Origin of the sequence: Variovorax sp. dw_954, assembly GCF_018449755.1 — a bacterium.
Classification (GTDB): domain Bacteria; phylum Pseudomonadota; class Gammaproteobacteria; order Burkholderiales; family Burkholderiaceae_C; genus Variovorax.
Window position 1 is genome coordinate 1 of record NZ_JAAVVD010000028.1, and the last position, 56379, is coordinate 56379.

Genomic DNA, 56379 nt, shown 5'->3' on the forward strand with positions numbered 1-56379 from the left:
ATCAAGCGATCATTGTCGTCAGCGCATTGCTGACTGCCTGTCGCGACTGGATGTAGCCGCAACTGCGCACAGCAACGTCCCACAAGGCCGGATCGGGTTGACCTTCATGTTCCGCAAGCCCGGCACGCAGGACATCGTGTTTCTCGAGAATCCCGGCCCGCGCCTGCATCACTTCGCCTACACGGTGTCGGATTCGCACAGCATCCTGCGTGCTTGTGACGTCGCCGGCAACATGGGCATGGGCGACGTGGTGGAACGCGGCCCCGGACGACATGGTCCGGCGGGCGTGTTGTTCGTCTACTTGCGCGACCCCGATGGCCACCGGGTGGAACTGTTCTGCGATCACTACCTGCTGATCGACAGCGAGGTCGAGCCGGTGCGCTGGGATGTGAAAGTGCCCGGCCTGACCTTGCGCTGGGGCCTGCCGCCGCAGGAGTGCTGGTTCACCGAAGCGACTCACTTCTCGGGCGTGCCGGTCGCGGAACTGGACGGGAGCCGGCCGCCTCTGGCAACGCTCGAGCGTTACCTGGCGGACAAGGCAAAAACACGCGCCGCCAAGGCTGGCGCTTGATCCTGAGCGGGGCTGCATCCGTAGCCCCGCCCTTGCTCAGGCATCGCCCCCAAGATTGGAGACTCAGGATGAACAGCCCGGTATTGACCCCACCAGATCCGCGCACCTTGCGCAACGCCTTCGGCTCCTTCGCAACGGGTGTGACGATCGTCACCACGTCGGGCCCGGCCGGCTCGGACATCGGCTTGACGGCCAACAGCTTCTCCTCCGTGTCGCTCGACCCACCGATGGTGCTGTGGAGCCTCGCGCGAACGTCCGCCAATCTCGACGCTTTCCGCAACGGCACGCATTTCGCCGTGCACATCCTGTCTGCCGATCAGGAGGCGCTTTCCTCGCGCTTCGCGAGCAAGATCGCAGACCGCTTCGAGGGCGTTGCCATCGAACGCGGGCCGGCCGGCATCCCGCTTTTGCCGGACTGCATGGCCCGCTTCGCCTGCAAGGTGGCCTACCAGTACGAGGGCGGCGATCACGTCATCTTCGTCGGCGAGATTCTTGATTTCAGCCATTCCGCGCGCAAGCCGCTGGTCTTCCATGGTGGGCGCTATGGCATGTTGCTGCCCAAGCAAGGCAATGCATCGGCGCAACCGGTGGACGAGCTCAGCAACCTGTCGGCGGACGATCTGCTGTACCAGGTCTCGAACGCCTACTTCCGGACACGGCAGGCCGTGATCAACGAACTCGAGCACCATGGATGGACATCGGAGGAGTACGCCGTCCTCAGCATCATTGGCCGGGAAGACGGGCTGTGCGTGCCGGAGATCGTGGCGCGCAGCGAGAAGGTTCGCGGGCAGGCGATCTCAACCGCGATCGTCCAGAAGCTCATCGGGCTTGGCTTGCTTCACAAGGTCGACTCGGCAGACGGTGAGGCGAGGGTCAGGTTGACCACCGAAGGCCGCCTTGCGGTCATGAAGCTCATCGCGATACGAAAGTCGAGCGAGGCCGATGTGCAGGGCAACCTGGACCCGAGCGAAGTTCAATTGCTCAAGCACCTTCTGGCTCGGCTCGAACACCCCGCCCATGCAGTGACATCGAATTGAGCGGTCCCACCGCGACGCGGGCTCATCGCGCCGCATATCAAAATAAGTCTGGAGACAAGAAATGAAACGACGGTCCTTCGCTTTTCTGGCCGCAGGCATTGGCCTCGGCCTGGTCGCCCCGCTTGCCTCGGCACAGTCCGATGCGCAGTCCTTCCCGACGAAGCCGGTGCGTATCATTTCCCCTTTTTCCTCGGGCAGCGGACCCGATGCGGCGATCAGGGTCGTTGCGGAAAAACTCGGCGCCAACTGGAAGCAGGGCGTCGTCATCGATCCCCGGCCAGGCGGCAGTGGCTTCCTTGCTGCCAACGTGGCGAAGCAGGCGCCGCCGACGGGCTACGACCTTTTCCTGGCCGACGTGGGCCATCTGGCCATCAACCCCTCCTTGTTCAAGAAGCTGCCCTACGACCCGAAGAACGACTTCGTGCCGGTGGGTGGCTTGCTTCACACATCGTTCTTTATCGTGGTGGGGGCCAACAGCCCCTATCGCACCGTCAAGGATCTGCTGGCCGCAGCCGCCGCCGCGCCGGGCAAGATCACCTACGGCTCCACCTCGGTCGGTGGCCCGCCGCACCTGGGCGCGGCGGAAGTCGAAGCGGCCAGTGGAACCCGGATGACGCATGTGCCTTACAAGGAGATCTCGCAGCTCAACATTGCGGTGTCGAACGGCGAGGTCGACTGGACCATGGGCAGCCTGGCCAGTTCCGGCGCGCTGCTCAAGGGCGGCAAGGTTCGCTTCCTCGCCATTGCGGATGACACCCGGTCGGCCAGTTTGCCAAGTGTCCCGACGCTGGAGGAGGCGGGTGGTCCCAAGGGCGTGCAGGCGCGCAGTTGGGTTGCGTTGATGGCGCCCAAGGGCACGCCGGCTGCCGTGATCGCCACGCTGAACCAGAGCTTGAACGAGGCGCTCAAACAGGCTGAAGTCGCCGAGAAATTCGCGACCTTCGGTTACGTGCCGGATCCGATGACGCCTGCCGCGCTCGCGAAGTTGATCGATCGCGACACAGTGACCTATGAGGCCATCGTCAAGCGCACCGGTGCCAGCGCCGACTGAACCACATGAGAATTGCACGCTACCAATCTGCTGCCGGTACCGAGCGGCTCGGTGTTGTCACGTCGTCATCGGGCAGTGAACTGCTGGTCGATGTCGCGAAAGCTGCTGCTGCCCGCGGTGGACCCAGCGCGCCAGCCTCGGTGATGGAGTTGATCGTGGGCGTGCGCCGGCGATGGATGCCACGCGCGAGTTGCTTACCTGGGCCACGCATCGCAACGATCCCTTCTGGATGGACGACCCGGACCAGGTGCAGTGGCTGACCCCAGTGCCGCCCAAGTCCATGTTCAGCGCCGGCCGCAACTTCGGGCGCCACAAGATGGAGTCGATGAAGGGCAGTGCTGCCAGCGCCAGCAAGCTGCACAGTGACTTCCCCACGGGCTTCGTGAAACTGGGGCGCACGATGGTCCCGCACAAGAGCCAGGTGAAGCGACCGAAGGACGTTCTCGATTTAGACTACGAAGTGGAGATCGTGCTGGTACTGGGCAAGGCCATCGATGCGGACAGCGACGTCGACCCAGCCAGCGCCATCTTCGGTTACACCATCTTCAACGACTTGTCGGCACGCGAATGGCAGCTCCGCGAGATGGACAACGGCATGATCATGCTGGGCAAGAATTTCCCAGGCTTCGGACCCATCGGCCCTTACATCCTCACCGCGGATGAAGTCCCCGACCCCAACGGCCTGGTCCTTTGGCTGAAGGTCAACAGCGAGCTGCGCCAGCATTCGGACTGCCGCGACCTGATCTTCGGCTTCGAGCAGATGGTCGCGTTCTGGTCGCGCTTCGGCCTCGTCCCCGGGGACATGATCAGCACCGGTACGCCCGAAGGCGTGGCCTTGCATCACAAGCCGGATTCGCGCGCCTGGTACCTGAAGCCCGGTGACCGGGTCGAGGCGGGTGTGGACAGCATCGGCGTGCTGGAAACGTTCATCGTATAGACGACAAGAATGCAGGCGCTTGCGATAGGCCGCGGGGTCACCCAATCGGCACACCGCCGTGCCGCCTCAACGCAAGTCGCCGCCACCTTCCCCCTCACATTGGAGTGCTGAATGAAGCTTTATTTTTTGCCCGGTGCCTGCTCTATCGGAATACATGCCTTGCTCGCCGAGCTCGGCCAGCCGTTCGAGATCGAGAAGGCGGCGCGTTCCGGAACGCCCGAGTTCGAGGCGTACAAGCAGATCAATCCCAAAGGGAAGGTGCCTGCACTGATTCGTGATGACGGATCGCTGCTCACCGAGTTCCCTGTGATCGCGCTCTATCTGGCCCGCACCCATGCCGCACGGGGCTTGATCCCGACAGACATCGAAGGCGAGATCCGCGTGATGGAGATGACCGAGCATCTCGTCTTCACCGTGCACATGCAGGGCTACACTCGTGTTCGCCGGCCCGAGAAATTTGCGCCGAGCGAGTCCGATCACGCAGCGGTCAAGGCATTCGGTCTCGGGATATTCCAGGCCGGGCTCGATCGGGCAGAACGGCAGATCAACGGCAAGGACTGGCTCTTCGACAAAATGACCATCGCTGATTTCGCGCTCTTCTATCTCGAGCACTGGTCTGTCGTCAACGGCATCGGATCATTGGGTCCGAGTTGCCAGGCGCACCACGATCGCCTGTGGTCGAAAGCCGAAATCCGTCGTGCCATCGAATCCGAGGCCCTGACTTCATCCTGAACATTCCACGATGGATCTGTTGTCGAAGCTGAAGGCTTTCATCGCGACTGCGGACGCCGGCAATTTCTCCGAAGCCGCGCGCAACTCGTACGTCTCGCCTTCGGTCATCATGAAGCGGGTCGACGCGCTCGAGTGGGATCTGAAGACGACGCTCTTCGAACGATCGACCCGGCGGTTGACGCTGACGGACACAGGGCAAAGCTACCTCACACATGCGCGCCAGATGATCCGGTCGTACAACGACATGGTCAGCGGCGCGATCCTGAACCCCGGCAGCATCGAGGGTCCGATCAGGATCAAGGCCCCAGCGGTTTTTGTCAGGCGCGGCCTGGGTGATCTGTTCGCCGCCTACCGCGCAGAGAACCCGCTCGTCCAGCTCGAGATCATCGCGTCCGACAGGGGTGGCAATCCGGCGACGGAGGGCTTCGACATCGCGGTCGGGATGCACCAGATGTCCTTTCCAGACGTCATCGAGCAGGTCATCCGCGCCTTTCCCCGACTCCTTTGCGCAGCCCCTTCCTATCTCGCCCGGCGCGAGGCGCCTCTGCATCCCCGCGACCTGATCGATCACCCGTGCCTCGCGTTTTCGATTGCCGGACGATCTGGGGATTCAGCTCGGCGGAAGGGCGCGTGGAAGTGGACGTGCGGCCCGTCCTCATCACCAATGACGCCGACTACCTGTGCGCCGCCGCATGCGGCGGGCAAGGGATCGTCCAGCTTGCGCGGCCGAGTGTTGCCGACGCCCTGCAGGCCGGGCAACTCGTCCCTGTGCTGGAGCAATTCCCGTTGGTGGAACGGTGGGTGAAGATCATGGTGCCCTCAGCCCGGTTGAAGCTGACGCGAGTCAAACTCCTGTTCGACAAGATGGCTTTGCATCTGGCGTCCGGCGGTGGTGAGGGGATGGATCGACCTTCGCCGGTTCGCCGCGGGACCTGCAGATCCGTTAGCGCCACTTCGGAGTTTGCGGGCTTGACCTGCACGGGAAGCGCTCCTCAAGATGCAAAGCCCCCAATACTTTGGAGTCATGCATCGAAGACCGCCCAACTCGGCAGGAACGGCCCCCCGTGTCTCCAAGCCTTACAGGCGAAACAACGCTTCCGCATTCCTGTGCGCGAACTTTTCCTTGTCGTCCTGGCTGATGGGCAAAGCTTCCAGAAACTCCCGTGCACCGGTGTTCGTGAGGTAGGGATAGTCCACCGCGTAGATCAGCCGGTCTGCACCGACCACCTTGTGGACGAACTCGAAGTGCGGCAGGTTCAGCATGCCACTGGGCGTCACGTAGACGTGCTGGCGGTAGGTGTCAGAGATCGTGCGTGACAGGCCGGTCACTTCGCGCGGCAGCGTGTCGTCCATCCGGTGCAGGTAGAAAGGCACCATCTCGCCCCAATGCCCGCTGATGACCTGCAGCTTGGGAAACTTGTCGAACACGCCGGCCAGCATCATCCGGATGACCTGGGTGCCGGCGTCGTGGTGCCAGCCCCAGCCGAAGATCGAGAGACGCGCGCTGACTTCCTTGTCCAGCCCACCGTAGTAGGGCTCCCGCACCTGAGGCAACGGCACGCCGGGGTGGACGTAGACCGGTACCTGCAGTTCGTCCAGCTTGGCCAGCACCGGCTCGTAGCGCGGGTCGTCCAGGAAGGTCTCGCCGGGGCGGCCCACCAGCAGGGTGCCCTTGAAGCCCAATTGCTTCACCGCACGCTCCAACTCCGCCGCCGCGGCCTCCGGGTGCTGCCACGGCAAGGCGGCAAAGCCGCCGAATCGCGTCGGATGGGCCTGAACGGCCTTGGCCAGTCGGTCGTTGGCGGCACGGGCGAGGTCGGTGGCCTGCGCAGCCGGCACCATCTGCACCGAATTGCTGTAAGACACGATCTGCATGTCGATGCCGTGCGCATCCATGTCGGCGATGCGTTTGGACCCGACGTCGCCGGCCCGCTCCAGCGACACCGGCGGTGCGACCAAGTGCGGGCGGTGGTCGTTGAAGCTTTCGGGCCGGTCTTCGACGCGGCTGCCCCAATCGGCCATGTAGGGTGCTTCGGCTTTCAGGTTGGCCATGCCGGCCCTGGCGAGGTCGGCATCGACGGTGTGCTCTTCAATGCAGATGATCTTCATGATGTGCTTCTCGGTGAATGGATGCCCGCAAGGATGTTCCCATTCAACGATCAACACTAATATTAGATTTCAATCAATTGATCATCTGTACTGATGGCCTGAATCGCGAAGCCCTTCAAGGTTTCACTTTGCGTCGCGCCAATTCCCGGAACGCGATGACTGCGCCCGTCGTTTCTTCCACGCGACTCAGCAGCAACAGCCCGGCCACTTGTCCCAACGCATCGATCGGCCGATAGACCAGCGTAGGTACGGGCACGTCGGCCACCGGCGCCGGCACGACGGCAATGCCGAGACCGGCTGCCACCAGCGCGAGCACCGTCAGCGTGCTGCCGACGCGATAGGCGACCTCGGGCGGCCGGCCTATCAAGACCTGGAGGGCAGTCAGCAGGTCTTCGTCGGCCTTTCCCATGGCGTAGACGATGAGAGGCTGCGTCGCGATGGACTTTGGCGTGAGTCGCTTGCGCGTTGCCAAGGAATGGTCCGCAGGCATGGCCACGACGAAGGGCCACGAGCCGATTCGCACCGATTCGACGCCGTCGCAGGCCAGGCCTTCTACGGGCGCATAGCCGATGTCGAGCTGACCTGTACGGATTGCATCGGCCTGCAGATCGGGCGCCATTTCCTGCACGACGAGTTCGGCACCGGGATGCACTTTGCGAAACTCCCGCAAGTCGCTCATGAGCTTGCCGCTGAAGACCGCGTTGCCGGCAAAGCCGACGCGCACGCGCCCGGTTTCGCCGCGCAGGGCGCGTCGCACAGTCTCGCGGGCGTGCTCGGCCTGGTCCAGCGTGCGCCGGGCCTCTGCCATGAACAGGGTGCCGGCCTCCGTCAGCGTCACACGGCGACTGGTGCGAATGAACAAGGGCCCGCCCAACTCTTCTTCCAGCGCCCGGATCTGCATGCTCAGCGCGGGCTGGACGATGTGCAGGCGCTCGGCGGCGCGGCCGAAATGGGCTTCTTCAGCGACCGCCATGAAATACCGGAGGTGACGCAGTTCCACGATTTAAGCCTTCCTGGTTCAGGTGAATCGATGCATGCGCATGTTGTCCAATTCACCCAGATTGGGTCATGGGATCCTCGTATTCCTGACAGCGGCTCGATTTGAATGAATCAATTCTATTGATCAATCAGTGAGAACAACGTATTGGATTTGATCGCCGGAAAGAGCGATGCTTCACGGCATCATGAACACCTACCTCGAAGACCGACTCGCGCTCAATGACCTAATCACCGGCTGGATCCATCGTGATCTGGGTGATTGGGATGCACTGCGCGAACTTTTCCACCCTGACGGCACCATCGAAGTGACCTGGTTCGAAGGCTCGTTCGGCGAGTTCGTCGACGGCTCGATCCGCATGGGCGCATCCGACCTGCAGACCAAGCACCTCATCGGCACGCCCGTTGCCACGCTCAACGGCGGCAAGGCCATCGTCGAGACCAATGCCGTGATCGTCGGCGAGAACGTCAAGCTGCAGCTTGGTTGCGCCGTGCACAACCGCTTCTACGACATGGCCGAAAGACGCGATGGCGTGTGGAAGCTGTTGCGCCGCCAGAGCGTGTACGACATGGGCAGCTTCACCTTTCCGGCAGGGCCAAGGGACATAGACCCCGCGATGGTTGCGCGCTACCCGCGCGAATACGCGGCGCTGGCCTATGTGCTGGAGAAGAGCGGCTTTCCGCTCGGGCGAGTGTTCGCCACGCGAGGCAGCAAGCTCGAGCAGTCCATGAAGGCCGACGGCCAGGCGTGGCTGTCCGCTTGATTTCTGTCGTCAGTCACTTTCTGGGAATGGCCCGACATCCTTTTGAAGGGATGGTCGGGCCAGTTCGATTCAGGCTGCCTGACTGTGCTTGGCTTCTGCGTCGCGCAGGAAAGCGTCGACCACCCTGTTAAAGGCATCCGGACAATCCTGTTGCAGGAAATGGCTCGGAGCTTCCTGAAGGACGGTATGCCGTCCGCCAGTCAAACGCGCGAGAGCCTCGCCGGTGGCGCCCTGGGACGCGCTGTATCCGCCGGAAATGATCAGCACCGGAATGCCGGCGGCGGCGACCTTGTCGGCGGCTGCGCGCTGCTCTGTTGCCGAAGCCATGTGGGCACGCAGCAATGAGCAGCCCATGGCCGTGGCGCGATCCGGATCTGCCTTGAGTCCTGCCACAGCCACGTTGTCGGCGCCGTCGCTTGAACCCAGCGAGCCGACGAATCCAATGGCGTAGTCTGCGGGTGTCTTTCCAGACAGCAGGTACTTCATGATGATCTCGGCCGCTCCTTTCGTCGCAGGGTCCGCCGCGCTTTGCGGATCGGTGGACAACATCATCTGCAATGCCGGTTCTACGAGGATGAGCGAACGCACCGCTTCCGGCCGCAGCGCCGCTGCCAGCAGTGATTCGGCGCCACCAAAGGAATGCCCGATCAGGTGACTGCTCTGGCCCAGCCGTTCGGCAATCAACGCCGCATCCGCGTGCATGTCATCGGGTCCCCGGGACGGGCTTTCGCCGAACCCCGGGCGATCGATCAGCCTGAGCTTCCAGCCCATGTCGGCCAGTGGAAGCTGCCCTTTCCAGTTGACCGGACCGCCGCCAATACCCCCTTGTACGCCCCCATGGACAAACAATACCGGCGGGCCCTTGACTCCGCACTCTGTGATGTGAACGGGCAAGTCCGCCGCATTGGCGGGAACTGGATGAACGGGGCATTGCGCCAGCAATGAGGGATTGGCTTCGCCGAGTGCCTTGGATGACATGTTTGATTTCCCTGCGTTAAGAAGGCAAGTTGTTGATTCGATGCAATGCACAGCATGCGCCTTCTCATCGATTTGAACAAATAAGCATTCCTTAGCGATCGATCATTTTCAATGATCGGTTTGCCGGCCGCGCGTCCAACCGGTCGGCCGCGCATCAGTTGCCCGCGCGTGACGGCGCGTGCAGCTGCAGGAACCGGTCGACCACCGTGTTGAATTCGGTCGCATGTTCGAAGTACGCCGAGTGGCCCGAATCCTCGAAGGTATAGGGTTCTGCACCTGGGATCAGGCTCGCGGCATGGAAGTGACTCTCGGAATTGAGAAAGTCGTCGTGCGATCCGCCGGCGACGACGGTCGGCACGCTGTAGTTGTCGAAATCGGCGGGGTAAAGCTTGATGCTGTCGTCCATCATGGTCGATGAATCGAACGGAGGGTTCAGCGCCTTGATCTGCGAATACAGGAAGATCAGGTCGGGCCGCGCCTTCAGCGTCTCGCGGTTCCAACCGACCCCGGCGCCGCGGGAGAAATCCGGCCCGAGGAAGATCCCGTTGGCACGCTGGATCACCTTCCAGTTCTGCGTCGAATAGGCTGGCGTCGGCGAGCCGTTGATGAACAGACACGACACGCGCTCGGGCGTTCGCACTGCAATGGGAAGGCCCGCCCAGGCGCCGAGCGACTGGCAGACGAAGGCTGCGCGTGCTATGCCCTCGGCATCCATGATCGCGCGAATGTCATCGGGGAAGTGCCGCGGATGGACCGCTTCGGGCGCGCAACGCGAATGCTTGAATCCGCGCAGGTCGACCGTGATCACCTGATAGCGATCGCGGAAGAAGGGCACCTGCTGGTAGAAGGCCATGGAGTTGCCTCCGCCGCCGTGAATGAAGAAAACGGGGTGGCCCTCGCCTTGCTTCTCGTAGTACAGGCTGGTGTCTGGAAGATGGATGGTCGGCATGCTCGTCTTTCGGTTGGTGAATGAAACTACAGCGGCTGGATGCCCAGGTCCCGAAGCAACGCAGGAATGGCTGCGGCCTCGGCGAGCAGCTCCCGTTCGAACTCCGCTGGCGCATTGCCCACGGGAGTGAAGCCGATGTTGGCCAGGAAGCCGCTCAAGTCGGCGCCTTGCACGGCGGCGCGCACTGCCAAGGCGACCTTTTGCTGGATCGCTGCATCCAGTCCGGCCGGTGCCAGAAGTCCGACCCATATCTCGTTGGTGAAGACGTATGAGCTGAAGCCGGCCTCGGCAAAGGTCTGCACATTGGGGAGCACGGCCGAACGCTTTGCGCCGACCAGGGCGAGCGCCTTCATCTTGCCTTCCGCGATCATCGGCGCGGCCACGAACGGTGCCGCAAAGGTCAGGTCCACCGTCCCGCCGAGCAGGTCCTGCAAGGCCGGTGGCGAACCGCGGTACGGAACTTCGCCAAAGCGCACGCCGGCTTGGCGGGCCACCGATTCCATCACCTGCACAGGGATCGTGCCCGGCCCCCACGATCCGTAGCTTGGGCTGTTGCCCTGTGCCTTCATCTCGGCGATGAGTTCTGAAACGCTGTTGGCCTTGACCCGCGGGTGCGCGACCAGTGCGGGCGCACTGTTGGCTACCTTGCTGATCGGCAGGAAGCCGCTGCGAGGATCGTAGGGCAGCTTCTTGACCATCACGCTCGCCGCCACCAGTGGATCGCTGGTGGTGAACAGGAAGGCGTAGCCGTCCGCCGCAGAGCGTGCAACCTCGCCCGCGCCGATGGTTCCGATCGCGCCCGGCTTGTTGTCGACAACGACCGGGGTACCCAGACTCTTGCCCAACAACTCGCCGAGCTTGCGAGCAATTGCGTCCACCGGCGAACCGGCCGGCGAAGGCACGACGATGCGGATCGGCTTGGCGGGCCAGGCGGTGGCGGCCCAGGCGGGCGCAAACATCGCAATAGGCAATGTGCCGCTGGCGGCAATCAGATGGCGTCGGGTCAGCATGTGTACTCCTTGGGGCAATGGGATGTGATTCGGAGGATGCTATGCACCACGACTGACCTCCGGAAGAGTCAAAATCGGCTTCGTGAACACCTTTGGAGGTCGCTGAACCCATGACCATGCAGCAGCTCAGGGCGCTGGTCGCCGTGGTGACGCACGGCAGCATCCGCGCCGCCGCGCGCCGCCTGCACCTGTCGCAGTCGGCGGTCACGAAGGCGATGCATCTGCTGGAGGAGGATGCCGGTGTGCCGCTGCTGATCCGGGGCTCGCGCGGGATTCACCTGACCGAGGCCGGCGAACGCCTGCTCGCGCGTGCGCGGCTGGTCACCCGGCAGGTCGATCTGGCCTATGAGGAACTGCGGCAAGCGGGCGGGGACGACGCCGGCACGCTGCAGGTTGCGCTGAATCCGATCGTCACGCTGACGGCTCTGGGCGACGCGTTCAGGTGGTTCCGGCAGCGCTATCAGAAGGTGGACATCGAGTTCAGCGACGGCCTCATACAGCGGGTCCTGCCCCGCCTGCGCGACGGAACGCTCGACCTGGCATTGGTCGCAGCCGACGCGGGCGAGCTGCAGGGCGACGAGTTTCGCATCGAGCACCTTCGGCGCATTCGCCAGCGCGTGGTGGTACGCCGGGGCCACCCGGCGCTGGCGGCGCCAACGCCGCAGGCGCTCGTCGAGTGCGAGTGGATCTACACACGGCGGCTCGACGAAGCCCGGCAATCGCGCATGACGGAGATGTTCGGCCGCAGCGGCGTCGAGCCGCCGAAGCGCCACCTGATCTGCGATGCGCTGCAGGCCTTCGCGCTGCAACGCAATTCCGACGCGGTCAGCCTCATGCCGGAGCCGCTGTTGGGCAATGCCGAGACGCGCGACATCGTCGCGATCGAGGACTGCAGGATCGACCCCTTCGACCTCGAACTCGCGATGCTCACGCGCGCCGACACGCCACTCACGCCAGCGGCTGCGTTCTTCGCGCATTGCATTGCAAGGACGACCGGCGCGCAGCCGCCGGCAAGCGCGTGATGTGAACGCTTTCCCCTCGACGCCCGCGAGCCGAACACCCTTGGCAGCCCAGTCGCGCGACGACCCTTGCCCGTAGTCGGCACCGGCAATGATGATGAGTGGCTGCTTGCGCGCCATGTAGGTCTCGATGCCTTCCCGCATGCGCACGCGCGTGACGCGCGGCAGGAAAGTACCGATGTTGTTCAAGTGGTATGCCACTTGCGCTCCTGCGGGCCTTTTGTGCATGGCGCCGAATCTTGATCCATGCTGCCAGCGATGCCATCCGCTGATCAGTCCCCGGCTTTTTGTATCTTCTGGCCTCACTCCGGTGTCCCTACGATCGCCCCACACTCAAAAACCGAGAGATGGGGACAACGTGAGCGATGCAGTCGACAGGCGGGTATTGATCGTCGGCGCGGGGCCGACCGGGTTGGCTCTGGCCATCGAGCTGGGGCACCGTTCCATTCCTTGCCTGCTGGTCGAGCGCAATCCGCGCGTGGGCTTTGCGCCGCGCGCCAAGACCACGAACCTGCGCACCCGCGAGCACATGCGCCGCTGGGGCATCGCCGACAAGCTCAAGGCGCAATCGCCGCTGGGCATCGACTACCCGTCCAACGTGCTGTTCGTGACGCGGCTGGCGGGCCACGAGCTGGCCCGCTTCGAGAACGCGCTCTACTGCGCACCGGGCAAGAACCCGCTCTATTCCGAGCATTCGCAATGGATCCCGCAGTACACCTTGGAAGAAGTGATGCGCGCGCACGCGCAGACGCTGCCGGGCGTCGAGATCCGCTTCAACTGCGAACTGCAGGGCTTCGAGCAGGACGGCTCGCGAGTCATCTCACGGATACGTGACACGGCGGCCGGCAAGGACTTCACTGTGCGCAGCGACTACATGGTGGGCGCGGACGGCGCACGCAGTTTCGTGCGCGACGCCATCGGCGCGAAGATGGAAGGCAACTACGGCCTCTCGCGCAACTACAACGTGGTGTTCCATGCACCGGGCCTCGCGCAGGCGCACAGGCATGGCCCGGCGATCATGTACTGGCAGGTGAATGCCGATGTGCCCAGCATCATCGGCCCGATGGACCGCGGCGAGAAGTGGTTCTTCATGCCCACCGCGGTGCCGAAGGACGCGAACTTCGACGTCAATGCCGCGCCCGACCTGATCCGGAAGGCGACCGGCATCGACCTGCCCTATGAAGTGCTGAGCTCCGACGAATGGGTGGCCAGCAGCCTGGTGGCCGACACCTACCGCGACCGTCGCGTGTTCCTCGCCGGCGATGCCTGCCACCTGCATCCGCCGATGGGTGGCTACGGCATGAACATGGGCGTGGCGGACGGGGTGGACCTCGGCTGGAAGCTGGCGGCGATGGTGCAAGGCTGGGGTGGCCCCAGGCTGCTCGACAGCTACGCGGCCGAACGCGCGCCCTTGCACCGCTACGTCATCAATGAAGCTGTTGCCAACCACGGCACGCTGGGTCATCAGCTCTGGCAGGACGGCCTGGAGGACGACAACGCATGCGGCGAGAAGTTGCGTGCCGCCGTCGGTGCGCGCGTGGCATCCGCCAAGCTGCGCGAGTTCAACACGCTGGGCGTGGTGCTGGGTTACCGCTACGAGAACTCGCCGGTGATCGCGGGCGACGGCACCGAGGCGCCGCCGCCGGACTTCCTCAACTACGTGCCTTCGTCGCGGCCCGGCCATCTGGCGCCGCATGCGTGGCTGCATGACGGCACCTCGCTCTACGACCACTTCGGCCAGGGCTTCACCCTGCTCGACAGCGGCAAGGCCAACCCGGACGAGATCGCGGCCGCGCGCAAGGCGGCGCAGGCGGCTGGCGTGCCGTTGCAGGTGATCCAACCGAGCGAGCCAGGACTGCCGGGCCTCTATCGCTCGCGCCTCACCCTGATCCGCCCCGACCAGCACGTCGCATGGCGTGGCGACACATGGCCGCAGGACGGCGCCGGCGTGATGCGGCAGGTGACCGGCCAAGCCACGGCGCAGGCCCTGACGCACTGAATCGAACACAAGAAAACGGAGACAAGCGCATGCTGAATTTCAAGACCACCGTCGTCGCCGCCGTCATGGCTATCTGCGCCGCGACGCTCATGCCCGCGCATGCGCAGGCACCCATCAAGATCGGCTACCTCGGCACCTTCTCCGGCCCGATCGGCGCGATCGGCCAGGACAACTACGACGGCTTCATGCTCGGCATCGAGCAGCGCGGCGGCAAGCTCGGCAACGTGCCGGTGCAGGTGCTGAAGGAAGACGACCAGTTCAAGCCCGACGTCGGCCTGCAGATCGCGCAGAAGTTCATCGAGAAGGAGCAGACGCCGATCATCGTCGGCGTGATCGGCTCCAACGTGATGATGGCGATACAGCGGCCCATCACCGAGAAGCAGGTGTTCCTGATCGGCACCAATGCCGGCCCGTCTGCGATGGCGGGTGCGCAGTGCTCGCCCTACCAGTTCATCGTCTCCTGGCAGAACGACCTGCATGCCGAGGCCGCGGGCAAGTACGCCAACGACAAGGGCTTCAAGCGCATGGTGTTGATCGCGCCGAACTACCAGGCGGGCAAGGACGCGCTGCAAGGTTTCAAGCGGCAGTTCAAGGGCACGGTGCTCGACGAGCTGTTGCCCGGCATGTCGCAGCCGGACTTCTCTGCCGAGATCGCGCAGATCGCCGCGGCCAAGCCCGATGCGGTGTATGCCTTCTTCCCCGGCGCGCTGGCCGTCAACTTCGTGCGGCAGTACCAGCAGGCAGGGTTGAACAAGACGATTCCGCTGCAGTCCTCGGCGATGCTGGATGCGACCACGCTGCCGGCCCTGAAGGATGCCGCGCTGGGTCTCGTCACCACACACTATTGGGGCCCCGACCTGCCCAACCCGGTGAACCGCGAGTTCGTCGACGCCTTCGAGAAGAAGTACAACCGCATCCCCTCGTTGTTCGCGGCGCAGGGCTATGACGCGGCACTGCTGCTCGACACGGCGATCGGCAAGGTCAAGGGCAACGTGGCCGACAAGCCGGCGCTGCAGGCCGCGTTGAAGGCCGGCATCCCGAAGTCGACGCGCGGCGAGCTGAAGTTCGGCAACAACAACTTCCCGATCAACGACTGGTACGCGCTCGAAGTGGCGAAGGATGGAAAGGGCCGCATCAGCCTGAAGACCATCGCGACGCCGCTGAAGGACTACCAGGATTCATACCACGCGCAGTGCGCGATGAAGTGAGGCGAGCGGCATGACGGCCTCGCTGCTGTTCACGCAGTTGCTCAACGGGTTTCAGCTCGGCGTGCTGCTGTTCCTGCTCTCGGCCGGGCTGACGTTGGTGCTGGGCATCATGCATGTGATCAACCTCGCACATGGCTCGCTGTTCATGATGGGGGCGTACATCGCGGCCACCGTGCATGGATGGAGCGGGTCGTTCCTGCTCGCGGCCGTGGCTGCTGTCGCGGGCAGCTTGGTGCTGGGGCTGGTGCTGGAGCGGATCGTGGTGTCGAAGCTGTACGAGCGCGACCATCTCTACCAGGTGCTGGCGACCTTCGGCGTGATCCTGTTCCTCAACGAGGTCGCGCGCTTCGGCTGGGGGCCGTCGCCGATCTTCATTCCGGTGCCGGAGTTCCTGGCAGGCACGGTCGATGTGGCCGGCTTCTCGTACCCGGCGTATCGGCTCGCGATCATCGGCGTGGGGCTGGTGGTCGGCGCGGGCATGTACTGGGTGGTGCACGCCACGCGCATCGGCATGCTGATCCGCGCGGGTGCGTCGGACGCGGGCATGGTGGCGGCGCTGGGTGTGAACATCGGGCAGCTCAATGCGCTGGTGTTCGCTGCGGGCGCCGGGCTGGCCGGCCTGGCGGGGCTCATGGCGGGGCCGATCCTCTCGGTGCAGCCGGGCATGGGTGAGCCGATCCTGATCCTGGCGCTGGTGGTGCTGGTGACGGGTGGCATCGGGTCGATTCGCGGCGCGTTCTATGGCGCGCTGATCGTGGGCATCGTCGACACGATCGGGCGAGCGTTTCTCCCGGGGCTGATGCGCGAGATCGTGGAGCGCTCGCTGGCGCAGGCGGCCGGGCCGGCGATCGCGTCGATGCTGATCTACCTGCTGATGGCGATCGTGCTTGCGGTCAAACCGGCGGGGCTGTTCCCGGTGAAGCATGGATAGCTCAAAGCTCTCCCCCAGGCTTCGCGCACTGCGTGTCGCTCCGCCAACCCCCTCGCCGGGGGCGACACCGGTGGCCCGGCGAAGCCGGTTCCACGGTGTCCCCCGAACAAGCCTGCGCCTCTCTATCGCGGGCGCGCTCATCGCGTTGCTCGCGGTGGTGCCTGTGCTCTCGCACTTCATGGGTCAAAGCTTCTACGTCACGCTGGTCTCGCGAATGATGATCTTCGCGCTGGCCGCGACGGGCCTCAACCTCGTCATGGGTTATGGCGCGATGGTGAGCTTCGGTCATGCGCTCTACATCGGCATCGGAGCCTACGCGGTCGGCATGCTTTCGTTCCATGGCATCGGCAACGGCTGGGTGCATCTGGGCGTAGCGCTCGGCGCGGGTGCGTTGCTGGCAGCGGTCATCGGCCTCGTCTGCCTGCGGGCGAAGGGCGTGGGCTTCATCATGATCACGCTGGCCTTCGCCCAGATGTACTACTTTCTCGCGATCAGCCTCAAGCAGTACGGCGGCGACGATGGCTTCAGCCTCGCTGCGCGCAGCGACTTCGGCTTTGTCGACCTGAACGACAACGTGGTGCTGTACTACCTGATCTTCGGGCTGCTGATGGCCGTGCTTTTCTGCTTTCATCGGCTGGTGCATGCGCGCTTCGGCATGGTGCTGCGCGGCTGCAAGTCGAACGAGCGGCGCATGCTGGCGCTGGGCTTTCCGACGCTGCAGGTCAAGCTCGCGGCCTACGTGCTCTCCGCCCTGGTGTGCGTCTTGGCCGGGGTGCTGCTGGCCAACATGACGCGCTTCGTCTCGCCCTCGTACATGCAGTGGACGGTGTCGGGTGACCTCGTCGTCATCGTGGTGCTGGGCGGGCTGGGCACGCTGATCGGGCCGCTGCTAGGCGCCGTGCTGTGGCTGTGGCTGGAGGAAGCCTTTGCCTCGTTTCACAGTGGTTGGGGCGCGCTCGATGAACTGGTGCGCAACCACTGGCTCGGTGTGCTCGGCGTGCTGGCGGTGCTGGTCGCGCTGAAGCTCAAGGACGGCATTTACGGCGCCATCGCTGCGCGCGACAAGGGGCGCGAATGATGATGAACACCGTGACGCCGGTACTGCGTGTGCGCGGGCTGGTCAAGCGCTTCGGCGGATTGGTCGCGACCGACCGCCTCGACCTCGATGTCAACCCGGGCGAGATCCACGCCGTGATCGGCCCGAACGGCGCGGGCAAGACCACGCTGATCAACCAGCTCTCCGGCGAGTTGCTGCCCGATGAGGGCAGCATCCAGCTGCATGGCAGGGAGCTGGCGCACGAGTCGGTCCAGCGCCGTGCGCGCATGGGCATCGCGCGCAGCTACCAGATCACTTCCGTGTTCCCGGAGTTCACCGCGCTGCAGAACGTGATGCTGGCGGTGCAGGGCGCGAGCGGCGGCAGCTTCGCGTTCTGGAAGGCGGTGGCGAAAGACCTGACGCTGGTGCGGCCTGCGCAGCTCCTGCTGCATCAAGTGGGACTGGGCAGCCAGTCGAAGACGCGCGTGTCGGAGATGGCGCATGGCGCGCGACGGCAGCTTGAGCTCGCGATGACGATGGCGCTGAAGCCGCAGGTGATGCTACTCGATGAACCGATGGCTGGCATGAGCCACCAGGAATCGCAGGACATGGTCGCGCTGCTGGAAAGGCTCAAGGGCCGCTACAGCATCGTGCTGGTCGAGCACGACATGGACGCGGTGTTCGCACTGGCGGATCGCATCACGGTGATGGTCTACGGCCGGCCGATCGCGTGCGGCACGGCCGAGGACATTCGCAACGATGCCGAGGTGCGGCTCGCGTACCTTGGTGATCCCCTGGAGGTGATATGAGCGCAGCGCCGCGACACGAAGTGCCGGGCGTGGGAGATTCGCCATGAGCGCATTGCTTGAAGTCGACGGCATCGAGACCCACTACGGCGCCAGCCAGGCGCTGTTCGGCCTGTCCTTCGACGTGCGCTCCAGCGAGGTCGTGACGCTGATCGGCCGCAACGGCATGGGCAAGTCGACGACTGTGAAGACGGTGATGGGCATGCTCGCGCCGCGCAAGGGCTCCGTGCACATCGGCGGCGCAGACATCACCGGGCAGCCCGCGCACCGCGTCGCACGCACCGGCATCGGCCTGGTGCCCGAAGGCCGTCGCATCTTTCCGAACCTCACGGTGCGCGAGAACCTCGTCGCCACCGCGGAGAACCGCCGCGGCCGCCAGCCCCCGTGGACCCTGCAGCGCGTCTACGACATGTTCCCGCGCCTCGAGGAGCGCGAGCGCAACCTGGGCTGCAACCTCTCCGGCGGCGAGCAGCAGATGCTGGCCATCGGCCGCGCGCTGATGACCAACCCCACGCTGCTGATCCTCGACGAAGCCACCGAGGGCCTCGCGCCGCTGGTGCGCAGCGAGATCTGGAACTGCCTCGCCCGCCTCAAGGCCGAGGGCCTGTCGCTCATCGTCATCGACAAGAACATCGCCCCGCTGCTGCGGCTGGCCGACCGGCACTTCATCGTCGAGAAGGGGCGCGTCGTCTGGCAAGGGCGCTCCGAAGAACTGCGCGCACAGCCCGAGTTGCTGCGCGAATACGTCGGCATGTAGGCAAAGTAAATCAAAGAAGGAAATCAAGATGATCCTGGTCACCGCTGCCATTGGCAATCAAGGCAAGCTGTCATGAGCGGGAAGGACGCAATGCACATCACGCGATGGGGTGACGCCGGTCCGAAGGTCGTGCTGGTGCATGGCAGCGCGCAAGGCAGCGTCGTGGGTGGCTCGACGCACTTCTCCACGCAGCAAAGCCTGGCGGGTCGTGGCTGGCAGCTCATCGTGCCTGACCGCCCCGGCCACGGCCGCACCCCCGATCCGGGTCGTCCCGACGATGCCGATCTGGATGGCGCCCTGGTGGCCGACCTGCTGGGCGACGGCGCGCACCTGGTGGGTCATTCCTTCGGCGGATGCGTGGCGCTCGCCGCCGCCGCGAAGCGACCTGGCGCCGTCCGTTCGCTCACCATCATCGAGCCCGCCATGGCCGCGCTGGCGATCCACAAGCCTGTGGTGAAGCGCTTCGTCTTCGGCATGGTCAAGGCCCTGTTCCTGAGCTTCTCGCCAACCACGCGCATCCTGCGCTTCATCAAGCTCGTCAACATCCCGCCCGAACTGCGCGGCGGCGCGGACCCTGCCGAATTGAAGCGCATGGGCGTGGCCATCCGCAAGCTGCGGCTGCCATCGAAGGATGCGCTGCAGAGCGAGCTCGAAGCGGTGAAGCGCGCCGGCATTCCGTTGCTGGTGATCTCCGGCGGATGGAGCCCGGCCTTCGACGCGGTGTGCGACACCGTGGCGGAGATCGGCAACGGCCGACGGTTGAACATCGCGTCGCCGCACCACTTTCCGCAACTGGTGTCGGACGAGTTCAACCAGGTGCTGGCCCAGTTCATGGAAGATGCGGAAGCGAGAAGCAAGGCTTAGATGAAGCTCAACGCCCTGCGCGATTTCCAGGCCGTCGCCGAGCGCGGCAGCCTGCGCGCGGCGGCGCGTCAACTGGGTGTCGCACAGCCGGCGATGAGCCGCAGCATCCAGGAGCTGGAGAAGGAGCTTGGCGTGACGCTGTTCGAGCGCCGTGCCAAGGGTGTCTCGCTCACGTCGATGGGTGAACTGTTCTTGCGACGCACGCGTGCCGTGCGAAGCGAACTGCGGCGGGCGCAGGACGAAATTGCCCAGGCGCGTGGCGCGATGCACGGCCAGATCCGCATGTGTCTCAGCAGCGTCGCGCACATGGCGCTGCTGCCCGGCGCGCTGCGCCCGTTCCACGAACGCTATCCCGACGTGCGGCTGGAGATCATCGACGGCGTCGTGCCGAGCGTGGAGGCGGAACTGCTCGACGGCGCGATGGACCTTTACATCGGACCCGCGCCGCTGGACCTGTCGCCGCGGCTCGAGGTCGAGAAGCTGTTCGACAACCATCGCGCCATATTCGGGCGCATCGGGCATCCGCTGTCGGATGCGATGTCGCTGGCCGAACTCGTCGGCACCGAGTGGGTGACCACCTCGGCCACCTACCGCGCCGAGGACGAACTGTGCCCCGTCTTCCTGCGCCACGGATTGCCGCTGCCCCGCCTGGTGGTGCGCGGCCACTCGGCCTTCACCTTCTTCTTTTCGATCGTGCAGTCGGACATGCTCGCGATGCTGCCGGTGCAGTGGGCGCGCGCGCCGCTGTTCAGCGACAGCTTGCAGCGGATCGAGGTGAAGGAGGAACTGAGCGCGCTGCCGATCTGCATCGTGCGCAGGGTGGCGTTGCCGTTGACGCCGGTGGGGGAGTACTTTTGTACGTTGATGCGGGGAGCGGTGACGCGGGCAACGGAATAGGCGCGTCAGGTCATGACCGGCTGGTCCGCCTGCCTCCCGGGCTGACACGAGCCGATAGCGGATAGGCATCGCCAGCGCGCTTTTCCTATCTGTCCGGCTGGCAGCCGGCTCCGTAGTATCGCGCGGCAAAACCATCAGGAGACCCGCATTGCATTGCGAGAAACATCATGACATCCGGTCGGGCGCCCGCCTGCCTCACGCCTTGCTGGCGCTGCTCATGGCCACCCTCGGCCTGCAAGCCACCGCCGCGACAGCGCTGAAGACCGTGGTCGACAAGGGCCTTGTCATCGAGGGCGTGACCGTGGTCAACGTGAAGGACGGCAGCCTGTCGCCCGAGATGAGCGTGGTCATCGAGAACGGAAAGATCGCCAGGATCGCCCGTGCATCCGCCATCGTCGCGCGCGGCGAGGCCCATGCGGTGGACGCGCGCGGCAAGTTCATCGTGCCCGGCTACCTCGACATGCATGCCCATCCGCTCAACGCACCGGACCCGCGGCCTGCGCTCAAGCTCATGCTGTCCAACGGCGTCACCGGTTACCGCCAGATGTCGAGCTCGCCCGAGCTGCTGCAGGCGCGCCGCGACGGCAAGCTTGCCTATCCGCAGGCGCCGGAGCTGCTGGCGCTCCCCGGCACCATCCTGACCGATTCGCTCACGCCCACACCCGATGCCGCAGTCGCGGAGGTGCGCAAACAGAAGCAGCAAGGGGCAGACTTCATCAAGACCGTCGGCCTCTCCGCGAAGAACTTCTACGCCGCGGGCGCGGAAGCCAAGGCGCAGGGGCTGCCGTACTCGGGTCACATGAACATGGACATCAATGTGCGCGAGGGCGCAAAGACGATGCGTTCCATCGAGCACCTCGGCCCGCTCGAAGTGATGTTGCTCGGCTGCTCGCGCGACGAGGCGCCGATCCGCGATTTTGTCCAGCACACGCACGGCGAGCCGCCGCAGGTCGGCCCCACCACGCCGGCCATGCAAGCCATGCTTGTGCGCATCATCGCCAACCCGATGATGATGACCAAGCCGCCGCAGTTCGAGAGCATGCAGCGCGTGCTCGACAGCTACGACGAAGGCAAGTGCAAGGAGTTGGCAGGCGAACTCATCAAGGACAACTCGTGGCAGGTGCCGACGTTGATCCGCCTGCGCACGATGGAGATCGCGGACGACCCGGCCTACAAGGCCGACCCGAACAACCGCTTCATGCCCCCGCCCGTGCGCCAGATGTGGAGCGAGCTGGGCGCGCAGTTCCCGCAGCGCGTCTCCGCCGGCAACCGCGAGATCTTCAAGCGCTTCTTCACGCTGCAACTCCGGTTCACCAAGCTTCTGCAAGACGCCGGCGTGCCGATGCTCGCGGGCTCCGACACGGGCGGCTCGATCTGGGTGGTGCCGGGCTTCTCGCTGCACCAGGACTTCGACCTGTTCGCGCAGGCCGGCCTCTCGCCGCTGCAGGTGCTGCAGATCGCGACGATCAACGGCGCGAAGTATCTCGGCCGCGAAAGCACGATGGGCACGGTGGAGGCTGGCAAGAATGCCGACCTCGTGCTGCTCGATGCGAACCCGGTCGCGGACGTGGCGAACCTGCACAGGATCGCGGGCGTGGTGCGCGCGGGTGGCTGGTACTCGCCGGCTGCGCTGCACAAGCTGCAGGCCGAAGCGCTTCCGTGAGCGGATCGACACACAACAACGAGGAGACAAAGACTTGAGCGCAACACAACACACCGCCTCGCTGTTCGGCGGCCTCTCGGGCCGCCACAACATCCCCGCCGGCACGCTACCTTCGAACACGCCGCTGGTCATCGCCATTCACGGCGGCACCTACACCTCGGCCTACTTCGACGTGCCCGGCGCTTCTCTGTTCGACCAGGCGGCAGCCAATGGCATCCCGATCATCGCGCCCGACCGTCCCGGCTATGTCGACAGCCCGATCCTGCCGCCCGCGGAAGGGACAGTGCGCGGTCAGGCCAGGGCGCTCACAGCGGCATTGAGGGATGCGTGGCAACGCTACGGCGCCGGCACGCGCGGCATCGTGCTGATCGGCCACTCCATCGGCGGCGCGATCGCCTGCACGATGGCGGAAATGATCGCCAGCGAGCCCGACGGCCTGCCGCTGATCGGCCTGGCCATCTCCGGCGTCTGCATGCACACGCCGCCCGAGCACAAGCCGATGTGGGAAAGCCTGCCCGACATTCCCATCATCGCGTTGCCCGACGAAGGCAAGGCCCAGTTCATGTTCGGCCCCGAAGGCAGCTACGACCCGGCCATGCCCGGCACCTCGACCGGCTTTGCCGGCGCCGGCGCGCCGAAGGCGGAACTCGTCGACATCGTCAGCACCTGGAGCGCCAATGCACCGGCCACGCTGGGCAGCATCACGGTGCCGGTGCACTACCGGCAGGCCGAGGTCGATCGTCTGTGGATCTGCGGGCAAGGCGAGGTCGACAGCTTCGCGCAGGCGCTGTCGAAGTCGTCCCGCGTCGACGCGGCTATGGTGCACGGCACCGGGCATTGCATGGACTTCCACCACATCGGGCGCGCGCTGCAGTTGCAGCAGCTGGCCTTTGCGCTGCAGTGCGCGGCTGAGTAGCGACCGGTCCTGCGTGGGGCAAGCCTCGCGTGGGCCGACGATCGTCTGGCATCGCCTGCGATGCCAGAACCTGATCAACGACGAAATATTTCAATCTCGTCCGCACGAAGGGGCAGCCATAGCATCCGCCCGAACTCGATGCAAAAGTGCACCGGGCAATCCTTTCAAGAAGCAGGAGATCACCATGACGACCACGGCGAAGCCCGCCCCCAACCTGATGTTCAGCCACATGGGCCTGAGCGTGAAGCGCATCGCGCCGATGGAGGCGTTCTACACGAACGTGCTCGGCTTCACCGTGACCGACCGCGGCAATGCCGGCGGCATGGAACTGGTGTTCCTCTCGCGCAGCCCGGAAGACCATCACCAGATCGTGCTGGCCACCGGTCGCCCGCAGGAACTGCCCGCCAACACGGCCAACCCGCAATTCGGCCCGAGCATCAACCAGATCTCGTTCAAGGTCGGTTCGCTCGATGACCTGCGCGACATCCAGAGGCGCCTCGAGGCCGAGGGCGGCGGCAACCTGTTCCCGGCCAACCATGGCATCGCCTGGAGCATCTATGCGCACGACCCCGAGGGCAACAACCTCGAGTTCTTCGTCGACTCCGACTGGTACATCACGCAGCCCTTCCTGATCCCCCTGGACTTCAGCAAGACCAACGAGGAAATCGTCGCGCTGACGAAGTCCCTCTGCGAGACCAGTGAAGGCTACGAGCCCTACGGCAACTGGCGCAAGCGCGTCGCCTTGCGCATGACGCCTTTCGTGCCGGCTAAGCAGCCGGCCGCGGTGGAGTAAGCGGCATGTGGGTACGCTCCGCCTTCTGGGTTGGCAATGCCAAGCCCGGCATGGAAGAAAAGTTCGAGTCGCTGATGAACGAGTCGGTGGTGCCCGGCCTGCGCACCTTGCCCGGCGTGCGCGGCGTGAAGGCCTGGTGGCCGCGCAAGCGCGAGGACAACCCGCCCGGCATCTGCTGCCAGATCGTCGTCGACTTCGCGAGCCGTGCCGACATCGACGCGATGCTGGCCTCGCCCGAGCGTGCCGCGTTCCGGCCAAAGGTGCTGGAGGCGATCGCGCTCTTCGAGGGGCAGTTCAGCCACATCGACTTCGAGGTCGGCCCGGGCTGAATGCCTGCCTTCCTCGATCGCGACGAATCACAAGAAACAGAGACAAGAAACCATCCATGAAAAAAACCTCGGTATCGCTGGCACTCCTCGCACTCGCAGGCGCCGCCTCGGCCCAATCCTCGCTCACCGTGTTCGGCATCGTCGATGCGGGCGTCAGCTACTACAGCATGAAGAGCGACAACGTCGGCGTGATCAATGCGGCCCGGCCCGCGTCCGTCACGCTCAGCCAGACCGCGCTGACCAGCGGCAATTACGTGCCCAGCCGGTGGGGCTTTCGCGGCACTGAAGACCTGGGCGGCGGGCTGGCGGCGAGCTTCTGGCTGGAGCAATCGCTGAACGTCGATGACGGCACGCAGCCGCTGTCTTCGCGCCGGTCGACGGTGAGCCTCAGCGGCGGCTTCGGCGAGATCCGGCTGGGACGCGACGTGTCGCCGACCTTCGTGGCGGACACGGTGACCGACCCCTTCCTCAACACCGGTGTCGGCGCCAACCTGATCGGCATGGTGAACGCGCGCCTGGCGGTCTTCACCGCGCTGCCCGGCGGCGGCCTGCTGGCCGGTCCGACCGGCGGCCCGGCGAACTACATCTTCGTCAACAACACGATCGGCTACTTCACGCCTAACACGCTGGGCGGCTTCTTCGCTCAGGCGATGGGAAGCTTCCACGAGAACGTGAAAAGCTCGTCCCAGTTCGACAGCCCGAGCAAGCGCGGGCAGTTCTTCGGCATGCGCGTCGGCTATGCCAACGGCGGGCTCGACGTCTCGGCAAGCTACGGCGTCAGCACGGCGATCGATGCGCTGCCACCCGCTGCGACGCCTCTGACCGACACCCAGGTCAAGACCGCCAACCTGGCGGCCACCTACGACTTCGGCTTCATGAAGCTCGCGGGCGAACTCTCGCGTGCCACCAACGACTCGAAGTTCACGTTGCCCGGCGCGGCCGCATCCACCTCGGCCGACTACGACGGCGCGATGGTCGGCGTGACGGTGCCGGTCGGCCCGGTGCGCATCAAGAGCAGCTACGGCTATGTGAAGTACAAGCCGGACAACGCGGCGGTGCCGTCGCTGGTCAATCCCGATGCGGCGATCTCCAAGTTCTCGTTGGGCCTGACCTACAACTTCTCACGCCGCACGCTGCTGTATGCCACCACGGCCTTCACCAGCATCCACAACGGCAAGAACAACCCCACCGTGATGGGCGTGCCGCCACAGCCGAGCGGCGCCTTCGCGGCCTTCGCCGGCTACGCGCCGCGCTCGGCCAGGGGCTACGAAGCGGGTATGAGCCACTCCTTTTAAAAGCATCCAAGGTGGCGCGCGGGAAGGTGCGCCAGAACACGGCCATTGCGCATCGCTGGGGATGCGCCGTGGTCTTCGCGGGCCAGATCTTCTTGCGATGGATCTGCGCCCGTTTTTTGATTCAGCTCAGTTGAGCGACGCGGCTACCGCCCTGCGCGGCGTCGATGCGACCTGGCCCGGGAACGGATTGCAGATGGTGGTGTCCACGTGGCGGCTGGCGCGGCGGATCATGTCGCAGAAGTATTCGGCCGCGGGCGTCAGCGGCATGCTGTTGCGCTGCACGATGCAGATGGGCGGGGAGGGCAGGCGCTCGGCGACGTGGATCGGCTGCAGTGCGTTGCTGAAGAGCGGCGTCTGCGTCCACTGGATCGGCAGCAGCATGAGCAGGTCGGAGTAGGCCACGGTGAAGAGGAAGGTCAGGGCCGAGCGTGCCTGCACGATGAGGCGTGGTGGCGGCAGGCCGTGGCTTGCGAACAGCGGCGCGAGTTCTTCTTCCGCGCGATAGGTGACCGAGGTGGTGACCCATTCGGCATCGACCAGTTCCCGCAGCGAGCGCGCATTGGCCAACGGATGCCCGTGCCGGCCGACGATCACGCGGTAGCTGTCGAGCAGCTTCTCGGCGCTGAGTTCGCTCGACACTTCCTCCAGCGTCGGTCCGATGTAGCAGTCGACGATGCCGTCCTTCAGCTCGGCTTCCACGCTCGGCAGCAGGCCGTCGATGATGTCGAGCTGCACGTCCGGAAAGCGCTGGCGGAAGGCGGCCATCGCACTCGGCAGCATGGCCATGTGTGCCACGCCGGAGAGGCACACGCAGATATGGCCGTTCATCTGCCCGCGCAACTGATCGAGCTCGTCGCGGGCGCGGTCGAGTTCGCAGCGCACCGCCTTGGAGCGGCGCAGGAACACCTCGCCCATGCGCGTGAGCGAGACGCCCTTGGCGCGGCGCTCGAACAGCACCACGCCCAGTTCCTTCTCGAGTTCCTGGATGCTGCGCGTGATGGCCGGTTGCGTCACGCCGAGCTGGCGCGCGGCGGCGCGCAGGCTGCCGCGTTCGGCCACGGCCATGAAATCACGGAGGGAGTTGAGCTTCATCGGGAGATCGACTTCGTTGGTTGTCTTGTGTGTTCAGGAGCAGTGCACCGAGCGTAGGCGCAAGCGCGCCGCTTGTAACTCCGTACCTGCCCTCACATCGCAACCATTGCGCGCTCGGGGAGTCCCCCGCGCGACGCGCGGTCACTCTTCCGCGGTGAAACCGGAGGCCTTGATGATGGGCTCCCAGCGTTCCATGTCGGCCTTGATGACCGCGGCGAAGCTGGCCGGCGTGCCCTGCACCGTTTCCATCGCGATGCCGGCATAGCCGTCGTGCAGGTCCTTGCGCTGCAGCGCGGCGTTGAAGGCCGCGGCGGTGCGGGTCACGACATCGGCCGGTGTCTTCGCCGGCATGAACAAGCCAAGCCATGACTCGACCACCATGTCCTGCAGGCCCAACTCGACCAGCGTGGGTGCGTTGGGCAGGAAGCGGCTGCGCTGCGCGCCCGTGGTCGCGATCACGCGCACCTTGCCGCTGGCCATCTGCGGCAGCACCTCGCCGATCGGGTTGATGCTCATCGGGATCTGGCCACCCATCAAGTCCTGCAGGGCCGGCGCACCGCCCTTGTAGGCCACGTGGAGCAAGTCCACGCCGATGGCGCGCGAGAGCATCAGGCCCGCGAAGTGCGATGCGGCGCCGGCCGAGGTCGATGCGAACGAAGCGCGTGAAGGGTTCGCCTTGCACCATGCGACGAGCTGCTGCAGGTTGGTGACCTCCGCCGGCATGCCCGGGCCGACGGCCAGTGCGTAGCCCGTCTTCGAACAAAGCGCCACCGGGGCGAAGTCCTGCAGCGGGTTGTAGTTGAGTTTGCGGAAGCTGTACGGAAAGATGGTCATCACGAAGTCGGTCGTGAAGAGCATCGTGCTGCCGTCAGGCTGCGCGTCCTTCACGTATTCGACACCGATGCGGCCGGAGGCACCGGCTCGGTTCTCGACGACCAGGCCTGCAGGGAAGTCGGAGTGCAACTTGTCGGCGGTCATGCGCGCGACGGCATCGGTGCCGCCGCCGGCCGGGAAGGGAACGATCAGCCGCGACAGCTTGGTCGACTGTGCCAGCGCGAGACGTGGCAGCGCCGCGATGGAAAGCGATGCGGCCGAGGCCGCGAGAAGTTGTCGGCGCGTGGTGACGCTCATGTCATCTCCAGAAGGTGTTTATCGTGGCCGACAACGTTCGGCCTCAGCGTACGGCTACTGCTGCGCGGTCAGTGCCGTCATGATCCGCCGCGCGCGGTTCGGGCCGCCGTCGACGTGGATCGCGACCTGCCGCCAGTCGGCCGCGAAGCGCACCTGGTTGGCCCACTGCGCCTCGATGATGTCCTTGTCCTCGTGGAAGGTGTCGACCACCTGCTTCACCAGCACGTCGGCCGCGCCGGGCCGCGTCGGATGCTCATTGGTGGCGACGGTCCAGAAGTAGTGCGAGGTGGTCGCGGTCTCTGGCGTGACGCCGTGGAAGCCGTGGATGTGGAAGCCGGCGCGGTTGGCATCGGCCAGGTCGCCGCTGCCCGCGTCCATCGCGCCGGTCCAGATCACGAGGTGCGAGACGTGGAACTCGACCTCCTGCCAGCGGTCCACCCGGCCCGCGAAGGGCCAGGCCGCCGTGTAGGTGGGCGGCGGCACGCTGTCGGGCATGGGGCGCGTGACACGCACGACCTCGGCGTCTGACGTCACGTCGAACTTCGCGCTCATGTGCAGCTTCGGATTGCCGCCGATGGTTTTCTGGTGCACATAGCCGACATGGCTCAGGTCCAGCAGGTTGTCGTGGATGAGCTGGTAGGGCGCCTTGTAGTGGAAGCTGTCGCCGCCGAACTTGAAGCGCGGGTCGACATGCACCGGGTAGTGTGGCGGCTCATCGGCCGGCTCGCCCTGGCCGATCCACACCCAGAGGATCTGGTCCACTTCGCGCAAGGGGTAGCTCACGACACGGGCGCGCTCGGGGATGTAGGCCTGCCCGGGGATCTCGACGCAGACGCCGCGTTCATCGAACAGCAGCCCGTGATAGCCGCAGCGCAGCCCCGGCCCTTCGACGCTGCCGCATGACAGGGGCAGGTTCTTGTGGCAGCAGCGGTCTTCCAGTGCCGCGACACCCTGCGGCCCGCGGAACAGCACCATCGGATGGCCGAGCAAGGTGCGGGCGAGCGGCTTGTCCTTGAGCTCCCACGCGAAGCCCGCGACCCACCAGCGGTTGGAGGGGAATCGCGCGGCATTCATGGGGTGTGAGTCGGCGGTGGGGTGTTCCATGTCTGGCCCTTTCGAGGGGTTTGGCGGGATGCCATTCAGTACACAGAATGGTAGATTGCATCAGTGGAATTGCAAGCGGTCCGAGGACCGCGTTTTCCCTGAGACCGCTAGACTGGCTTTTTACTTCCCAGAACCGAGATGCCCCCTGCCAAGAGTGTCAAGAAGACCAGTCCGCCGCCGGCGAACGTCGCGATGTCCGAACACTTGCAGCAGGAGTTGCGCGACGCGCCCGGCCACCTGTTCCGGCGCGGGCAACAGATCTGCATCTCGGCCTTCTACAGCGCGCTCGGTCCCGACATCACGCCGCTGCAATACGGCATCCTGCGCGTGGTCGACAAGCACCCGGGCCTGGACCAGGTCACGCTGGCCCGGCTGCTCGACCTCGACAACGCGACCACCGCCGAGATCGCGACGCGACTGGAGCGCAAGGGACTGCTGCGGCGCGAATTGCAGGTGGTGCTGCGTCGGCAGCGCCTGCTCTACCTGACCGATGAAGGCCAGGGCGCCATCGGCAGCCTGCAGCGCGGTGTCGAGAAGCTGAATGCCGGCTTGCTCGCGAAGCTCGAGCCGCAGGAGCGGGTTGACCTGATGCGGCTCCTTCGGCGCTTCATCGAGGTCCACGGCAATGGCGACACCGAGCCCTTGGGCGCGGGCAGCGGCTCGCCGATCAAGGCGCCAGTGGTCAAAAAGGCCGTGCGTTCACGCGCGAAGTAATGGGCAGGCTACGTAGCTCCGAGGCAACCTATTGGCTCTCCTCCAGTGCACGTTTTTTCTGAACCCGTCGTGCGATGGTCAGTTTGCGGTTCACGCCGGTCAGATCGCCTGAGCCGTCGACCATGTTGTGATAGATCGCATGCAAGGTGCGCAAGGTGGTCTCTACGTCAGCCCTCGGAACGCCAGTGACCGAGGTCTTCTCGATGCGCACACCGCGCGGTGCCAACTCCTTCACCATGGCGCGTCCGGCTGGCGTCAGTGTGAGAAGTACCGCGCGTTTGTCGGCAGGAGAGACGACACGCGCCACCAGCCCGCGAGTCTCGGCGCTGGCAACAGAGCGCGAAAGGTACGAGAGCTCGGAGCCGGTGTGGTTGGCCAGGTCGCTCAGCGACTGCTGGTCCTGGTAGCTCAGCGCAGCGAGCACGCGCCACGTCTGCAGATTGACGCCATGCGTCTTCAGTTCGTCACTGAAACGCGCCGCGATGATATTGGCCGCTCGATTGAGGAGATAGCCGATGGAATGCTCGACATCGAATAGCGCTCCGCCTGCTGGCGCAGGGAGGTTTCGATTCGCAGACCTTGATGCGGGCGCACGCGCGCGTTTGGCGACGGGCTTGGCAGGCGTGGCGGGAGGGGGTGTTTCAGGCTTGCTTCGCGGCATGGCAGTTTGGAACTCGAAGCGGCGGCGCCGGGCTGGCGCGACTTCGTTTTGATAGCTTAAACCATGAAAAACCCCACTCATCGCCGCGCACTGCCGCAGCCGTCCGAGCGCGCCTGGCGCCAGGTCAGACTGGCTCGGGCACCACGCGATTTTCGATGGCCCCGATGCCTTCGATCTCGGCCCGCATGACGTCGCCGGCCTTCAGATACCGGGGCGGCTCCATCGCCACACCGACGCCCGAAGGCGTGCCGGTGGCGAGCAGGTCGCCCGGCTCCAGGGTGAAGGCCGCCGACAGGTAGGCGATCTGCGCATCGATGTCATGGATCATCTGGTTGGCGAAGTCGTCCTGGCGAAGATCACCGTTGACCCACATGCGCAACCTGAACGCACCGAGGTCACCGATCTCATCGCTCGTCACGATCCACGGCCCGGTGGGTCCGGTGGTGTCGAAGGACTTGCCGACAGTCATGGTCGGCGTGGCAAGCTGCCAGTCGCGCACCGAGACGTCGTTACACACCATGTAGCCCGCGATCACCGAACGCGCGTCCTCGCGGCTGACATGCCGGCAGCGCTTGCCGATGACCGCGCACAGTTCAACTTCGTAGTCGAGCTTGTCGGACACCCTGGGAAGATGCACGTCGCCGTCGGGGCCATTGACGCAGGAGACTTGCTTGTTGAACCAGACCTGGGTGGGCGGCGTCTTGACCCCGACCTTGCTCGCCTCTTCGACGTGCTTCCTGTAGTTCATGCCGATGGCCAGGAACTTGGAAGAGTTCGGAACCGGTGCCAGCAACTTCACGTCGGCCAGCGGCAGTGCGTGGGCGGCGCTTAACGGGATCGCCTTGGCCTTGGCCATGGCATCCGGTCCCGCCTGAAGCAGTTCTCGCATCGTTGCGGGCAACGACGGATCATTGGCAGGCAGGTCGATGACGCGATCGCCTTCGACCTTGCCGATAGAGGTCTGGTGGTCGTGGAGATAGGTGACGAGTTTCATGGGTGAAGCAGGAATGGGAAAGGAGGAAGAAGTGACTCAGGCGGGGTGGATTCGCGAGGCCGCGTTGGGGCTGGCCGACGCAGCACCGTTGCCGGTGTGATGAACCGGGAAGGGGTATTTGCCCGGCATGCGCAGCAACGCCGCGCCTGCGCACACCAGCGTCACGACGAAGCCGACCAAGGCCGGGTGGTAGGAGCCCGTGGCATCGAAGGTTGCACCCATCACGAATGGGCCGAGTCCGGTGCCAACGGTGAAGATGGCAAACAGGTAGCCATAGACCTGACCGAAAGCGCGCAGGCCGAAGTAGCGGCTTTGCAGGTAGCCGATCAGATCGACCTCGGCACCAAGGCCGATGCCCACCAGGACGGCGCCGACGGTGGTCAGCATCGGGTCCGTACTCGCAAGCAGCGTGAGGACACCGAGCGCGGGAATCACGATGAAGGCAATCGCCACATGGGGCGCGAAGAAGCGATCCAGCAAGTAGCCGCACGCAAGCCGCCCCACGATCAGCGAAGCCCCGATGCTGGAGAAGATCGCCACCGCCTGCTGCGACGGAATGCCACGGTCCGTGAGCAGCGGAACAAGGTGCACGATGATGCCGTTCGCCACGACAGGAATGCAGAAAAAAACGAAGGACAAGATCCAGAACTCCTTTGTCCGCACGACCTGACGAGCTTCCAACCCGGGCAGCGCTCCCGGGGTCGAGCCACCGCGCCGCGCCGCCGGCTCGCTGAGAAAGAGCGCCACCGCCGGAAAGGCAATCAGGAACACCGTGGCGCCCAGCGCAACGTAGGCGCCGCGCCAGCCGAGGTTGTCGAGATAGACCTGCGCGAGCTTGGGGATGAGCGCCGTGCCGAGACCGACGCCAGTCATCGCGATGCCCATCGCGAGGCCGCGCCGCCGGTCGAAGGCGCCCGCGATCGACTTTGCATAAGGCAGCGGCGCCTGCCCGCCGCTGAACACGCCGAGAACGCAGAACATGCCGATGAACACCGGCGCCACTGCGGGCGCCAGCGACATGGCGGCGGTCGACAGCGCGAAGAACGTGATGGCAAACAGCGTGATGGGCTTGACGCCGTGCTTGTCGATCAACCGTCCGACGAACGGCGTCGCGGCGGCGGCGCAGAAGGAACCGAGCATGACGGCCGCCGACAGCACACTGCGGTTCCAGCCGAACTCGGCCATGATCGGCTTCATCAGCACCGAAGCAGAGAACTGCAGCACGGTCACGTTGCCGACGATGAGGCCCAGTACCGAGCCAAGCACGATCCACCAGGGATTGCGAAGTTGAATGGACACCTTGTCTCCTTGTTTTTTCTTGAAGGACGGAATCACGCTGCAGGCTGGCGGCGGTCTTCGACGAACCGGCCGGCATGAAACACCAGCGGTTCGCTGCTGGCGTAGCTGAAGCGCTCGACCTGGCCGAAGAACATCACGTGGTCGCCGCAGTCGGTCATCTTTGCGGTCCGGCATTCGAAGCGCGCCAGTGCATTGGCCAGCACCGGCACATTGCCGATGCCTTGCTGCAGTTCGCCCTCGAGCAGGGCGAACTTGTTATCAGATGGCCGGGCGAAGTGCATGGCGATGTGCTGCTGGTCCGCGGCCAGGACGTGCACGGCAAAGTAGGCCGATGCCGAGAACGCGGCAAGGCTGGGCGCCTTGCGCCCCAGGCACCACGCCACCAACGGCGGGTCCAGCGACACGGAGCTGAATGAGTTCACCGTTAGTCCCGCCGCACGACCGTCCTGGCCGACGGTGGTGACCACGCACACGCCAGTGGCGAAGCGGCCCAATGCGTTGCGCAGTTCGCGCGGATCGACGATCGCGGTTTCAATGTTGCTCATGGCTCACCTCATGGGTTTCAAGGGATGCATTCGGGCCCGCGCCTGTGAAGCAGCGGGGATCACGCGTGGACTCCCATTGGTCCAGCCACTTGGGGGCAAGCGGGAGCTGGCGGGGTTCGCGTGCAAACGTCTCGGGAAAGGCCTCCATGCCGAAGCTGTACTCCATGGTCAGGCCGTCCGGATCGAGGAAGTAGAGGAACACGCTCTCGGACGCCGGGTGACGGCCCGGGCCGAAGACGACCTCTGACTCGGCGCGACGCAGTCGACTCAGCGCGCGGCCGACATCGTCGATCTCGGTCACCATGAAATTGACGTGGTGGAGACTGTGCCTGGGAAACTTGGCGATACCGATGCCATGGTGGAACGGGTTGGGCCAGCAGCGCAGGAAAGTGATCATGTCGCCGACCGAGTCGGAGACCTTGAAGTTCAGCACGTCACGCCAGAAGCGCAGCGCCGCTTCGGGCTGCGGCGTGTTGAACACGACGTGCCCGAGCCGCTGGATGCGGGTGACCGTGGGCTTGAACGGGCGCGCCGAATCGTCCGCCGGAACGTAGAACTCGATGGTGGCGCCAACGGCAGGTTCGAAGAAACGGATCGCGCGCTTTTGCATGCGTTCGCGGCAGGCCTGTGCCGAGCTCTCGTGTGGCTCGATGCCAGCCTCTCGCAACCGCTCCAGCAGTGGCTCGAACTGCGCCACGTTCTCGAGCATGAAACCGGCGCAACGCAGGCCTGCGCTTTGCGCCGCATGGAGCACGAAGTTGTGGTGGTCCTGGTCGCAGCGCATCAGCACTTCGCCGTCGGCACCGGTGCCGACAAACTGCAGGCCCACGACTTCCTCGTAGTAGCGGCGCGAGCGCGCCAGGTCGGTGACGTTGATCTCGACGCGGCCGAATTTTTGATAGCGGATCACTGGGCAGTCCTTTGCGTTCAGTACTGGCCGCGCGGCGGCAGGCCCAGGCGCATCTGGCCCACCATCGTGGAGACGGCATTCCAGTTGACGCTGATGTGATGCGCCACCGCATGGATGTCGCGCCATGCGCGCTGCACGCCGTTGTCCAGGTTGATGCCGGTGCCGCCGACGGCGTCGAACAGGCCGTTGATGGCGTTCACGCACAGCTTGACCGCGTAGGCATGGCCGCGGCGAAACTCGATGCGCTGCCCGGTCGTGGCCTTGCTGCCGCACGCTGCCATGTCAGTCACCACACGCAGGTCGCGCTGAAGGATCAGCTGGGCGGCATCGACCGCGGCTTCGGCCTCGGCGATGGCCGATTGCACATGGCCGAAGTTGCCGATCGTGTTGCCGCCGCCTGCGAAGGCGCCACGCGTGGTGCGCGCGGCCACGCTTTCGACGAACTCGTCGATGGCGCCGCGCAGTGCCGCCACAGCGGGGTTTGCCAGTAATGGCGGAAAGCCGCTGAGGAAAGGGATGTTGTAGAGGGCGGACGGGTTCACCAGTGCGCCCGGCGATTGCTGGTTGAGAACTTCGGCAAAGCTGACGGCACGATGCGCGGGCACGAAGATCTCGTCTTCGATCGCGATGTCCTTGCTGCCGGTGCCGGCCAGTCCGACGGTGTGCCAGTTGTCGATGATGCGGTACTGGCCTTGCGGGACCATCAGAAACATCGGCCGTGGCGGCTCGCCTTCGCCAGCCGAGAGCATGCCGCCGAGCGCCAGCCAGCTTGCGTTGTCGCTGTTGCTGCCAAAGCTCCAGCGTCCCTGAAACTTGTAGCCGCCCTCGACGCTGCGGATTTTCCCGGTCGGCGCGATGCATGAAGCGACCACTGCGTCGGGCGTCGCTTCCCACACATCTCGCTGGGCCTGGTCGGGGAACATGCCGACGACCCACGACATCGCAGCGCTGAGCCCGTAGCACCAACCGGTCGACGTGCAGCCGCGTCCAATCTCGAACGCAAGTGCACGCAATTCCTCGATGGAAAGTTCATAACCTCCGAAGCGCTTGGGCTGCAGTGCCCGGTAGAGGCCCGCATCACGCAGCATGTCGGTGACCTCGGGCGAGACCCGGCGATCGAGCTCGGTCTGGCGTGCGCGCTCGCGCACCACGGTGCCCAGGGCGGTGGCACGGGACATGAGTTCGTCGAAGGTGGGCAGGCTGGCGGCGATGGCGGTGTTGATGCGCGCCGGGCGCGCCAGGGTGGTTGCATCTGAAGTCATGGTGAGCACCAATATGGTTGTAAAAGCGACCTTTTGTCTGAAAGCGATTAGACTTCTAAATGGTTGCTTTTACAATCTAAATGCGAGAATTTTTGCCTCGGGACAAACCCTTGGATTGCAGCTTCACCAGGAGAGCTTTGAACATGGAACAGACTTCGCCGCGCTGGCGTTGCGGCTGCATCGACATTCACACGCATGTCGTGCCGCGCGACTTCCCCGCTTACCTCGGCTCGCGTATCGGCGTGCCGTGGCCCTCGATGGCACAGGCGCAGCAGCCCTGCCATCGGCACGTCATGATTTCCGGCAAGGTCTATCGCACCGTGCCGGACCAGAGCTGGGACACCGCCTTGCGCCGCGACGACATGGACCGGATCGAAGTCGAACGCCACGTGTTGTCGCCCATGCCTGAACTGCTCTCCTACTGGCTGGATGCAGAAGATGGCGCCGTGCTGTCGCGCTACCTCAACGAGACGCTGGCGCAGATGGTGGCGGATGCGCCCTCGCGCTTCAGCGCGCTGGGTGCGGTGCCACTGCAGGACGTGGACCTTGCAATCAAGGAACTCGATTACGCCATGCACGTGCTGAAGCTCTCCGGCGTGGAGATTGGTAGCAATGTCAACGGCACCGCCATCGGCGACCCTCGCTTCGAGCCGTTCTTCGCAGCGGCGGAAGAATGGGGCGCTGCATTGTTCGTGCACCCGTTGCGTCCGGCCGGCATGGATCGCCTCGTCGGGCCGCGGTCGCTCGAACAGGTGGTGGGTTTTCCGGGAGAAATCGGCTTGGCTGCCGCTTCGCTGATCACCGGTGGCACATTGGCCAGGCATCCTCGGCTTCGTATCGCAATGAGCCACGGCGGGGGGTCGATCCAGGCGCTGGTGCCGAGGTTGCAGTATGCGTGGGAGGCAACGCAGGGGTTGCGCGATGCGATCCAGTTGGCGCCGAATTCCGCGGCGCGGTTGATGTTCTATGACGACTTGCTCTACGACGCGGCCGCGATCCGCGCGCTGATCGAGTTGGTCGGCGCAGGGCAGGTGATGGTCGGCACTGACTACCCGTTTGCGATCATGGATCGGGAACCTGCTCAGCGGCTGCTGTCACTCAATCTGGACGACGAAGCTGCGGAGATGCTGCGATGGCGGAACGCGGCGCGTTGGCTGGCATTCGACCTCGGCTGAGGGGGGAACTCCACCAACCGGCCGTTCCACATGGGGCGCGACGATTAGGCATCGTGTGCATTGGCCACGCAGGCGCACGGCGACGCGGCCTGGACGAGTCGCCCATGCGCAGCCCGTCAAGGACGTTGTCGCAGGATGGGCCGGGCGATAGCGTCAGCGCGAGAACGCGCTCAGCTTCGACATGTCCTGCGGTGGCGAACCAGTGCGTTGGGGCCACACGTTGAGGAAGGGCCGCACGGTGACGCTCTCGTAGACGCCCTGCTGCGTATAAGGCTCGTCCTTCAGCCACGCGTCGAGCGCCGCGCGATCCTCGAAATCGACGATCAGCAAGCTGCCGACCATCGTCTCGCCATCGTCCGCAAACAACGGTCCTGCCGCCGCGAGTCTTTCCGCCACCGTGGCGACATGCGCGCGATGAATGGGACGCAGCGCCAGCCTGCGCTCGGTGCTGCCGGGATGGTCGATGCAATACAGGGTGAAGAGCATGCAAGTCTCCTTGATCGAATGATTAGCCTTGGATCGCCATGCGGATGCGCCGCTCCTGGATGCGCCAGCCCGATGCCGTGCGCCTGAAGCGGTCGTGGTATTCGACCACCGAAGGTGGTCCCTTTGCGAGGGACGCGCCGTCGGGTTCCGCGCTGCCCTGAAAGAACAGGACGTAGCACTGGCCGGTGGCTTCGTCGGCGCTTTCGAAGAGCACGCGGATGTTGGTGCACAGATGCCGGGTCACCATGCCCGTTGGTCGTCCATTGAGAAAGCTCTCGATCGCGGTGCGGCCGGTGAACACCGTGCCCATGCGGTCCAGCGTGCCGTTGGGTGTGAACAGGTCGAGCACCTCGGCATAGCGACGTGCGTCGAGGTGGTTCGCGAAGTCGACGCACAGGCGCGCACAGGCGGCCTCGTCCTCGGTGCGGGTTGGCTGGCTTGTATTGCTGCTCATTGCATGGGCTTTCTCAAAACTTGTTCCGGGAAATTCTTGTCGAGGCCACCCTCAATCACGGTTCTCGATCTGCACGGGGATGCCCTTGCGCCAATCGAAATAGTCGAACAGTTCGCGGCCCAGGTAGGCGTAGTCCCAGTCCACCACGCTGTTCTCGCGTGCCCAGCGGTCGTAGCGCGCGGCCATCGCCGCGAGACGGGCGGGCTGCTCGGCCGCGAGGTCGCGCGTTTCGCCGCGGTCGGCTTGGGTGTCGAACAATTGCCAGCGCGCCTCGCCATAGGGCTTGGGCAGCCAGCTGATCTTCCAGCGACCTTGACGCCAGGCCTTGTTGCCGAACAGTTCCTCGCCGCGTTCGAAGTCATCGGCGCGCACGGATGGCGACTGGCCGGTCAGCATCGGCAAGAACGACAAGCCCTTGAGTGGCTCCAGCGTTTGGCCGTTCGCCGTCTTGCCCCGCTGGGCCTTGGCGATGTCGAGAACGGTCGGGAAGACGTCCTCCACGCCGAGGAACGCGTCGTTCATCGTGCCGGGCTTGCGCACCATGGGCCCCTTGACGATCAGCGGCGAGAGCGTGCCGCCCTCGGTCACGAACATCTTGAAGGACTTGAACGGTGCCGAACTCGCGTAGGCCCAGCCGGGCCCGAGGCCGGCGAAAGAGCGCGGCGCGCCGAGGTTGGCCAGCGAGGTGTCGAAGTTTTTGCGTACGTACTCGCCATCGGCGTTGCCCTGGTACAGGCCCATGTAGGCGGCCGACGGCCCGTTGTCGGAGAAGAACAGGATCACCGTGTTGTCGTAGGCGCCGGATTTCTTCAGTGCCGACACCACCCGGCCGATGTTCATGTCGAGGTTCTCGACCATGCCGGCGTAGACCTCCATCAAGCGTTCCTGCGTCACGCGTTCGTCGGCCGACAGTTCAGCCCAAGGCTTGAACAAGGGCGCCGCAGGGCCCATGCGCGTGCTCGCCCCGAGACGCCGCATGTTGGCGAACAGTTCCTTGCGCGCGGCGTCGTAGCCGCCCGCGAACTTGCCCTTGTACCTGGCGGTGAATTCGGGCGGCGCGTGCAACGGATCGTGCACCGCCTGGAACGCGAGGTACCCGAGGAGGGCTTTTTCGCCGCCTGGGCCTCCTTCAGGTACGACAGCAGCTTGTCAGTGTAGAGATCGGACGAGAACTGCCCGGTATCGCGCGCCACTGGCTTGCCGTCCTCGGCAAAGCGGGCCTTCGGTGCGATGCCGAGCAGGCCCTGGTCGTTCCAGTGGCTGGCGCCGCCGCCGAGCAGCACGAACGAGCGGTCGAAGCCGCGTGCCGGTGGCAGTTGGCTTTCCTTGCCACCGAGGTGCCACTTCCCGGCCATGAAGGTTGCGTAGCCGCGGCGCTTCAGCACTTCGGCGAAGGTCGTCACGCGATCGTTGAGGGCACCGATGTAGCTGCCGGGTAACTGGTCCATTGCAGGCGTGTGGTACTCGCCCATAGCTCCCATGCCGGCGCGGTGGTTGTCCACGCCGGTCAGCAACTGGGCGCGCGTTGGCGAGCAGGTCGCATGCACGTGGAAGTTGGTGAAACGCATGCCTTCGCGGGCCAGGGCGCTGAGCGTCGGCGTCTGGATGACGGTCTGGCCGAACGGCCGGGTATCGTTGAATCCCAGGTCGTCGGCCAGGACGACGAGGATGTCGGGCGGCCTGGCCGGTGAGGCAAGAGCGGCGGCGCCCTGGCCGATCAATGTCAGGCCGGCGGCGAGCAGCCAGGGAAAAGCGTTCATGAAGACTTCGGGTATTCGTTTGCCCGGCCTCTCAGCCCATCATCGAACCGCGAACTTCCGACACCGGCAGATGCTCGGTCCGCCGCAGCAGCGCCGCTTCGCTTTCGCCGGCGCGCAAGCGGGCCAGGAAGACTTCCGGATCGAACTCGACACCGATCGGATTGAGTTCGAAATTCGGGCCGTACATGAATGCGTTGGCTTCGTCGTTCGAGGTGTAGCAGTCCGCCTGGAACTCCATCTGGTTGCCGTCCGGGTCGGCGTAGTAGAGCGAGACCGTGATGCCGTGGTGGATGCACCAGTACGGGAGCACGCCTGTCGCCTTCAGCTCAGCGTACTTCTCGAACAGTTCGGTGAGCGATCGGTAGCCGTAGGCCACGTGGTCCATCCCGGGCTGGCCGCGTGGCGAGCGGGCGTCGGACTCCCCGACGATGATGCCCATGTTGAGCAGGGCCACACGGTGGTGCTCGTCGTCGTAGGTGACGAAGGCGATGACCGGACTCTGATATTGCACCTTGCCGTCGAACACCTTCACGTACCACGCCAGCATCTGCTGGAAGCGGTAGGTGCGGTAGACGACATGCGCGAAGCTGGTGGGTCGGATAGCCATGTTGATCCTCTTTGTGGTCTGGCTCATACCAGTGGCGTGACGAAGGTGTCGACACCAAGCAATGCCTTGCCGTACACCTCGGCGGCGATCAGGGGCGATGCCACGGCATGCCGCGCGCCGGTGTTGGCATCGCGCCAGAAGCGCTGCATCGGGCTGGATTCCGCAAAGGATCCCGCGCCGTGTGCCGTGACGAGGATGTTGAGTGCGTCGACGATCTGCGTAATGGCATGGCCCGTGTCCGCGCGCACCCTCGCCCTCGCGACGAAATCAGGATAGCTACCCTCGGTCGCGAAACGCTCGATGTCCTCGGCGGCCCGGTAGGCATGCAAATGCGCCGTGTCGATCTTCATGGCCGCTTCGGCAATCTGCATCTGGAAAGCCACCGACTCCGACTGCTTGCCATACACCGTGTACGCGATATTGCGCTTGCTGGCCATGTCGATGACGTACTTCAGCGCGGCCGTCCCCATACCCAGCTGCGGACCCACCAGGATCAACGCAGCAACCGGCACGAAGGCGCTGCGGTACAGCGGCTCGTCCTTGAACTCGGTCGCATAGTCGCCGCCGATGGCGCGCTGGATCGAATACATCCGGTGGTCTGGCACGAAGATCTCGTTGGCGACCAGGCAGTTGCTGCCGCTGCCCTTCATGCCGACCGTGTACCAGGTGTCTTCGATCGTCAGCTCGCTCATCGGCACGTAGGCGAGGTATTGATCGGTGACCTCGCCCTTGTCGTTCTGCTCGGTGAGGCCGATCAAGCCCCAGTCGGCGTGCAGGCAACCCGAGGCGTAGTACCACTTGCCCGACACGACGAGGCCGCCCTCGACTTCCTTGCGATGCGTCTGCGAGCTGGGCGTGAACACGCCGGCGACGCGCGCATCGGGGTTGGCGCCGAAGATCTCGTCCTGCGCGCGGCCCGGCAGCAGCGAGGCGAACCACGAGCACACGACGATCAGGTTGACCACCCAGGCGCTAGACGGGCAGCCTTCCGCCAGTGCGGCCGTCACATCCAGGTGCGTGCGAAGCCCGGCTTCGTAGCCGCCATGGCGGCGCGGCTGCAATGTGCGGAACAATCCGGCCTCGGTCATTGCCCGGATGTTTTCCTCCGCGACGCGGCGGTCCTTTTCAGTTTGCGCGGCATTCTTCTGCAGCAGCGGCTTCAAGGCGCGAGCGCGTGCTACGAGTTGTGCGCGTTCGGCGATTTCAATCTGCGGGTCGGGGCGTGGATGGGACATGGTGCTTTCCTTGGAAGTGAAGGTCGAGGTGAAGTCGGGCGGCGGTTACCAGCCGTCGGTGGATTGCCATTGGACAAAGGGCTTCTTGTGGGTATGCACTTGGCGATAGTTGCCGCCGTAGAAGATGAGCGGGCTGGCGTCGGTGCCATGGCTCAGATGTTCGATTTCGCCGATGTAGAGCAGGTGGTCGCCGGCCGCATGGATGTCGACGACGCGCGCCACGATGTGTGCCAGGCTGCCATCGATCAGCGGTGTGTCAGAGGCGTGCACGAACGGGATCGGCATGCCCTCGACGGGCCGGCCGCCGAAGTGCGAGCTCAGGTCCTGCTGGCTCTCGGCCAAGAGGTTCACGCCATAGCGGCTGCCGTGCAGCACATGGGCTGTGAACTGGGAGTTCTTGCGGACGGACACAAGCACCAGGGGAGGCTCGAGGGACACCGACAGGAAGGCATTGGCGGTCATTCCCGCCGGCTGGCCTTCCCGGTGATAACTCACCACGGTCACGCCGGTGGCGAAACGCCCCATGATCGAGCGGAAGAGGCTGGGTTCGATGGAGGTCATCGTGCGTTGCTCCGGGTTGCATGTGTGAAGGCCATGGGCGAATTCTTGATCTTTGCCGTCGGCGCTTCCATGCCTGCTTTCCGCAAGTCAGAATGCCAAATCGTCAAGATGTCAGCGCGCCATCGAAGTCGGGAGACACGCCCCATGCAATCAACGTCCGCAGTGCCGCATCCTGGAACCGGCGACAACGATCACCGCGTGCAGAGCGCGCTGCGCAAGCGCGAGCGCACCCGCAAACGCATCCTCGAGGCGACCATCCAGGTGTTCGTGCGTCGAGGCGACGACATGCCCGTCATCGAGGATGTGGTGCGCGAGGCAGGGATCTCGCGCGGCACGTTCTACCAGCACTTTCCTTCGCTCGACGATGCGCTTCTGGCCGCCAGCACCGGGATGAACGAACGCATGATCGCGGAGATACTTCCGCTCTACGACTGCCTGAACGAGCCGTGGCAGCGCGCGGCGGTCGGCTTTCGCCTGTTCCTCATTCGCGCCTGGCAGGACCCCGACTGGGCGGCCTTCGTCACGCGCATGGATGCATGGCCGCGCGACTCGCTGGTGGCCACCTACATGGCGCGCGACCTGGAACGCGGCAGGGTACTCGGGCAGTTCCAGATCGATGATGCGCAGATGGCCTGCGACTTCCTGATGGGCGCGTCGGCCGGAGGCATCCAGGGCGTGCGCAGCGGTGTGGCGGATCCGCATGCCTACATGGACAATTCGGTCAGGTTGGCGCTCCAGTCACTGGGTTGCAGCGCCGAACTGCGCGAACGTGGTGTCGAGTTCTCGCGGCGACACCTGGACGAATGGATCAGCGGGCAGCGGCTGGCTTGGACGCCGCTGGCAGGGTCCGGTCGCGAGGACCACGATACGGACGAAACACCCTCTTAGATGCTTCGACGACCGCTCTTGACAGACGAGCCCTGCGGTTCAAACAGCTTTCAAAGCCGGACCGACGGCAGGGGCAGGGCGGTCTTGTACCGCACCTGCTTGAGCGCAAAGCTCGAGCGGATCTTCTCGATGCCCGGGATGGGCGTGAGCTGTTCCAGGATGAACTTCTCCAGCGCACCGATGTCGGCCAGTTGCACGCGGATCAGGTAGTCGCTGTCGCCGGACATCAGGTAGCACTCCATCACTTCGTCATGCTCGGCGATGCGCTCTTCGAACGTGGCGAGCGACGCCTTGCTTTGCGTTGTGAGGCTGATGGAGTGAAGACGTTCAGGCCCAGACCGAGGGCCGTCGGGTTTGCGATTGCCACGTAGCGAGCGATAACGCCGGCGGCTTCGAGCGCCTTCACACGCGCCAGGCAGGGCGACGGAGAGAGCTGCACCCGGCGTGCCAGTTCCACGTTGGACAGGGCGCCATCCCGTTGCAGTTCGTCCAGGATGCGCAGGTCGAGGGCGTCGAGCTTCATGTTCTCAGAAGGTAGGTGGTTGGCGGCATCTTATGCTGCTGAATGCATCATTCACATGCCTTTCCAGCAGCACATTTCGATCGACGCAGCCTAAAGTTCGAAAGATGAACGCACCTCTGTCCCCACACCAATTGCGCGGCATGCTGGAAATGGCCTCGCACGACTCCGACCCCATCGAGACGGCCGAATGGCGCGAGGCCTTCCAATCGCTGGTACAGGCGCATGGACCCGAACGCGCGCGCTGGATGCTCGATGAGCTCGCCCGCATTGCGCGCGAAGGCCGCGTGGGCTGGCAGCCCGAGCTGTCGACGCCGTACGTCAATACCATCCCCGTTGAGGCGCAGCCCGCCTTCCCGGGTGACTTGGCGGTAGAGGAACGGTTGGCATCGCTGATGCGCTGGAACGCGCTGGCGATGGTGGTGCGGGCCAATCATTCGTACGGCGAACTGGGCGGGCACATCGCCAGCTATGCGAGCGCGGCGGACCTGTTTGAGACGGGCTTCAATCACTTTTTCCACGCGAAGGACGTCGGACACGGCGGCGACCTCGTGTTCTTCCAGCCCCACAGCGCGCCAGGTGTCTATGCGCGAGCGTTCCTTGAAGGCCGCCTGAGCGAAGATGACCTCGCGCACTATCGCCAAGAACTCAACGTGGGTGAGGGCGCACGCGGCCTGAGCAGCTATCCGCATCCGTACCTGATGCCCGACTTCTGGCAGTTCCCCACCGGCTCAATGGGGATCGGTCCGATCAGCTCGATCTACCACGCGCGCTTCATGCGCTATCTCACGCACCGCCACCTGCTCGACTGTGGCGCTCGAAAAGTGTGGGGCGTGTTCGGCGACGGCGAGATGGACGAGCCCGAATCGATGAGCGCCCTGACCCTGGCCGCCCGCGAGAAGCTCGACAACCTGGTGTGGGTGGTCAACTGCAACCTGCAGCGCCTCGACGGCCCGGTGCGCGGCAACGGCCGCATCATCGACGAGCTGGAAAAGCTCTTCGCCGGTGCCGGCTGGAACGTCATCAAGCTGGTGTGGGGCAGCGACTGGGATGGCCTTTTCGCACGCGACACCACGGGCGCACTGGCCCGCGCCTTCGCCAACACCGTCGACGGCCAGATGCAGACCTTCGCCGCGAAGGATGGCCGCTTCAACCGAGACACCTTCTTCGGCCAGAACGAGGAACTCGCGCGCCTCGCCCAAGGCATGACCGACGAGCAGATCGATCGCCTCAAGCGCGGCGGTCATGACCTCGTGAAGATCCACGCCGCCTATGCCGCAGCCGCCGCGCACCAGGGCCAGCCGACCGTGATCCTGGCCCACACCAAGAAGGGCTACGGCATGGGCGCGGGGCAGGGCAAGATGACCACGCACTCGCACAAGAAGTTCGAGAGCGCGGACCTCATCGGCTTCCGCAACCGCTTCAACCTGCCGCTGACCGATGAGCAGGCGACCTCGCTGGCCTTCTACAAGCCGGCTGATGACAGCGCGGAGATGCAGTACCTGAAGTCGCATCGCCAAGCGCTCGGCGGCGCGATGCCGCGGCGCGAGACGGCGTGCGACGTGGTGCCCAAGCCGGACCTGGCCGCGTATGCCAAGTTCGCCATCGAGGCCGAAGGCAAGGACATGAGCACCACGATGGCCTTCGTGCGCATGCTCGGCAACCTGCTGAAGGACAAGCAGATCGGCCCGCGCGTGGTGCCCATCGTGGCCGACGAGGCGCGCACCTTCGGCATGGCCAACCTGTTCAAGCAGGTCGGCATCTATTCGAGCGTGGGCCAGCGCTATGCGCCGGAAGACATCGACACCATCCTGAGCTATCGAGAAATCACCGACGGCCAGATCCTCGAGGAAGGCATCAGCGAGGCCGGCGCCATCGCGAGCTGGACCGCTGCGGCCACGAGCTACAGCGTGCATGGGCTGGCGATGTTGCCCTTCTACATCTACTACTCGATGTTCGGCTTCCAGCGCGTCGGCGATGCGATCTGGGCCGCAGCGGACCAACGCTCGCGCGGCTTCCTGCTGGGCGCCACCTCCGGCCGCACCACGCTCGGCGGCGAAGGCCTGCAGCACCAGGACGGCACCAGTCACCTGGTCGCCGCGACCATCCCCAATTGCAAAGCGTACGACCCGGCCTTCGCGGGCGAGATGGCCGTGATCATCGATGCCGGCATCCGCGAAATGATGGTCGAGCAGCAGGACGTTTTCTACTATGTCACGCTGATGAACGAGAACTACGCGCAGCCCAGCCTGCCACCGGAAGTGCATGGCGATGTATTGCGCGGTTGCTATCGCTTCGGGCGCTTTCCTGCGGATGCGTCGGCGACGCAGGTGACGCTGATGGGCTCCGGCGCGATCCTCACCGAAGTCATCAAGGCGGCTCAGCAACTGGCGGCGGAAGGAATCGCCGCCGAGGTCATCAGCGTGACCAGCTGGAGCGAACTGGCGCGCGATGGCGCGGCCTGCGAGCAAGCTGATCTGCGCGGCGAGGCAGCCGGCACCCCCTACATCGCGCAGCAGCTTGCCGATGGCGGTGGCCCCATCATCGCCGCCACCGACTACGTGCGCGCCGTGTCGGAAAGCGTGCGCGCCTACCTGCCCGCAGGCCGCCGCTACCTCACCCTCGGCACCGATGGCTTCGGCCGCAGCGACACGCGGGCGGCATTGCGCCATTTCTTCGGGGTGGATGCCGCGAGCATCGTCCACGCTGCGCGGAAGGCGCTTGCATGAACGTGCTGGAAGGATGAGTGCTCAACCAAGGCGACTTCAAGGACGTCGCCGTGGTCGAACGCTGGTATGGCCGGGGCGGCTTGATCGAGGAGCAGTCGCTCATCCCGGTGGAATCGGACAAAGTTCTCGATGGAGATTCCGTGCTCAGCGAGCGGCCTGAGGGAGATGAAGATAGTCCGGTCTTGATCCAGGTCCGTGACCCCTCGGATGCATCGCATGAATGCATCCGGGGGCGAGGGAGACGTCGTCAGTCCAGGGTGATCCTGGCGTCAGTGACGACCTTTTTCCAGCGCGTCATGTCGCTCTTGACGAGCGCAGCCAGTTCACCCGGCGATCCGGTTCGCACCACCAGCCCTTGCTTGCCGAGACTTTCCTTCACTTCGCTGGAATTCAACACCGCAACGAAGTCTTTGTTCAGCCGCGCCACAAGCTCCGGCGGCGTTCGAGCCGGCGCCATGACCGCGTACCAGGCATCGACGCCGTCCATGACGTCAATACCCTGCTCCTTGAAGGTCGGCACGTCCGGCGCGAACGCGCTGCGCGCCTGGCCCGTGACCGCCAGCAGGCGCAACTTGCCGGCCTCTGCGTGCGGGCGCATCGAGTGCAGGCTGGCGATCATCATCTGGACCTGGCCACCCAGAAGGTCGGTGATCGCACCTGCGATGCCTTTGTAGGGCACGTGCACGACGTCGATGCCGGTCTTCGACTTGAGCAGTTCCATGGCCAGGTGCTGCGGCGTTCCGTTGCCCGGCGTGGCGTAGTTGAGCTTGCCGGGATTCTGCTTGGCATACGCCACCAGCGACTTCATGTCGGTCGCCGGCACGCCGGGGTTCACCGCGAACACGAAGCTCGCCTCGGCGAGCGGGGCCACGGGTGCAAAGTCGGCCACGGGATCGAACGGCAACTTTTTGTAGATCGACGGCGTCATCGTGAAGGTGTTGATCGCCATCAGCAGCGTATGCCCATCCGGGGCGGCCATCGCTACCTGCTGGGCACCGAGGTTGCCGCTCGCGCCGGGCCGGTTGTCGACCACGACGGGCTGGCCCCAGCGCGCTGCGAGCTTCGGCGCGACGATGCGGGCGATGATGTCGCTGCCGCTGCTGGACGTGAATGGCACGACCAGCGTGATGGGCTTGCCTGGGAACGTCGCTGCGGGCTGCGCCTGCGCCGTCAGCGACGGCATGAAGGCGAGCGCCACCATGGCGGCGCCCAGGATTCGGATGGCCTTGATCATTTCGAATGTCCTCGGGGTTTGATCGTCAGCGGCCGATGCGCGGCATGCGCATCAGGCGAAGCGCGTTGCCCAGGTAGAGCTTCTCCTGGTCCTCGTCGCTCAAGCCAAGTTCCGCGATGGAGCGTATGCCTTCGCGAATGAACATCGGCCCGCCTTCAGGGTCGAACGGGCAATCCGATGCGAAGACCACATGGTCGACGCCGAAGAAATCGAGGCCACAGCGCAAGGCTGCCCTGGAGCCGCCGAGCACCGTGTCGCCGTAGAACATTTTGAAGTATTCGATCGGCGCCTTCGATAGCCGCTTGAGCACGTCGGCTTCGCTGCCGTCCGCGCTGCGGCTGCCCAATTGTGCCCACAGCGATTCGGCCCGGCCGGCGAAGTAGGGCAGCATCCCGCCGCAGTGGTGCGTGATGATCCTCAGGCTCGGGAGTTTTTCCAGCAGGCCCGAGAACACCATGCGCGACATCGCTACCGACGTCTCGAAGGGCCAGCCTAGTACTTGCCAGATCTCGTACTTGGAGCGCTCCTCGCCCTTGTAGTCGGCCGTCGTGCCGGGACGGAATGGATGCATCCAGATCGGCAGTTCGTGCTTGTTGGCCATGCGCTCGAAGATCGGAAAGAACTCCGGGTCGTCGAGCGGGCGGCCGTTGACGTTGGTGATGATCTGGACACCGCGGGCGCCCAATTGGTCGATCGCGCGGTCCATCTCCTTCAATGCCTCGGGCACGTTGTTCATCGGCAACGAGGCCACGAAGACCGGAAACTGGTCGGGCCAGCGCTTGCAGATCTCGGCCATGCCGTCATTGGCGACGCGGGCGAACGCGGGCGACTGGTCGGGGCCGCCGAGGTACTCGGGCGCGGGCGCGCTCAGGGTCAGCACCTGCACGACGTCGGGGAACTTCTCCACCAGCATCTTCGCGCGGGCTTCGAGGTCCCATAGCATCGGCAGGCCGGCCATGCGCTTGACGATGCCGGCGTCCTTCGAATGCGTCTTGACCAGCTCGAAATAGGCCGGCGGCAGGAGGTGGTTGTAGATGTCTATCTTTTTCATGTGTCTCTTTCTGGGTGATGAGGACCGCGCCTTACAGCGGGTATTGCCGCTTGTTCTGGCTCACCGTGACGAGATTGAGGTCGGTGAACATGTCGATGGCCCAGCGGCCGAAGCGCGCCCAGCCGCTGTCTTTCACGCCGCCGAACGGAATCTGCGGCTCGCCGCCCATGGTCGGCCCATTGACGTTGACCATGCCCGACTGGATCTGCCCGCCGATCGTGATGCCCTTCCAGACGTCGGCGGTCATCACCGACGCCGACAGGCCGAAGTCGGTGACGTTGGCCTTGTCGATCGCCTCCTGCTCGCTGTCGAAGGGCTCCACGATCACGACCGGGCCGAAGATCTCCTCGCGGTAGATCGGCGCTTCCGGCGGCACGTCGACGAGCACGGTGGGCTCAAAGCAGCGCCCGGTGTATTCGCCACCCGCGAGCACGCGCGCGCCGGCGGCCACCGCCTGCTCGACGCCCTTCGCGACGCTGGCCACAGCACGGTTGTTGATTAGCGGTCCGATCTTGTTGGCGGGGTTGGATGGGTCCCCGGCCTTGAGCGCCTTGGCGCGCGCCACGAAGCGCTCGAGGAAGGCGTCGAACAACGGCCGCTGCACCAGGATCTTGCGCGTGTTCATGCAGATCTGGCCCTGATGGAAGAAGGCCGCGAAGATCGCGGTGTCGACCGAATAGTCGAGGTCGGCGTCCTTCAGCACGATCATCGGGTTGTAGCCGCCCAGCTCGAGCGAGATGCGCTTGAGGTGCTGGCCGGCGCGCGCCGCCAGCCGTGCGCCGGTCGCGGAAGAGCCGGTGAAGTTGTAGGCACGGACCTGCCGGCTCTCGAACAGCCGGTCGGCGATCGGGCCGACCTCGCCGGGCGCGTGCGTGATCACGTTGACCACGCCGGGCGGGAAGCCGGCCTCGGTCATGACTTCGCCCATCAGCAGGCCGGCGCAGAAGGGCGCGTCCTCCGAGGGCTTGAGGACCACGGTGTTGCCACAGGCGAGCGGCGCCACCACCGTGCGAAACCCGAGGGCCAGCGATCCGTTCCACGGCGAGATGCCGCCAATGACGCCGAGCGGCTTGCGCACCGCCATTGCGAACACGCCCGGCGTATCCGACTGGACGATCTCGCCACCGGGCAGGTAGGGGTAGCCGGCCGCCTGGCGAAGCAGCCCGACCGCCCACTGGACCTGGAAACGTGAGAACGCATTGGCCGAACCGGTCTCCTGCGCCATCAGCAACACGATCTCATCCGCCCGGCGTTCGAGGATGTCGGCGGCCTTGAGGAACAGCGCTTGACGCGCACGCGCACCCATCGCGGCCCAGGCGGGAAATGCCCGGTCCGCCGCATCGATGGCGCGCTGCGCATCGGCGGCGCTGGAGGCCGGAACCGCGGCAAAGACTTCCCCGCTGAAGGGGTTCATGTCGTCGAAGGTCCGGCCACCTTCTGCCTCGACCCACTGGCCTGCGATCAGCTGTCGGAATGTCCGGGTTTGCGCCGCTACGGCTGCTGTCATCTCTTGTCTCCTTCGTTCGGCAGCGGGGCAGGATTGCCGTCGCCGCCGCGAATGCTAGTTGGGAGCGAGCGAGCGCAAAAGATGCGAGAAACGAGCTGGCGATGCCTGAAACGAATCGCAGGCTCGCAGCGTGCGCGGGGTCAGGGCAAGCGGACCGCTTCGCCCAGGTTCCCGCTTTCCATGTGCGCAGCCGCGCGCCGCAGCAGGTCGCACAGGTGCTCCGCCGCCGGCGTCAGCGGCAGGCCGGCGCGTTGGATGATGGAGATCGGGGGCGCTGCCAGCGGCTCCGAGATGTCGAAGGCCTGCAGCACATCGCGCGTCAACGGAAAACGCATCCATTGCGTAGGCAACATGCTGAGCAGGTCCGAATAGAGCAAGGCCACGATCAGCGTCAGGGCGGAATGCGCCTGCATGACCAGCGTGGGCGGCGGCAGGCCATGTTGCGCGAACAAGGGGCCGAGTTCGTGTTCTGCCTGGGCGGTGATCGAGGTCGTGAGCCATTCCGCCTCCGCGAGTTCGCTCAATGACTTGGCCTGGGCCAGTGGATGGCCCTTGCGCCCGACGATCACGCGGGTGTTGTCGAAGAGCTTCTCGACGATCAGGCCCTCGGGCAACTGCTCGGGCGGGGGGCCGATATAGCAGTCGATCCTGCCGTCCTGCAACTCGGCCGCCACCGTCGGAAACACGGCGTCGAGGATGTCGAGCCGCACATCCGGAAAGCGCTGGCGGAAGGGACGCAGCACCTCGGGCAGCAGGGCCATGTGCGGCACCATCGACAGCGCCACGCGCACGCTGCCGTGGGTCAGGCCACGCAACTGCGCGACCTCGTCGCGCGCACGCACCAACTCGTTGTCGACGCTGCGCGCCCGCCGGATGAAGGCCTCGCCGATCGCGGTGGGCACGATGCCGCGGGATCGTCGTTCGAACAAGGCGACGCCCAGTTCCTTTTCGAGTTCCTGGATGCTGCGGGTCATCGCCGGCTGGGCGATCCCGATCTCGCGGGCGGCGCCGCGCAGGCTGCCATGGTCCGCGACAGCCAACAGATCACGCAGGTGGTGCAACTTCATGAAAAGCGACTGATGCGAAGGAGGTATCGGTTCGACGATTCTGCCATCTTTTGTTATTTGACTGGCCTTTCTACGATCTCTCCCCAACAGCGGCCGTGGATGCCCAATGTCCACGGCGAAGGAGACAAGAATGAACCTGGAAACAAAGACGCAGCCGCAAGTCCTGATCGTCGGCGCCGGCCCGGCCGGCCTGGCGCTGGCCATCGAACTCGGCCAGCGCGACATCCCCTGCCTGCTCATCGAGCGCAACGACCGCGTCGGCTATGCGCCCCGCGCCAAGACGACGAACGTGCGCACCCGCGAGCACCTGCGCCGCTGGGGCATTGCCGACAAGCTGCGCGCCGCGTCGCCGCTGGGGGTCGACTACCCGTCGAACATCGTCTTCTGCACCCGCCTGAATGGCCCGGCCCTCGCGCGCATCGAGAACGCGATGTACTGCGCGCCGGGCAAGAACCCCCTGTACTCCGAGCATGCGCAGTGGATTCCACAGTATTCGGTGGAAGAAGTCATGCGGGCGCATGTGCAAACGCTGCCTTGCGTGGAACTGCGCTTCAGCACCGATTTGCTGAGCTTCACGCCGGACGACGACGGCGTAGTGGCGCAGTTGAAGAACCTCTTGGACGGAACGAGCTTCGAAGTCGCATGCAACTACCTCGTCGGCGCCGACGGTGCGCGCAGCACGGTGCGCACCGCCATCGGCGCCAGGATGCACGGCACCTACGGGCTCTCGCGCAACTACAACGTGGTGTTCCGCGCGCCGGGCCTGGCGCAGGCCCACGCGCATGGCCCGGCCATCATGTACTGGCAGATCAACGGCGACGCGCCGAGCCTGATCGGGCCGATGGACAGTGGCGACAAGTGGTTCTTCATGCCCACGCAAATGACCCAGGACCAGAAGCTCGACAACGACGAAGCGGCCGCGCTGATCCGCAAGGCCACCGGCCTGGCCGACCAGGAGATCGAGGTGCTGAGCACCGACGAATGGGTCGCGAGCCGCCTCATCGCCGACAAGTACAGCGACCGGCGCGCCTTCCTCATCGGCGACGCCTGCCACCTGCACCCGCCCTTCGGCGGCTATGGCATGAACATGGGCGTGGCCGACGGTGTCGACCTGGGCTGGAAGATCGCGGCCGTGCTGCAGGGCTGGGGCGGGCAGGCACTGCTCGACAGCTACGAGCAGGAACGCCGGCCGGTGCACGACTCCGTCATGGACGAGGCGGTGGCCAATCATTCGGTGCTGGGCAACCAGCTCTGGCAGGAAGGCCTGGAAGATGCGAGCGATGCCGGCACACGGATGCGCAGCGAAGTCGGCAAGCGCATCGAGGTCGCCAAGTTGCGCGAGTTCAACACGCTGGGCGTGGTGCTCGGCTACCGCTACGACGGCTCGCCGGTGATCGTGCCGGACGGCACCGAGGCGCCCGCGCACGACTTCCTCAATTACGTGCCGACCGCCCGACCCGGGGCGCTGGCGCCGCATGCCTGGCTGCACGACGGCAGCTCGCTGTATGACCAGTTCGGTCGCGGCTTCACGCTGCTGGCCTCGCACGACGCAGACGCGGCAGCACTCGCGCAGGCGCAGAAGGCGGCCCGCGCGGCGGGCATTCCACTGACCGTGACCCAGCCGCAGGAGCGCGTGCTCAAGCAGTTGTACGGCGCGCGCTACACGTTGATCCGCCCCGATCAGCACGTGGCATGGCGCGCGGATGCGTGGCCCGTCGAGGATCAAGCCCTGTTGAAGCACGTCGCCGGCCAAGCCGGCTGAAGGAACGCCCCGATGACCGAACCCCACCTGCATCGCCGCGCCGGCGTCGTCGCCGTCCATTCGCTGAACCGCTTCGTGTTCTCGGTGCCCGACCTCGACGAAGCCGAGCGCTTCTACCTTGCCTTCGGGCTCGATGTCCGGCGCATCGCCGATCGCATCGACCTCCACACCTGGGGCCATCCGCACGCCTGGGGCTCGGTCTTCGAAAGCGGCGCAGCCAAGCGCCTCGAATACCTGAGCTACGGCATCGACGAGGCCGACCTGCCTGCATGGCGCGAGCGCATCGATCGCCATGGCATCGCCGGCCCCGCGCACCGGCTGTCCAAAGGCGGCGGCCTGTGGCTGCGCAACCCGGACGGCACGCCGCTGCAACTGGTCGTCGCTCCGAAGGTCTCGCCGAGTGAGAAATCGCAGGCCACGGCACGCAGCGATGCCGCGCCAGGGCAGGGCGCCGCGCCGACACGCAGCGTCGTGCGGCAGGTGCGCCCCCGCCATCTTTCGCACGCGTTGTTCTTCACGCCCGACGTGCAGCGCATGGTCGAGTTCTCGTCCAGGGTGCTGGGCCTTCGCATGTCCGACCATTCGGGCGATGTGATCGCGTTCATGCATGGGCCGCACGGCAGCGACCACCACCTGGTGGCGTTCGCGAAATCGCATGCGCCGGGCCTGCACCATTCGAGTTGGGACGTCGGCAGCATCGACGAGGTCGGCAGCGGCGCCGAGCAGATGCGCGCTGCCGGCCACGACCAGGGCTGGGGCGTGGGTCGCCACGTGCTGGGCTCGAACTACTTCCACTACGTGCGCGATCCCTGGGGCAGCTTTGCCGAGTACTCGCACGACATCGACTTCGTGCCTCACGACCTCGAATGGCCCGCGGCCGACCATCCGCCGCACGACTCGCTCTACGTCTGGGGGCCGCCGGTCCCCGGCGACTTCATCACCAACCACGAACCCGTTCCAGGAGCCCCCTCATGAGATTCATCGCATTCACCAACGACCAGGGCCAGCCGGCGCTGGGCGCCCGCATCGGCCAGGAACTGGTCGACCTCACCGCCCTCGGGCTGCCCGCATCGCTCGACGAGCTGCTGCGCCAGGGCGAAGCCGGGATGCAGGCCGCGCGCGACGCGATTGCAAGTGCCACCGTGCGCCGCCCCATCGCCGGCCTCCAGTACCTGCCGCCGGTGCTCAACCCGGCCAAGGCCTTCGCCATCGGCCTGAACTACATCGACCATGCCGCGGAAAGCAACTTCGATCCGCCGAAGCACCCGGTGGTGTTCCAGCGCTACGTGTCTTCGTGGGTCGGCCACGAGGAGCCGCTGCAACGTCCCAAGGTGTCGACGCAGTTCGACTACGAGGCCGAACTGGTCGCGGTGATCGGCAAGGGCGGGCGCTACATCCCGAAGGAAGAGGCGCTCGATCACGTGGCCGGTTACTCGCTGTTCAACGACGGCTCGATCCGCGACTACCAGTTGCGCACCAACCAGTGGACGCTGGGCAAGAACTTCGACAACAGCGGCTCCTTCGGCCCGGAGTTCGTCACCGCCGACGAAGTGCCTGCCGGTGCATCGGGCCTTCAACTCACCTGCCGACTCAATGGCAAGGTGCTGCAGGACGCCAACACGCGCGACATGATCTTCGACGTGGCCACGCTGGTGTCGGCATGCTCCGAAGCGATGGCGCTGCAACCCGGCGACATCATCATCACGGGCACGCCCTCGGGCGTGGGCCTGGCGCGCAAGCCGCAAGTCTGGATGAAGCCGGGCGACGTGTGCGAAGTGGAGATCGAGGGCCTCGGCGTTCTTCGCAACTCGATCGTCGACGAAGCCTGAGCCGCATGGCCCCCGCAGGAGACAACGCATGAACAGAAGAATCATCGTGGCCACCGCAGCCACTCTCGCCGCCCTCGCGCTCTCGCCACTGGCGCACGCCCAGGCGCCCGCGGGCCTGAGCGCAGGTCCGGTGCGCATCACCAGTACGCTGCCGGCCGGCAGCGGCCCGGACACCATCGCGCGCGTGGTGGCGGAGAGGCTGCAGGCGAAATGGGATCGCCCCGTCGTCGTCGACCCGAAGCCGGGCGGTGCGGGCGTGGTCGCGATCAATGCGGTGAAAGGTGCGCCGCCGACCGGCAACGATCTCGTCGTGGCCGACGTCGGCAACCTGGCGATCAACCCGCTGATCTTCAAGAAGCTGGCCTACGAGCCCGAGAAGGACTTGGTGCCGGTGGCGCTGCTCTACAAGACTGCCTTCTTCGTCGCTGTGGGCGCGAACAGTCCCTACAAGACGCTCAAGGATCTTCTTCAGGCGGCCGGCAGCAAGTCCACCGTGCTGAGCTACGGCTCGAACGCGGTGGGCGGGCCGATCCACCTGGGCTCGGCCCGCCTTGCGCATGCATTGGGCGTCGAGATGATGCACGTGCCCTACAAGGAGACGTCGCAGCTCTATGCGGCAATGTCGACCGGCGAGGTTGACTGGGCTTACGCCAGCATCGCCACCGCCGGGCCCCTCGCGCGCGCGGGTAAACTGCGTTTCCTGGCGGTGGCGGACGCCGCTCGCTCGCCGGCACTGCCGGAGGTGCCCACGCTCGAGGAGGCGGGCGGGCCCAAGGGCGTCAGCTCACTGTCGTGGGTCGGCCTGATGGCGCCGCGTGGCACGCCCACCGCCACGGCGGATGCGATCAACAAGGGCGTCAACGAGGCGCTCTCGCAGCCCGAGGCGAAGGAGCGCCTGGCGACCTTCGGCTTCGTGGCAAGCCCCGGCCCTGCGCAACAGGTGGCGGACCTGATGCAAGCGGATCGCGCGCGCTACGCCGAAGTACTCAAGCACGTCAAGGTCTCGGTCGACTGATCGGGGGAGAGGCGATCGGCGCAGCGCGACCGGCCGCTCCCCACGCGCTGCGTCAACGGGCCTCGCTGTGCGGCAACAAGGTCTCGTCTAATGCTGCGCCAGCGAGCGACCGAGCAACGCGGCGTACTCGGAGACGGAAGGATGAACGGGCGCGAACAGGTTGAAGTGACTTGAATGCGCAGTCTGGGCCAGCGCGTCCACGTCCGTTGCAACGTACCCCAGTTCCGCGAGCGTCGTCGGCAATCCGACGTCCCGCATCAGCGAAGCGACGCCCTCCGAAAGCGAAACCCCAGGCGCGAGGCCAAGCGCCCGGGCCACGGCGCTTGCGCGTTCGGGCACGCGAGGCTGCGTGACATCAAGTGTCGCCACCAGGCCGATACCGCTCAGGATGCCATGCGGAAATCCCTGGTCGCTGCACGAGATCGCCACCGCATGGGCCGGCCCGAGGCCCATACCGATCGACACGCCGCCGGCGAACGCGGCGAGCATCATTCCGCCTCGTCCATCCGCGTCTGCGCCGTCCGCGACGGTACGCCGAAGGTGCTGCGCCACGTGTGCGATACCGTCGAGTGCGATGGCGTCACCCAGCGGCACGCTCTTGCGCGAGAGGTAGCCCTCGATGCAGTGACTCAACGCATCGATGCCCGTGGCCGCGGTGAGTCCCCGCGGCAGGCTGCGTGTCAGTTGCGGATCCAGGATCACCACCCGCGGAACGAGATGACGCGAGTTCATGCCCACCGATGCGGTGCTTGCGTCCGGATGGATGCCGGCGGATGGCGAGGCTTCGCTTCCGGTGCCTGCGGTCGTGGGAACGACGAGCAAGGGCGCAGCCGCGCGGTGCGCAGCATTGCGCACGCCGAGGTAGTCGGCCCCGCGTCCCTGGTTCGTCGCCAGCAGCGCGACGATCTTTGCAGTGTCTATGACGGAGCCGCCGCCCAACGCCACCACGCCGTCGCAGCGGTGCTGGCGATACAAGGCCGCACCACTGTCCACGTCCGCGAAGAGGGGGTTCTCGGTGACGCCATCGAAGACCGTTATCGAGGCAGCGTCGCCCCAAGCTGCGATCGCCTTGGCCGCGATACCCACCGCCACCACGCCCTTGTCCGTGACGAGCAGCGGCCGCGCGACACCGAGTGCCGT

54 protein-coding genes and 3 pseudogenes (1 of these 57 only partly in view) are annotated in these 56379 nt (G+C 65.3%); 29 read left to right on the forward strand and 28 right to left on the reverse strand.

The window, feature by feature from the left end; all coding sequences use genetic code 11:
- The 6 genes from HB681_RS30975 to HB681_RS31000 all read left to right on the forward strand — a co-directional run.
- On the forward strand, window positions 1–571 hold a 571-nt coding region (locus tag HB681_RS30975; RefSeq protein WP_213958730.1), incomplete at its 5' end, for a VOC family protein.
- Between the two features lie 68 nt (window positions 572–639).
- Window positions 640–1608, forward strand: coding sequence for a flavin reductase (locus HB681_RS30980; protein ID WP_213958731.1), 969 nt, complete (start codon window positions 640–642; stop codon window positions 1606–1608).
- Between the two features lie 61 nt (window positions 1609–1669).
- On the forward strand, window positions 1670–2659 hold the full coding sequence (locus HB681_RS30985; RefSeq protein ID WP_213958732.1) for a tripartite tricarboxylate transporter substrate binding protein: 990 nt from the start codon (window positions 1670–1672) through the stop codon (window positions 2657–2659).
- A gap of 172 nt (window positions 2660–2831) precedes the next feature.
- Window positions 2832–3596, forward strand: a complete 765-nt coding sequence (locus HB681_RS30990; RefSeq protein WP_213958733.1) for a fumarylacetoacetate hydrolase family protein — start codon at window positions 2832–2834, stop codon at window positions 3594–3596.
- 111 nt (window positions 3597–3707) lie between these two features.
- Window positions 3708–4328: a glutathione S-transferase gene (locus HB681_RS30995; protein WP_213958734.1), complete on the forward strand. Its 621-nt coding sequence runs from the start codon at window positions 3708–3710 to the stop codon at window positions 4326–4328.
- A gap of 10 nt (window positions 4329–4338) precedes the next feature.
- Window positions 4339–5133 carry a LysR family transcriptional regulator gene (locus tag HB681_RS31000; protein WP_213958735.1) on the forward strand — a complete coding sequence of 265 codons (795 nt, stop codon included), beginning with the start codon at window positions 4339–4341 and terminating at the stop codon, window positions 5131–5133.
- A 272-nt stretch (window positions 5134–5405) separates the two neighbouring features.
- On the opposite strand, the gene HB681_RS31005 is transcribed toward HB681_RS31000, so the two are convergent.
- Entirely contained in the window at window positions 5406–6437 is a 1032-nt protein-coding gene (locus HB681_RS31005) for an amidohydrolase family protein (protein WP_213958736.1), read from the reverse strand.
- A 115-nt stretch (window positions 6438–6552) separates the two neighbouring features.
- Complete coding sequence (locus tag HB681_RS31010; RefSeq protein WP_213958737.1) at window positions 6553–7437, reverse strand: LysR substrate-binding domain-containing protein; 885 nt, start codon at window positions 7435–7437, stop codon at window positions 6553–6555.
- A gap of 169 nt (window positions 7438–7606) precedes the next feature.
- On the opposite strand from HB681_RS31010, the gene HB681_RS31015 reads away from it, so the two are divergent.
- Entirely contained in the window at window positions 7607–8197 is a 591-nt protein-coding gene (locus HB681_RS31015; RefSeq protein ID WP_256354374.1) for a nuclear transport factor 2 family protein, read from the forward strand.
- A gap of 69 nt (window positions 8198–8266) precedes the next feature.
- On the opposite strand, the gene HB681_RS31020 is transcribed toward HB681_RS31015, so the two are convergent.
- The 3 genes from HB681_RS31020 to HB681_RS31030 all read right to left on the reverse strand — a co-directional run bounded on the left by HB681_RS31020 (window position 8267) and on the right by HB681_RS31030 (window position 11134).
- Entirely contained in the window at window positions 8267–9175 is a 909-nt protein-coding gene (locus tag HB681_RS31020; RefSeq protein WP_213958738.1) for an alpha/beta hydrolase, read from the reverse strand.
- A 154-nt stretch (window positions 9176–9329) separates the two neighbouring features.
- Window positions 9330–10124, reverse strand: coding sequence for an alpha/beta hydrolase (locus tag HB681_RS31025; RefSeq protein WP_213958739.1), 795 nt, complete (start codon window positions 10122–10124; stop codon window positions 9330–9332).
- Window positions 10125–10150: 26 nt separating this feature from the next.
- Window positions 10151–11134, reverse strand: a complete 984-nt coding sequence (locus tag HB681_RS31030; RefSeq protein WP_213958740.1) for a tripartite tricarboxylate transporter substrate binding protein — start codon at window positions 11132–11134, stop codon at window positions 10151–10153.
- A 110-nt stretch (window positions 11135–11244) separates the two neighbouring features.
- Here HB681_RS31030 and HB681_RS31035 point away from each other — a divergent pair, with 110 nt between their 5' ends.
- On the forward strand, window positions 11245–12156 hold the full coding sequence (locus HB681_RS31035; protein WP_213958741.1) for a LysR family transcriptional regulator: 912 nt from the start codon (window positions 11245–11247) through the stop codon (window positions 12154–12156).
- A 15-nt stretch (window positions 12157–12171) separates the two neighbouring features.
- On the opposite strand, the pseudogene HB681_RS31040 reads toward HB681_RS31035, so the two are convergent.
- A pseudogene (locus HB681_RS31040) lies at window positions 12172–12303 on the reverse strand (hypothetical protein); the annotation flags it as partial.
- Between the two features lie 208 nt (window positions 12304–12511).
- On the opposite strand from HB681_RS31040, the gene HB681_RS31045 reads away from it, so the two are divergent.
- The 13 genes from HB681_RS31045 to HB681_RS31105 all read left to right on the forward strand — a co-directional run bounded on the left by HB681_RS31045 (window position 12512) and on the right by HB681_RS31105 (window position 25647).
- The gene (locus tag HB681_RS31045; RefSeq protein ID WP_345944785.1) at window positions 12512–14152 is read left to right on the forward strand and encodes an FAD-dependent monooxygenase; all 1641 of its coding nucleotides are present in this window, start codon (window positions 12512–12514) and stop codon (window positions 14150–14152) included.
- A 29-nt stretch (window positions 14153–14181) separates the two neighbouring features.
- Window positions 14182–15360, forward strand: a complete 1179-nt coding sequence (locus HB681_RS31050) for an ABC transporter substrate-binding protein (protein WP_213958743.1) — start codon at window positions 14182–14184, stop codon at window positions 15358–15360.
- Between the two features lie 10 nt (window positions 15361–15370).
- Entirely contained in the window at window positions 15371–16291 is a 921-nt protein-coding gene (locus tag HB681_RS31055) for a branched-chain amino acid ABC transporter permease (RefSeq protein ID WP_213958744.1), read from the forward strand.
- A 178-nt stretch (window positions 16292–16469) separates the two neighbouring features.
- Window positions 16470–17369, forward strand: a complete 900-nt coding sequence (locus tag HB681_RS31060) for a branched-chain amino acid ABC transporter permease (RefSeq protein ID WP_256354372.1) — start codon at window positions 16470–16472, stop codon at window positions 17367–17369.
- Window positions 17366–18136 carry an ABC transporter ATP-binding protein gene (locus HB681_RS31065; RefSeq protein WP_256354371.1) on the forward strand — a complete coding sequence of 257 codons (771 nt, stop codon included), beginning with the start codon at window positions 17366–17368 and terminating at the stop codon, window positions 18134–18136. Before HB681_RS31060 ends, HB681_RS31065 begins: the two co-directional genes overlap by 4 nt.
- A gap of 43 nt (window positions 18137–18179) precedes the next feature.
- Complete coding sequence (locus HB681_RS31070; RefSeq protein WP_213958746.1) at window positions 18180–18890, forward strand: ABC transporter ATP-binding protein; 711 nt, start codon at window positions 18180–18182, stop codon at window positions 18888–18890.
- 72 nt (window positions 18891–18962) lie between these two features.
- A complete protein-coding gene (locus HB681_RS31075; RefSeq protein WP_213958747.1) occupies window positions 18963–19754 on the forward strand; it encodes an alpha/beta hydrolase in 792 nt (263 codons plus the stop codon).
- Window positions 19755–20651: a LysR substrate-binding domain-containing protein gene (locus HB681_RS31080; protein ID WP_213958748.1), complete on the forward strand. Its 897-nt coding sequence runs from the start codon at window positions 19755–19757 to the stop codon at window positions 20649–20651.
- A 217-nt stretch (window positions 20652–20868) separates the two neighbouring features.
- Entirely contained in the window at window positions 20869–22314 is a 1446-nt protein-coding gene (locus HB681_RS31085) for an amidohydrolase family protein (RefSeq protein ID WP_213958749.1), read from the forward strand.
- A 34-nt stretch (window positions 22315–22348) separates the two neighbouring features.
- Window positions 22349–23230 carry an alpha/beta hydrolase gene (locus tag HB681_RS31090; protein WP_256354370.1) on the forward strand — a complete coding sequence of 294 codons (882 nt, stop codon included), beginning with the start codon at window positions 22349–22351 and terminating at the stop codon, window positions 23228–23230.
- Between the two features lie 184 nt (window positions 23231–23414).
- Entirely contained in the window at window positions 23415–24023 is a 609-nt protein-coding gene (locus HB681_RS31095) for a VOC family protein (protein WP_213958751.1), read from the forward strand.
- A gap of 5 nt (window positions 24024–24028) precedes the next feature.
- A complete protein-coding gene (locus tag HB681_RS31100; RefSeq protein WP_213958752.1) occupies window positions 24029–24352 on the forward strand; it encodes a hypothetical protein in 324 nt (107 codons plus the stop codon).
- 56 nt (window positions 24353–24408) lie between these two features.
- Window positions 24409–25647, forward strand: coding sequence for a porin (locus HB681_RS31105; protein ID WP_213958753.1), 1239 nt, complete (start codon window positions 24409–24411; stop codon window positions 25645–25647).
- A gap of 126 nt (window positions 25648–25773) precedes the next feature.
- Here the strand turns inward: HB681_RS31105 and HB681_RS31110 are convergent, their stop codons facing one another.
- From HB681_RS31110 to HB681_RS31120, 3 genes are all read right to left on the reverse strand, one after another.
- Window positions 25774–26739 carry a LysR substrate-binding domain-containing protein gene (locus tag HB681_RS31110; protein ID WP_213958754.1) on the reverse strand — a complete coding sequence of 322 codons (966 nt, stop codon included), beginning with the start codon at window positions 26737–26739 and terminating at the stop codon, window positions 25774–25776.
- Window positions 26740–26880: 141 nt separating this feature from the next.
- Complete coding sequence (locus HB681_RS31115) at window positions 26881–27870, reverse strand: Bug family tripartite tricarboxylate transporter substrate binding protein (RefSeq protein WP_213958755.1); 990 nt, start codon at window positions 27868–27870, stop codon at window positions 26881–26883.
- A gap of 54 nt (window positions 27871–27924) precedes the next feature.
- Window positions 27925–28974, reverse strand: a complete 1050-nt coding sequence (locus HB681_RS31120) for an aromatic ring-hydroxylating dioxygenase subunit alpha (RefSeq protein WP_213958756.1) — start codon at window positions 28972–28974, stop codon at window positions 27925–27927.
- A gap of 138 nt (window positions 28975–29112) precedes the next feature.
- On the opposite strand from HB681_RS31120, the gene HB681_RS31125 reads away from it, so the two are divergent.
- Window positions 29113–29688, forward strand: coding sequence for a MarR family transcriptional regulator (locus HB681_RS31125; protein WP_256354369.1), 576 nt, complete (start codon window positions 29113–29115; stop codon window positions 29686–29688).
- Window positions 29689–29716: 28 nt separating this feature from the next.
- Here the strand turns inward: HB681_RS31125 and HB681_RS31130 are convergent, their stop codons facing one another.
- The 6 genes from HB681_RS31130 to HB681_RS31155 are packed head-to-tail and all read right to left on the reverse strand — an operon-like array spanning window position 29717 to window position 35359.
- On the reverse strand, window positions 29717–30430 hold the full coding sequence (locus tag HB681_RS31130; protein WP_213958757.1) for a MarR family transcriptional regulator: 714 nt from the start codon (window positions 30428–30430) through the stop codon (window positions 29717–29719).
- A gap of 43 nt (window positions 30431–30473) precedes the next feature.
- The gene (locus HB681_RS31135; protein WP_213958758.1) at window positions 30474–31343 is read right to left on the reverse strand and encodes a fumarylacetoacetate hydrolase family protein; all 870 of its coding nucleotides are present in this window, start codon (window positions 31341–31343) and stop codon (window positions 30474–30476) included.
- A 36-nt stretch (window positions 31344–31379) separates the two neighbouring features.
- Complete coding sequence (locus HB681_RS31140) at window positions 31380–32642, reverse strand: MFS transporter (RefSeq protein ID WP_213958833.1); 1263 nt, start codon at window positions 32640–32642, stop codon at window positions 31380–31382.
- A 32-nt stretch (window positions 32643–32674) separates the two neighbouring features.
- Complete coding sequence (locus tag HB681_RS31145; protein ID WP_213958759.1) at window positions 32675–33187, reverse strand: flavin reductase family protein; 513 nt, start codon at window positions 33185–33187, stop codon at window positions 32675–32677.
- Window positions 33174–34097, reverse strand: coding sequence for a VOC family protein (locus HB681_RS31150; protein ID WP_213958760.1), 924 nt, complete (start codon window positions 34095–34097; stop codon window positions 33174–33176). The genes HB681_RS31145 and HB681_RS31150 overlap by 14 nt, the downstream gene beginning before the upstream one ends.
- A gap of 17 nt (window positions 34098–34114) precedes the next feature.
- Window positions 34115–35359 (reverse strand): acyl-CoA dehydrogenase family protein, encoded by a 1245-nt coding sequence (locus HB681_RS31155; RefSeq protein WP_213958761.1) that lies wholly within the window; start codon window positions 35357–35359, stop codon window positions 34115–34117.
- Between the two features lie 143 nt (window positions 35360–35502).
- On the opposite strand from HB681_RS31155, the gene HB681_RS31160 reads away from it, so the two are divergent.
- Window positions 35503–36534, forward strand: coding sequence for an amidohydrolase family protein (locus HB681_RS31160; RefSeq protein WP_213958762.1), 1032 nt, complete (start codon window positions 35503–35505; stop codon window positions 36532–36534).
- A 153-nt stretch (window positions 36535–36687) separates the two neighbouring features.
- On the opposite strand, the gene HB681_RS31165 is transcribed toward HB681_RS31160, so the two are convergent.
- The 7 genes and pseudogenes from HB681_RS31165 to HB681_RS31190 all read right to left on the reverse strand — a co-directional run bounded on the left by HB681_RS31165 (window position 36688) and on the right by HB681_RS31190 (window position 41637).
- Window positions 36688–37020, reverse strand: coding sequence for a YciI family protein (locus HB681_RS31165; protein WP_213958763.1), 333 nt, complete (start codon window positions 37018–37020; stop codon window positions 36688–36690).
- A 22-nt stretch (window positions 37021–37042) separates the two neighbouring features.
- Complete coding sequence (locus HB681_RS31170; RefSeq protein ID WP_213958764.1) at window positions 37043–37474, reverse strand: nuclear transport factor 2 family protein; 432 nt, start codon at window positions 37472–37474, stop codon at window positions 37043–37045.
- 51 nt (window positions 37475–37525) lie between these two features.
- Complete coding sequence (locus HB681_RS38450; RefSeq protein WP_256354367.1) at window positions 37526–38539, reverse strand: sulfatase-like hydrolase/transferase; 1014 nt, start codon at window positions 38537–38539, stop codon at window positions 37526–37528.
- A gap of 98 nt (window positions 38540–38637) precedes the next feature.
- A pseudogene (locus HB681_RS38455) lies at window positions 38638–39234 on the reverse strand (sulfatase-like hydrolase/transferase); the annotation flags it as partial.
- 31 nt (window positions 39235–39265) lie between these two features.
- Window positions 39266–39841 (reverse strand): VOC family protein, encoded by a 576-nt coding sequence (locus HB681_RS31180; protein ID WP_256354366.1) that lies wholly within the window; start codon window positions 39839–39841, stop codon window positions 39266–39268.
- Window positions 39842–39864: 23 nt separating this feature from the next.
- Window positions 39865–41076, reverse strand: coding sequence for an acyl-CoA dehydrogenase family protein (locus HB681_RS31185; RefSeq protein WP_213958765.1), 1212 nt, complete (start codon window positions 41074–41076; stop codon window positions 39865–39867).
- Between the two features lie 45 nt (window positions 41077–41121).
- Window positions 41122–41637 carry a flavin reductase family protein gene (locus HB681_RS31190; RefSeq protein ID WP_213958766.1) on the reverse strand — a complete coding sequence of 172 codons (516 nt, stop codon included), beginning with the start codon at window positions 41635–41637 and terminating at the stop codon, window positions 41122–41124.
- Between the two features lie 144 nt (window positions 41638–41781).
- Here HB681_RS31190 and HB681_RS31195 point away from each other — a divergent pair, with 144 nt between their 5' ends.
- A complete protein-coding gene (locus HB681_RS31195; protein WP_213958767.1) occupies window positions 41782–42525 on the forward strand; it encodes a TetR/AcrR family transcriptional regulator in 744 nt (247 codons plus the stop codon).
- Between the two features lie 50 nt (window positions 42526–42575).
- Here HB681_RS31195 and HB681_RS31200 read toward each other — a convergent pair.
- Window positions 42576–43048: pseudogene (locus HB681_RS31200) on the reverse strand (Lrp/AsnC family transcriptional regulator).
- Between the two features lie 104 nt (window positions 43049–43152).
- Between HB681_RS31200 and mdeB the strand changes: the two are divergent.
- Entirely contained in the window at window positions 43153–45774 is a 2622-nt protein-coding gene (gene mdeB, locus HB681_RS31205) for an alpha-ketoglutarate dehydrogenase (RefSeq protein ID WP_213958768.1), read from the forward strand.
- A 247-nt stretch (window positions 45775–46021) separates the two neighbouring features.
- Here the strand turns inward: mdeB and HB681_RS31210 are convergent, their stop codons facing one another.
- The 4 genes from HB681_RS31210 to HB681_RS31225 form a co-directional block, all read right to left on the reverse strand.
- The gene (locus tag HB681_RS31210) at window positions 46022–47008 is read right to left on the reverse strand and encodes a tripartite tricarboxylate transporter substrate binding protein (RefSeq protein WP_213958769.1); all 987 of its coding nucleotides are present in this window, start codon (window positions 47006–47008) and stop codon (window positions 46022–46024) included.
- Between the two features lie 25 nt (window positions 47009–47033).
- A complete protein-coding gene (locus HB681_RS31215; protein WP_213958770.1) occupies window positions 47034–48059 on the reverse strand; it encodes an amidohydrolase family protein in 1026 nt (341 codons plus the stop codon).
- Between the two features lie 31 nt (window positions 48060–48090).
- Entirely contained in the window at window positions 48091–49566 is a 1476-nt protein-coding gene (locus HB681_RS31220; protein ID WP_213958771.1) for an aldehyde dehydrogenase family protein, read from the reverse strand.
- A gap of 140 nt (window positions 49567–49706) precedes the next feature.
- Window positions 49707–50633, reverse strand: a complete 927-nt coding sequence (locus HB681_RS31225) for a LysR substrate-binding domain-containing protein (protein ID WP_213958772.1) — start codon at window positions 50631–50633, stop codon at window positions 49707–49709.
- Window positions 50634–50763: 130 nt separating this feature from the next.
- Here HB681_RS31225 and HB681_RS31230 point away from each other — a divergent pair, with 130 nt between their 5' ends.
- From HB681_RS31230 to HB681_RS31245, 4 genes are read left to right on the forward strand one after another with little or no spacing between them, the layout of a single operon-like run.
- A complete protein-coding gene (locus tag HB681_RS31230) occupies window positions 50764–52395 on the forward strand; it encodes an FAD-dependent monooxygenase (RefSeq protein WP_256354365.1) in 1632 nt (543 codons plus the stop codon).
- A gap of 12 nt (window positions 52396–52407) precedes the next feature.
- Window positions 52408–53370: a VOC family protein gene (locus HB681_RS31235; protein WP_213958774.1), complete on the forward strand. Its 963-nt coding sequence runs from the start codon at window positions 52408–52410 to the stop codon at window positions 53368–53370.
- Window positions 53367–54224, forward strand: coding sequence for a fumarylacetoacetate hydrolase family protein (locus tag HB681_RS31240; protein ID WP_213958775.1), 858 nt, complete (start codon window positions 53367–53369; stop codon window positions 54222–54224). The genes HB681_RS31235 and HB681_RS31240 overlap by 4 nt, the downstream gene beginning before the upstream one ends.
- Before the next feature lie 28 nt (window positions 54225–54252).
- Window positions 54253–55239, forward strand: coding sequence for a tripartite tricarboxylate transporter substrate binding protein (locus HB681_RS31245; RefSeq protein WP_213958776.1), 987 nt, complete (start codon window positions 54253–54255; stop codon window positions 55237–55239).
- An 87-nt stretch (window positions 55240–55326) separates the two neighbouring features.
- Here the strand turns inward: HB681_RS31245 and HB681_RS31250 are convergent, their stop codons facing one another.
- Window positions 55327–56379: the 3' portion of an iron-containing alcohol dehydrogenase gene (locus HB681_RS31250; RefSeq protein WP_213958777.1), read on the reverse strand. 138 nt of this gene lie beyond the right edge of the window; only the last 1053 of its 1191 coding nucleotides appear in the window; its start codon lies off the right edge, out of view; its stop codon occupies window positions 55327–55329.

Bases quoted from the DNA above. Each gene is read 5' to 3' on its own strand.
- HB681_RS30980 (WP_213958731.1), top strand. From the start codon at position 640: ATGAACAGCCCGGTATTGACCCCACCAGATCCGCGCACCTTGCGCAAC.
- HB681_RS30985 (WP_213958732.1), top strand. From the start codon at position 1,670: ATGAAACGACGGTCCTTCGCTTTTCTGGCCGCAGGCATTGGCCTCGGC.
- HB681_RS30990 (WP_213958733.1), top strand. From the start codon at position 2,832: ATGGATGCCACGCGCGAGTTGCTTACCTGGGCCACGCATCGCAACGAT.
- HB681_RS30995 (WP_213958734.1), top strand. From the start codon at position 3,708: ATGAAGCTTTATTTTTTGCCCGGTGCCTGCTCTATCGGAATACATGCC.
- HB681_RS31000 (WP_213958735.1), top strand. From the start codon at position 4,339: ATGGATCTGTTGTCGAAGCTGAAGGCTTTCATCGCGACTGCGGACGCC.
- HB681_RS31005 (WP_213958736.1), bottom strand. From the start codon at position 6,437: ATGAAGATCATCTGCATTGAAGAGCACACCGTCGATGCCGACCTCGCC.
- HB681_RS31015 (WP_256354374.1), top strand. From the start codon at position 7,607: ATGCTTCACGGCATCATGAACACCTACCTCGAAGACCGACTCGCGCTC.
- HB681_RS31020 (WP_213958738.1), bottom strand. From the start codon at position 9,175: ATGTCATCCAAGGCACTCGGCGAAGCCAATCCCTCATTGCTGGCGCAA.
- HB681_RS31025 (WP_213958739.1), bottom strand. From the start codon at position 10,124: ATGCCGACCATCCATCTTCCAGACACCAGCCTGTACTACGAGAAGCAA.
- HB681_RS31030 (WP_213958740.1), bottom strand. From the start codon at position 11,134: ATGCTGACCCGACGCCATCTGATTGCCGCCAGCGGCACATTGCCTATT.
- HB681_RS31035 (WP_213958741.1), top strand. From the start codon at position 11,245: ATGACCATGCAGCAGCTCAGGGCGCTGGTCGCCGTGGTGACGCACGGC.
- HB681_RS31050 (WP_213958743.1), top strand. From the start codon at position 14,182: ATGCTGAATTTCAAGACCACCGTCGTCGCCGCCGTCATGGCTATCTGC.
- HB681_RS31055 (WP_213958744.1), top strand. From the start codon at position 15,371: ATGACGGCCTCGCTGCTGTTCACGCAGTTGCTCAACGGGTTTCAGCTC.
- HB681_RS31060 (WP_256354372.1), top strand. From the start codon at position 16,470: ATGGGTCAAAGCTTCTACGTCACGCTGGTCTCGCGAATGATGATCTTC.
- HB681_RS31065 (WP_256354371.1), top strand. From the start codon at position 17,366: ATGATGATGAACACCGTGACGCCGGTACTGCGTGTGCGCGGGCTGGTC.
- HB681_RS31070 (WP_213958746.1), top strand. From the start codon at position 18,180: ATGAGCGCATTGCTTGAAGTCGACGGCATCGAGACCCACTACGGCGCC.
- HB681_RS31075 (WP_213958747.1), top strand. From the start codon at position 18,963: ATGAGCGGGAAGGACGCAATGCACATCACGCGATGGGGTGACGCCGGT.
- HB681_RS31080 (WP_213958748.1), top strand. From the start codon at position 19,755: ATGAAGCTCAACGCCCTGCGCGATTTCCAGGCCGTCGCCGAGCGCGGC.
- HB681_RS31085 (WP_213958749.1), top strand. From the start codon at position 20,869: ATGGCCACCCTCGGCCTGCAAGCCACCGCCGCGACAGCGCTGAAGACC.
- HB681_RS31095 (WP_213958751.1), top strand. From the start codon at position 23,415: ATGACGACCACGGCGAAGCCCGCCCCCAACCTGATGTTCAGCCACATG.
- HB681_RS31100 (WP_213958752.1), top strand. From the start codon at position 24,029: ATGTGGGTACGCTCCGCCTTCTGGGTTGGCAATGCCAAGCCCGGCATG.
- HB681_RS31105 (WP_213958753.1), top strand. From the start codon at position 24,409: ATGAAAAAAACCTCGGTATCGCTGGCACTCCTCGCACTCGCAGGCGCC.
- HB681_RS31110 (WP_213958754.1), bottom strand. From the start codon at position 26,739: ATGAAGCTCAACTCCCTCCGTGATTTCATGGCCGTGGCCGAACGCGGC.
- HB681_RS31115 (WP_213958755.1), bottom strand. From the start codon at position 27,870: ATGAGCGTCACCACGCGCCGACAACTTCTCGCGGCCTCGGCCGCATCG.
- HB681_RS31120 (WP_213958756.1), bottom strand. From the start codon at position 28,974: ATGGAACACCCCACCGCCGACTCACACCCCATGAATGCCGCGCGATTC.
- HB681_RS31125 (WP_256354369.1), top strand. From the start codon at position 29,113: ATGCCCCCTGCCAAGAGTGTCAAGAAGACCAGTCCGCCGCCGGCGAAC.
- HB681_RS31130 (WP_213958757.1), bottom strand. From the start codon at position 30,430: ATGAGTGGGGTTTTTCATGGTTTAAGCTATCAAAACGAAGTCGCGCCA.
- HB681_RS31135 (WP_213958758.1), bottom strand. From the start codon at position 31,343: ATGAAACTCGTCACCTATCTCCACGACCACCAGACCTCTATCGGCAAG.
- HB681_RS31145 (WP_213958759.1), bottom strand. From the start codon at position 33,187: ATGAGCAACATTGAAACCGCGATCGTCGATCCGCGCGAACTGCGCAAC.
- HB681_RS31155 (WP_213958761.1), bottom strand. From the start codon at position 35,359: ATGACTTCAGATGCAACCACCCTGGCGCGCCCGGCGCGCATCAACACC.
- HB681_RS31160 (WP_213958762.1), top strand. From the start codon at position 35,503: ATGGAACAGACTTCGCCGCGCTGGCGTTGCGGCTGCATCGACATTCAC.
- HB681_RS31165 (WP_213958763.1), bottom strand. From the start codon at position 37,020: ATGCTCTTCACCCTGTATTGCATCGACCATCCCGGCAGCACCGAGCGC.
- HB681_RS31170 (WP_213958764.1), bottom strand. From the start codon at position 37,474: ATGAGCAGCAATACAAGCCAGCCAACCCGCACCGAGGACGAGGCCGCC.
- HB681_RS31180 (WP_256354366.1), bottom strand. From the start codon at position 39,841: ATGGCTATCCGACCCACCAGCTTCGCGCATGTCGTCTACCGCACCTAC.
- HB681_RS31185 (WP_213958765.1), bottom strand. From the start codon at position 41,076: ATGTCCCATCCACGCCCCGACCCGCAGATTGAAATCGCCGAACGCGCA.
- HB681_RS31190 (WP_213958766.1), bottom strand. From the start codon at position 41,637: ATGACCTCCATCGAACCCAGCCTCTTCCGCTCGATCATGGGGCGTTTC.
- HB681_RS31195 (WP_213958767.1), top strand. From the start codon at position 41,782: ATGCAATCAACGTCCGCAGTGCCGCATCCTGGAACCGGCGACAACGAT.
- mdeB (WP_213958768.1), top strand. From the start codon at position 43,153: ATGAACGCACCTCTGTCCCCACACCAATTGCGCGGCATGCTGGAAATG.
- HB681_RS31210 (WP_213958769.1), bottom strand. From the start codon at position 47,008: ATGATCAAGGCCATCCGAATCCTGGGCGCCGCCATGGTGGCGCTCGCC.
- HB681_RS31215 (WP_213958770.1), bottom strand. From the start codon at position 48,059: ATGAAAAAGATAGACATCTACAACCACCTCCTGCCGCCGGCCTATTTC.
- HB681_RS31220 (WP_213958771.1), bottom strand. From the start codon at position 49,566: ATGACAGCAGCCGTAGCGGCGCAAACCCGGACATTCCGACAGCTGATC.
- HB681_RS31225 (WP_213958772.1), bottom strand. From the start codon at position 50,633: ATGAAGTTGCACCACCTGCGTGATCTGTTGGCTGTCGCGGACCATGGC.
- HB681_RS31230 (WP_256354365.1), top strand. From the start codon at position 50,764: ATGAACCTGGAAACAAAGACGCAGCCGCAAGTCCTGATCGTCGGCGCC.
- HB681_RS31235 (WP_213958774.1), top strand. From the start codon at position 52,408: ATGACCGAACCCCACCTGCATCGCCGCGCCGGCGTCGTCGCCGTCCAT.
- HB681_RS31240 (WP_213958775.1), top strand. From the start codon at position 53,367: ATGAGATTCATCGCATTCACCAACGACCAGGGCCAGCCGGCGCTGGGC.
- HB681_RS31245 (WP_213958776.1), top strand. From the start codon at position 54,253: ATGAACAGAAGAATCATCGTGGCCACCGCAGCCACTCTCGCCGCCCTC.